The 47,792-nt window shown below is 59.4% G+C and carries 45 protein-coding genes and 1 riboswitch (1 of these 46 only partly in view); of the genes, 18 read left to right on the forward strand and 27 right to left on the reverse strand.

Annotation, left to right across the window (positions count from 1 at the left end):
• Both NW851_RS03075 and NW851_RS03080 read left to right on the forward strand, forming a co-directional pair.
• On the forward strand, positions 1-115 hold the 3' portion of the coding sequence (locus NW851_RS03075; RefSeq protein WP_414335398.1) for a hypothetical protein. It extends 140 nt beyond the left edge of the window; 115 of the gene's 255 nt are visible here — the last part of the coding sequence; its start codon lies off the left edge, out of view; it ends in the stop codon at positions 113-115.
• A 244-nt stretch (positions 116-359) separates the two neighbouring features.
• A complete protein-coding gene (locus NW851_RS03080) occupies positions 360-845 on the forward strand; it encodes a putative iron-sulfur cluster-binding metallochaperone (RefSeq protein ID WP_414336999.1) in 486 nt (161 codons plus the stop codon).
• A gap of 142 nt (positions 846-987) precedes the next feature.
• Here NW851_RS03080 and NW851_RS03085 read toward each other — a convergent pair whose 3' ends face one another.
• Complete coding sequence (locus tag NW851_RS03085) at positions 988-1,809, reverse strand: phosphatidate cytidylyltransferase (protein WP_414337001.1); 822 nt, start codon at positions 1,807-1,809, stop codon at positions 988-990.
• Positions 1,810-2,158: 349 nt separating this feature from the next.
• On the opposite strand from NW851_RS03085, the gene pdhA reads away from it, so the two are divergent.
• The gene (pdhA, locus tag NW851_RS03090) at positions 2,159-3,160 is read left to right on the forward strand and encodes a pyruvate dehydrogenase (acetyl-transferring) E1 component subunit alpha (RefSeq protein ID WP_414337003.1); all 1,002 of its coding nucleotides are present in this window, start codon (positions 2,159-2,161) and stop codon (positions 3,158-3,160) included.
• Positions 3,161-3,455: 295 nt separating this feature from the next.
• Positions 3,456-5,036 carry an NAD(P)H-quinone oxidoreductase subunit 4 gene (locus NW851_RS03095; protein ID WP_414335093.1) on the forward strand — a complete coding sequence of 527 codons (1,581 nt, stop codon included), beginning with the start codon at positions 3,456-3,458 and terminating at the stop codon, positions 5,034-5,036.
• 196 nt (positions 5,037-5,232) lie between these two features.
• On the opposite strand, the gene NW851_RS03100 is transcribed toward NW851_RS03095, so the two are convergent.
• Positions 5,233-5,412, reverse strand: a complete 180-nt coding sequence (locus tag NW851_RS03100) for a hypothetical protein (protein WP_414335092.1) — start codon at positions 5,410-5,412, stop codon at positions 5,233-5,235.
• A gap of 342 nt (positions 5,413-5,754) precedes the next feature.
• Here NW851_RS03100 and NW851_RS03105 point away from each other — a divergent pair, with 342 nt between their 5' ends.
• On the forward strand, positions 5,755-6,378 hold the full coding sequence (locus tag NW851_RS03105; protein ID WP_414335091.1) for a hypothetical protein: 624 nt from the start codon (positions 5,755-5,757) through the stop codon (positions 6,376-6,378).
• Between the two features lie 69 nt (positions 6,379-6,447).
• Positions 6,448-6,687: a hypothetical protein gene (locus tag NW851_RS03110; protein WP_414335090.1), complete on the forward strand. Its 240-nt coding sequence runs from the start codon at positions 6,448-6,450 to the stop codon at positions 6,685-6,687.
• A gap of 128 nt (positions 6,688-6,815) precedes the next feature.
• Here the strand turns inward: NW851_RS03110 and NW851_RS03115 are convergent, their stop codons facing one another.
• Positions 6,816-7,940: an FtsW/RodA/SpoVE family cell cycle protein gene (locus tag NW851_RS03115; RefSeq protein WP_414335089.1), complete on the reverse strand. Its 1,125-nt coding sequence runs from the start codon at positions 7,938-7,940 to the stop codon at positions 6,816-6,818.
• Entirely contained in the window at positions 7,885-9,309 is a 1,425-nt protein-coding gene (gene murD / locus NW851_RS03120) for a UDP-N-acetylmuramoyl-L-alanine--D-glutamate ligase (RefSeq protein ID WP_414335088.1), read from the reverse strand. The genes NW851_RS03115 and murD overlap by 56 nt, the downstream gene beginning before the upstream one ends.
• A gap of 98 nt (positions 9,310-9,407) precedes the next feature.
• Between murD and purQ the strand changes: the two genes are divergently transcribed.
• Positions 9,408-10,085: a phosphoribosylformylglycinamidine synthase subunit PurQ gene (gene purQ, locus NW851_RS03125; RefSeq protein ID WP_414335087.1), complete on the forward strand. Its 678-nt coding sequence runs from the start codon at positions 9,408-9,410 to the stop codon at positions 10,083-10,085.
• Here the strand turns inward: purQ and NW851_RS03130 are convergent, their stop codons facing one another.
• The 3 genes from NW851_RS03130 to psbB form a co-directional block, all read right to left on the reverse strand.
• Complete coding sequence (locus tag NW851_RS03130) at positions 10,086-10,493, reverse strand: response regulator (protein ID WP_414335086.1); 408 nt, start codon at positions 10,491-10,493, stop codon at positions 10,086-10,088.
• Positions 10,494-10,873: 380 nt separating this feature from the next.
• Positions 10,874-10,972 (reverse strand): photosystem II reaction center protein T, encoded by a 99-nt coding sequence (locus NW851_RS03135; RefSeq protein ID WP_011429542.1) that lies wholly within the window; start codon positions 10,970-10,972, stop codon positions 10,874-10,876.
• A gap of 113 nt (positions 10,973-11,085) precedes the next feature.
• A complete protein-coding gene (psbB, locus tag NW851_RS03140) occupies positions 11,086-12,618 on the reverse strand; it encodes a photosystem II chlorophyll-binding protein CP47 (RefSeq protein WP_414335085.1) in 1,533 nt (510 codons plus the stop codon).
• Positions 12,619-12,979: 361 nt separating this feature from the next.
• Here psbB and NW851_RS03145 point away from each other — a divergent pair, with 361 nt between their 5' ends.
• Together NW851_RS03145 and psbM are read left to right on the forward strand one after the other, a co-directional pair.
• On the forward strand, positions 12,980-13,276 hold the full coding sequence (locus NW851_RS03145; RefSeq protein WP_414335084.1) for a 2Fe-2S iron-sulfur cluster-binding protein: 297 nt from the start codon (positions 12,980-12,982) through the stop codon (positions 13,274-13,276).
• Between the two features lie 78 nt (positions 13,277-13,354).
• Positions 13,355-13,462, forward strand: a complete 108-nt coding sequence (psbM, locus tag NW851_RS03150) for a photosystem II reaction center protein PsbM (protein WP_414335083.1) — start codon at positions 13,355-13,357, stop codon at positions 13,460-13,462.
• Between the two features lie 136 nt (positions 13,463-13,598).
• Here psbM and NW851_RS03155 read toward each other — a convergent pair whose 3' ends face one another.
• From NW851_RS03155 to NW851_RS03190, 8 genes are all read right to left on the reverse strand, one after another.
• Entirely contained in the window at positions 13,599-13,985 is a 387-nt protein-coding gene (locus NW851_RS03155) for a VOC family protein (RefSeq protein WP_414335082.1), read from the reverse strand.
• A gap of 148 nt (positions 13,986-14,133) precedes the next feature.
• Positions 14,134-15,501 (reverse strand): phosphomethylpyrimidine synthase ThiC, encoded by a 1,368-nt coding sequence (thiC, locus tag NW851_RS03160; RefSeq protein WP_414337009.1) that lies wholly within the window; start codon positions 15,499-15,501, stop codon positions 14,134-14,136.
• A gap of 5 nt (positions 15,502-15,506) precedes the next feature.
• Positions 15,507-15,608: riboswitch (TPP riboswitch) on the reverse strand.
• A gap of 21 nt (positions 15,609-15,629) precedes the next feature.
• Positions 15,630-16,835 carry an RNA-guided endonuclease InsQ/TnpB family protein gene (locus tag NW851_RS03165; RefSeq protein WP_414337039.1) on the reverse strand — a complete coding sequence of 402 codons (1,206 nt, stop codon included), beginning with the start codon at positions 16,833-16,835 and terminating at the stop codon, positions 15,630-15,632.
• A 651-nt stretch (positions 16,836-17,486) separates the two neighbouring features.
• Positions 17,487-18,227 carry a DUF1995 family protein gene (locus NW851_RS03170; protein ID WP_414335814.1) on the reverse strand — a complete coding sequence of 247 codons (741 nt, stop codon included), beginning with the start codon at positions 18,225-18,227 and terminating at the stop codon, positions 17,487-17,489.
• Positions 18,228-18,274: 47 nt separating this feature from the next.
• Entirely contained in the window at positions 18,275-18,739 is a 465-nt protein-coding gene (locus tag NW851_RS03175; protein WP_414335816.1) for a GUN4 domain-containing protein, read from the reverse strand.
• Positions 18,740-18,789: 50 nt separating this feature from the next.
• A complete protein-coding gene (locus NW851_RS03180) occupies positions 18,790-19,347 on the reverse strand; it encodes a hypothetical protein (protein ID WP_414335817.1) in 558 nt (185 codons plus the stop codon).
• 232 nt (positions 19,348-19,579) lie between these two features.
• On the reverse strand, positions 19,580-21,634 hold the full coding sequence (locus NW851_RS03185) for a bifunctional metallophosphatase/5'-nucleotidase (RefSeq protein ID WP_414337012.1): 2,055 nt from the start codon (positions 21,632-21,634) through the stop codon (positions 19,580-19,582).
• Between the two features lie 107 nt (positions 21,635-21,741).
• Positions 21,742-22,095 carry an MGMT family protein gene (locus NW851_RS03190; protein WP_414335821.1) on the reverse strand — a complete coding sequence of 118 codons (354 nt, stop codon included), beginning with the start codon at positions 22,093-22,095 and terminating at the stop codon, positions 21,742-21,744.
• A 62-nt stretch (positions 22,096-22,157) separates the two neighbouring features.
• Between NW851_RS03190 and NW851_RS03195 the strand changes: the two genes are divergently transcribed.
• From NW851_RS03195 to ndk, 3 genes are all read left to right on the forward strand, one after another.
• On the forward strand, positions 22,158-22,670 hold the full coding sequence (locus NW851_RS03195) for a hypothetical protein (RefSeq protein ID WP_414335822.1): 513 nt from the start codon (positions 22,158-22,160) through the stop codon (positions 22,668-22,670).
• A gap of 72 nt (positions 22,671-22,742) precedes the next feature.
• Entirely contained in the window at positions 22,743-23,402 is a 660-nt protein-coding gene (locus NW851_RS03200) for a HupE/UreJ family protein (protein ID WP_414335824.1), read from the forward strand.
• A gap of 74 nt (positions 23,403-23,476) precedes the next feature.
• The gene (ndk, locus tag NW851_RS03205; protein WP_414335826.1) at positions 23,477-23,926 is read left to right on the forward strand and encodes a nucleoside-diphosphate kinase; all 450 of its coding nucleotides are present in this window, start codon (positions 23,477-23,479) and stop codon (positions 23,924-23,926) included.
• A gap of 249 nt (positions 23,927-24,175) precedes the next feature.
• On the opposite strand, the gene NW851_RS03210 is transcribed toward ndk, so the two are convergent.
• The 5 genes from NW851_RS03210 to NW851_RS03230 form a co-directional block, all read right to left on the reverse strand.
• Positions 24,176-25,246, reverse strand: a complete 1,071-nt coding sequence (locus NW851_RS03210) for a macro domain-containing protein (protein ID WP_414337015.1) — start codon at positions 25,244-25,246, stop codon at positions 24,176-24,178.
• Positions 25,247-25,258: 12 nt separating this feature from the next.
• Positions 25,259-25,906: a DUF4433 domain-containing protein gene (locus NW851_RS03215; RefSeq protein WP_414337017.1), complete on the reverse strand. Its 648-nt coding sequence runs from the start codon at positions 25,904-25,906 to the stop codon at positions 25,259-25,261.
• Between the two features lie 51 nt (positions 25,907-25,957).
• Positions 25,958-27,331 carry a nitrate/sulfonate/bicarbonate ABC transporter ATP-binding protein gene (locus NW851_RS03220; protein WP_414336097.1) on the reverse strand — a complete coding sequence of 458 codons (1,374 nt, stop codon included), beginning with the start codon at positions 27,329-27,331 and terminating at the stop codon, positions 25,958-25,960.
• An 18-nt stretch (positions 27,332-27,349) separates the two neighbouring features.
• Positions 27,350-29,077: an ABC transporter permease gene (locus tag NW851_RS03225; RefSeq protein ID WP_414337019.1), complete on the reverse strand. Its 1,728-nt coding sequence runs from the start codon at positions 29,075-29,077 to the stop codon at positions 27,350-27,352.
• A 241-nt stretch (positions 29,078-29,318) separates the two neighbouring features.
• The gene (locus NW851_RS03230) at positions 29,319-30,596 is read right to left on the reverse strand and encodes an RNA-guided endonuclease InsQ/TnpB family protein (protein ID WP_414337021.1); all 1,278 of its coding nucleotides are present in this window, start codon (positions 30,594-30,596) and stop codon (positions 29,319-29,321) included.
• A 251-nt stretch (positions 30,597-30,847) separates the two neighbouring features.
• On the opposite strand from NW851_RS03230, the gene gndA reads away from it, so the two are divergent.
• Positions 30,848-32,257: an NADP-dependent phosphogluconate dehydrogenase gene (gene gndA, locus NW851_RS03235; protein WP_414337023.1), complete on the forward strand. Its 1,410-nt coding sequence runs from the start codon at positions 30,848-30,850 to the stop codon at positions 32,255-32,257.
• Positions 32,258-32,483: 226 nt separating this feature from the next.
• Here gndA and NW851_RS03240 read toward each other — a convergent pair whose 3' ends face one another.
• From NW851_RS03240 to pcrA, 3 genes are all read right to left on the reverse strand, one after another.
• On the reverse strand, positions 32,484-35,681 hold the full coding sequence (locus tag NW851_RS03240; protein ID WP_414334912.1) for an efflux RND transporter permease subunit: 3,198 nt from the start codon (positions 35,679-35,681) through the stop codon (positions 32,484-32,486).
• Between the two features lie 24 nt (positions 35,682-35,705).
• On the reverse strand, positions 35,706-36,890 hold the full coding sequence (locus tag NW851_RS03245) for an efflux RND transporter periplasmic adaptor subunit (RefSeq protein ID WP_414337025.1): 1,185 nt from the start codon (positions 36,888-36,890) through the stop codon (positions 35,706-35,708).
• A gap of 451 nt (positions 36,891-37,341) precedes the next feature.
• Positions 37,342-39,687 (reverse strand): DNA helicase PcrA, encoded by a 2,346-nt coding sequence (gene pcrA, locus NW851_RS03250; RefSeq protein WP_414337027.1) that lies wholly within the window; start codon positions 39,685-39,687, stop codon positions 37,342-37,344.
• 265 nt (positions 39,688-39,952) lie between these two features.
• Between pcrA and NW851_RS03255 the strand changes: the two genes are divergently transcribed.
• Complete coding sequence (locus tag NW851_RS03255) at positions 39,953-40,468, forward strand: hypothetical protein (RefSeq protein WP_414334915.1); 516 nt, start codon at positions 39,953-39,955, stop codon at positions 40,466-40,468.
• A gap of 113 nt (positions 40,469-40,581) precedes the next feature.
• Positions 40,582-41,226, forward strand: coding sequence for a hypothetical protein (locus NW851_RS03260; protein ID WP_414337030.1), 645 nt, complete (start codon positions 40,582-40,584; stop codon positions 41,224-41,226).
• 6 nt (positions 41,227-41,232) lie between these two features.
• Here NW851_RS03260 and dapF read toward each other — a convergent pair whose 3' ends face one another.
• Together dapF and psbN are read right to left on the reverse strand one after the other, a co-directional pair.
• A complete protein-coding gene (gene dapF, locus NW851_RS03265) occupies positions 41,233-42,102 on the reverse strand; it encodes a diaminopimelate epimerase (protein WP_414334917.1) in 870 nt (289 codons plus the stop codon).
• Between the two features lie 26 nt (positions 42,103-42,128).
• Positions 42,129-42,260, reverse strand: a complete 132-nt coding sequence (gene psbN, locus NW851_RS03270; protein WP_011432995.1) for a photosystem II reaction center protein PsbN — start codon at positions 42,258-42,260, stop codon at positions 42,129-42,131.
• A gap of 204 nt (positions 42,261-42,464) precedes the next feature.
• Between psbN and psbH the strand changes: the two genes are divergently transcribed.
• The gene (gene psbH, locus NW851_RS03275; RefSeq protein WP_414331336.1) at positions 42,465-42,668 is read left to right on the forward strand and encodes a photosystem II reaction center phosphoprotein PsbH; all 204 of its coding nucleotides are present in this window, start codon (positions 42,465-42,467) and stop codon (positions 42,666-42,668) included.
• Positions 42,669-42,952: 284 nt separating this feature from the next.
• The gene (locus NW851_RS03280; RefSeq protein ID WP_414334918.1) at positions 42,953-43,402 is read left to right on the forward strand and encodes a hypothetical protein; all 450 of its coding nucleotides are present in this window, start codon (positions 42,953-42,955) and stop codon (positions 43,400-43,402) included.
• A gap of 73 nt (positions 43,403-43,475) precedes the next feature.
• Here NW851_RS03280 and NW851_RS03285 read toward each other — a convergent pair whose 3' ends face one another.
• The gene (locus tag NW851_RS03285; RefSeq protein WP_414337032.1) at positions 43,476-44,666 is read right to left on the reverse strand and encodes a PQQ-dependent sugar dehydrogenase; all 1,191 of its coding nucleotides are present in this window, start codon (positions 44,664-44,666) and stop codon (positions 43,476-43,478) included.
• Between the two features lie 172 nt (positions 44,667-44,838).
• On the opposite strand from NW851_RS03285, the gene NW851_RS03290 reads away from it, so the two are divergent.
• Positions 44,839-47,193: a glycoside hydrolase family 31 protein gene (locus NW851_RS03290; protein WP_414337034.1), complete on the forward strand. Its 2,355-nt coding sequence runs from the start codon at positions 44,839-44,841 to the stop codon at positions 47,191-47,193.
• Here NW851_RS03290 and NW851_RS03295 read toward each other — a convergent pair.
• On the reverse strand, positions 47,190-47,657 hold the full coding sequence (locus tag NW851_RS03295) for a peroxiredoxin family protein (RefSeq protein WP_414337036.1): 468 nt from the start codon (positions 47,655-47,657) through the stop codon (positions 47,190-47,192). The genes NW851_RS03290 and NW851_RS03295 overlap by 4 nt on opposite strands.
• Positions 47,658-47,792: the final 135 nt, after the last annotated feature.

Below are 47,792 nucleotides of genomic sequence, written 5' to 3' on the forward strand. Positions count from 1 at the left end.
CGAGTTGAATCTGAAGGGGTTTGCCATAGTGATTGCGCCGCCAGGGTACTTTGGGGATTCCATTTTGCCAGAAGTGTTTTTGGAGCGGCCCGAATGCCAGGCAATTTTAAATTGAGGGCCTTACACATACCGGGCGAGTTCAAAGAATCGCTACTGCTTCAGGACAGTGGGCAGGTCCTTCCCTGTTGGCAGATGCCCATAGAGCCAAGCGAAAAGCAAAGACAAACTGATGAATCGCTTGCCCATCTGCAGGAACTCAAAGGGGAGTTGTCGACACTCATTGAAAAGTGTCAACAAAAGTTTTCTGAGCAAGAGAAAAGTTCTTCTTGCACTATCTTTCAACAACAGCTCGATAACTCATGACAAGAGAACCCCTTGCACCATTTTTTGCTAATGCTTGGCAGCCCTTATGCCCAAAAAGTGGGGAGCAAGGGATCCCGATTCAACTGATTACTCTGAAGAGCCTGCTGTCCCCTCCAGCTTTGGCACGACTGGATGCGGACAGCAGCTATGCGTTTTGTCGGGATCCCGTTTGTCCTGTTGTTTATTTTTCCGAGCAAGGTCAAAGCTTTGGGGTTGACGACCTCAAGGTTCCAGTCTTTCAAAAAGAAAGTGGCGAGGACGTGCCCGTCTGCTACTGTTTTGGATGGACGCGCCGGCGCATCCGGCAAGAGCTGAAGGGATCCAAAACGCCCCAGGCCATTCTTGCCGAGATTGCCGCCCACATCAAAGCCAGGCGCTGTGGCTGCCAGGTCAACAACCCCCAGGGGTTTTGCTGTCTGGAAAATGTCAGGCAGGTCATCTTAGAAGTGCAGCAAGAGAAAGTTGGGGAACGAGATAGCTGAAGAGCCAAAAGACCAGAGATTTCTCCGTTCCAAGGGTAGCTTTGGTCGTACCATTCCTACGAGGATTGCGCACAGATTGTCCAACCTTCTAAAGGCAAACTTGTGTCTAGAACCTTCTTGGCTGGGGTGGGAATTATCGCAATTATCGGCTGAAATAGGCGTTGAGCCATTCCAGGCATTCCATAAAGTAAAACACTAGAGGTCCGGTAAAGACGTAGCTATCGCCCCGATCCAAAATGCCGCCGTGGCCGGGGATGAGATCCCCGGAGTCTTTGACACCGGCATCCCGCTTCATCAGCGATTCCGTTAGGTCGCCCAACAGGCTCGTTAGCCCAATCAAAAACCCCAGCACGCTGCCGCTCCACCAGCGCCAGGGCCAGTTCAGATAGTAGGCTCCGGCCATGGCCAGGGCCACGCTGGCTGCGACCCCGGCCACGGCCCCTTCCACCGTTTTTTTTGGGCTGAGGAGGGAGAGCTTGGTGCGCCCAAAGGCCCGCCCACAGAGGTAGGCCGCTACATCGGCAGCAATGACACAGCCAATAGCCAACAGCGTAATCCACAGCCCTTCCCCCAGTCCTTGGGAAAAAGACAAAGCCCTGACCCGAATCCAGAAGCTGGGCAACAGCGCGCAGTAAAACAATCCCAAAATCGAGGTGGCAATGTCGGCGATGGTGGCCAGCTTGGGCTTAAAAAGCAGATAAAAGCAGATCACAGAACCGGCCACGATAAAAGCAGGGCTGGTCCACTCCGGCTTAACCTGCTGCAAAATCACCAGCACTTGGCTGGAAAACATGGTGGTGCGCATGGCCGGTGCATTGCCCTTGGCCTGCACCAAGCGAAAGAACTCCAGTTGGGCCAGAAAGACGATTAGCCCCATGGCCGCCGTGAAGTACCAGCCCCCTAGCAGGGTGACCGTCAGGGCAAACAGCACCGCCGCAAAACCGCTAACCCAACGGGCTCCCATAGGCGCACCCCGTCACGTTGGTTGGCCAAATATCTCTTGCCCGCGGCTCCAGGTCGAAGTCCGATCCGAAGGCAGAAGAAGCCCTCATCCTTGCGCTCTTGGTGTTCGGGATTCGCGTCTGCGCGACGAAGTCTTGATGCGGCTGCTGCAAAATGGAAACGCCTCTTGCCCTAGCCCTTCAGTTTAACTCTCCTGGATCTCAAACAACTGCCCTTGGCCCTACAGGGTGGAACTTACGGGCAAGGTGGCAGGCAAATCCCAACAAGCGATCCTTGAGCATGAGATAATAGGCAAACTGCAAAGCTCACTGCTGACCGCCTAGGACATTCCTGACTCGTTGCACTGCAGCATGGTTCAAGAACTTACTTCTCGCTCTACGACTGCTCGCATTTCTGCCCAAGAGGCTCGCCTTCTCTATGAAGACATGGTGCTGGGCCGCCTGTTTGAGGACAAGTGCGCCGAGATGTACTACAAGGGCAAGATGTTCGGCTTTGTGCACCTGTACAACGGCCAAGAGGCTGTTTCCACGGGGGTGATCAAGGCGCTCAAGCCCACCGACTACGTGTGCAGCACCTACCGGGATCACGTGCATGCCCTCAGCGCCGGGATCCCCCCGCGGGCGGTGATGGCGGAGCTGTTCGGAAAGGCCACCGGCTGCAGCAAGGGCCGCGGCGGCTCGATGCACCTGTTCTCGGCGGAGCACAACTTTTTGGGCGGCTATGCCTTTGTGGCCGAGGGGATCCCGGTGGCCACAGGGGCGGCCTTTTCGGCCAAGTACCGCGGCACCGACCAGGTGACAGCCTGCTTCTTTGGGGATGGAGCCTGCAACAACGGCCAGTTCTACGAGTGTCTCAACATGGCCGCCCTCTGGAAGTTGCCCATCCTCTATGTGGTGGAAAACAACTTCTGGGCTATCGGCATGGCCCACAAACGGGCCACTTCAGTAACCAACATCTACCTCAAGGGCCCTGCTTTTGGCATGCCCGGCTACCAAGTGGACGGCATGGACGTGCTGGCGGTGCGAGAGGCTGCCCAACAAGCTATTGCCCGGGCCCGCGCCGGCGAAGGCCCCACCCTGCTGGAGTGCATCACCTATCGTTTCCGGGGCCATTCCCTCGCCGATCCTGACGAGCTGCGCAGCCCGGAAGAAAAAGAGTTCTGGCGGCAGCGGGATCCCATCCAACGACTGGAACGCTACGCATTGGAACACAACTTGATGACCGAGGCAGACTTTCAGGCCATCCACGCCGAGGTTGGCGCTGCGATTGAAGATGCGGTAACCTTTGCCCTCGAAAGCCCAGAGCCCACCCTGGACGAGCTACATCGCTTTGTGTTTGCCGAAGACGAATAGATCCAGGGCAAACCCCAGCCACAAAAGGCCGCCGATCTGTTTCCAGCCTGTTCCGACGGATTACAGGCAGGGCTGGCTCTTTTGAGCTGAGGGATCCTGCCGACCCCGAAAAGGGTGTGAAGGCATCAGCGACCCACCTGAGCCCAGCAACCCTCGAGGATCCTCAATGCTTAACATCGGGAAACCCTTCCAGAGATCTGCGCAATAGAGCAGCCTTTTTTGTAAATATCACTTCCCATTTGTTTACATAGCTTCATATCATTGAGGTATTGAGCATGAGTATTTATTCCTGGTCATGAGCAATCCTCTTGAGTTTCCTTGGCTGTCGGCCCTGGTGCTCTTGCCGCTGCTGGCAGCCTTTGGGATCCCTTTGATCCCTCAGAGCCGTTGGGCGCGTTGGTATGCCCTCGCTGTGGGGGCTTTTGATTTGGGTCTGATGGTCTATGTCTTTGCGCGGCACTACGACCTGCAGGATTTTTCGCTGCAACTGGCGGAGCGCTACGCCTGGGTGCCCCAGATCGGGTTTCACTGGTCGCTGGCGGTGGATGGCCTGTCCTTTCCGCTGGTGTTGCTCTCGGGCTTGATTACGACCCTGTCGATCGGGGCGGCTTGGAATCTCACCCACAAGCCGCGTTTGTTTTTCTTCCTGCTGCTGCTGATGTACGGCGCCCAGGTGGGCGTGTTCCTGGCGCAGGATCTGCTCCTGTTCTTCTTGATGTGGGAGATCGAGCTGGTGCCGGTCTATCTGCTGATTGCCATTTGGGGTGGGCCGCAGCGCCAGTACGCCGCCACCAAGTTCATCCTCTACACCGCTGCCGCCTCTATTTTTATTCTGGTGGGATCCCTGGCGATGGCCTTCTACGGCGAGGGCTTTAGCTTGGAGATGGCAGAGCTGAGCGCAAAATCCTACCCGCTGGCACTGCAGATCTTGGTGTATGCGGCTTTCCTGATTGCCTTTGGGGTGAAGCTGCCGATTTTTCCAGTTCACACCTGGCTGCCGGATGCTCATAGCGAAGCCTCGGCGCCCATTTCCATGATCCTGGCCGGGGTGCTGCTCAAGATGGGGGGCTACGGCCTCATCCGCCTGAACGTGGGCATCTTGTCGGAGGCCCATGTGTACTTTGCCCCGGTGCTGGCGGTGTTGGGCACGGTGAACATCATCTACGGGGCGCTGGCCGCCTTTGGGCAAAACCACCTCAAGCGGCGCTTGGCCTATTCGTCCATTGCCCATATGGGCTTTGTGTTGATCGGGATCTCTGCCTTCACGGAGTTGGGCATCAACGGCGCCCTCTTGCAAATGATCTCCCACGGTCTGATCGCTGCAGTTTTGTTCTTCCTGACAGGGATCACCTACGAGCGCACCCATACCCTTGCCCTCGACAAGTTGGGCGGGTTGGCCAAGCAAATGCCAAAGGCTTTTGCCCTGTTTACAGCAGGATCCCTGGCCTCGTTGGCGCTACCCGGGATGAGCGGATTTGTGGGTGAGCTGACGGTGTTCTTGGGCTTGATCACCAGCGATGCCTATGCGCCGACCTTCAAGGCAGGAATTGCTCTGCTGGCGGCAGTGGGCATTATTCTGACGCCCATTTACTTGCTCTCTATGCTGCGGCAGGTGTTCTACGGGGCTCAGGATCCCGGCTTGGTGTTGGAAGACTACCTGGGGGATCTGCGCCCGCGAGAAATGGCGGTGGCTCTCTGTCTGCTGTTGCCGATTCTCGGCATTGGCCTCTACCCGCGGCTGGCTACCCAAACCTACGATGTTACGACGGTGGCGGTAGCTGCTCAGTTGCGCAGTGTGTTGGCAACTGAAATTGTGCAGCGGCCTTTCTTGCCGGTGCAACCGGCCCAGGTGGCGGCTCTGACCCTGGAAGATTGAAACGGGGTCAAGACCTCGGTTGTTCTCTATCCCTCAATTAGCCCAGAAGAGCTGGTGTTCGAGGAGCAACTCGACTCAACCTTCAGCTCTTCTTTTTGTTTTTTAAGCTTCTTTTAAGTTTTAAGGTTGGATTTGGGATTGGGGATGCTCCTGGGCTGGGATTTTCCGATGGTTGATTGTTCTTGGGCTGCCAATCCTAGCGGTGATCGGTACGAATGGAGTTCTGTTCCATCAGGTTTAGCTGCACCACCAACCACCAGAGGGTTACATCCGAATAGGTCGCCCGACGCTTGAGCCGAGAAATGGAGTGTACCGGGTTTTGGCTGTCGATCATCCACTCCGAAGCGATGATTTGGCCACGTTGCTGAGCATTCATGGTTTCTCCCTCCGCTCGCCAACTGCTCAATACTTAGGATGGCTAATACCCAGAATGGCCAATTTGCACGGGAGTGTGTGAAAAAATATATTACACAGGCATCTCCAAAGTCGGCTAACTTTCTTAGCAATAGGGATCTCATCAGCTGCTGGGTTGCCGATTCGCCGTCCGGGAACGAGAAAAACCTTGTAAAAAGGGCAAAATATTGGCTGAGTGGATCCCCTCTATCTTCACAAGTCTTAAAACCGGAAAGATCCCATCTCTCTACTGGCCTGAAGGTCTGGGTTCTACCTCTGTTTGCCAACCTTTATAGCAGCAACCCTTGAGAAGTCCAAAACAACGATGAGAGCCAAGGCCACCTCCCCCCAGCCCGCCGCTGCTTTTGCAGAAGTGGTGGAGGCCAACACCACAACCTTTGTGGCCCAGTGCTTCGAGCCGGAACGCTTGACCTTCCCGCCCATGCCTGCTCTCGGCAGTTGGACGCGCTCCCAAGACGAGGAGACCGGCAACCCGATCTATGGAGTGGTTTGCTATGCCGCCATTGCGCCCATCGACACGATTCACCGCACCCGAGCTTTGGGTCTCTCCCCTGAGGAGTTGCGGGAGCAGCAGCCTCAAATTTTCGCCATGTTGCGCACCGATTTCCGCGCGGCCATTGTCGGCTTTGTCAGTGGGGGGCGGGTCTACCAGTACCTGCCGCCACGCCCTCCCCAGATTCACCAGCCAGTTTATCTCTGCTCCGATACAGAGGTCAGGGAGTTTTGCCGCTCTTTCGAGTTTTTGCGTACTCTGCTACGGGTCAACGGGATCCCGACCGATGAGCTGGTGGCTGCCGTGATTCGCCAGACTTACCGAATCCTGAACTGGGATCGCAACTGGCTTTTACAGGCAGGTCGGCAGTTAAGCTCGCTGTTGCGGGACGATTACGAGCATCTCAGCGCGATTTTACGAAAGATTGAAGTATAGGCGAAGAAATGTTGAGAATGGCCTTGGATCCTTCTTGAGTCGAGCTAGAGGGTGATAATCTGAGGCAGTTTGCTGTGGGATGTGTTCCTTTTGTATCCTCTTTCCGCTGTAAAAATGTTTAACAAATTCAATTCTTCTGATAAGCCCTCTAAAGGCAATTGGGCAGGCCGCACCTTTTCTGCTGCTGCGGGCGCTGTAGTGGCAGCCGGTGTTTGCATTGCCCACGGTCAGCCGGCTCATGTGTCGCTGTGGGTGGCCTGTTGCGCGACCGTATTTACCCTTGTTTTGGATGAGATGGGCTGGATTTAGGCTCAGTATCAATCGGCTTTGGGTTGTGCTGCATTGAGAAACCGGACTAAAGCAGAGATCAACCACTAGGAAATCTCAAATAGAGCTCCCTGCCCATCTGGGCTTGCGGCTTAGGTGAAGGGATCCCTTCATCCTGCTTCGCGGGCTGCCCGCACCAACAATCCTGCTGTGATCAGCCCTGCCAAAATAGAGCTGCCGCCATGGCTGAACAAAGGCAGGGGCACACCTGTGGTGGGCAGGATCCCGGTGACCACGCCGATATTCATTAGCGACTGCCCCACCAAAAACATCAGGCAGCCGCAGGCTACCAGGCGAATGGGCAACTCTCGGCAGCGACCCATCACCCGCCAGCCCAGCAGGGTATAGAAGGTCAGTAGCCCCAGAAAGAACAGGGATCCGGCCAAGCCGAACTCCTCTGCGTACACCGAGAAGATGAAGTCGGTGTATTGGATGGGCAGATAAAACAGCTTTTGCTGGGAAAGGCCATACCCCTTGCCCCACAGGCCGCCAGAGCCAATGGCCAACAGGCTTTGCACCAACTGGTAGCCATCCCCTTGGGCATTGCCCCAGGGATCCAAAAAAGCCAGGATGCGCCGCCGTTGGTAGTCTTTGCTGAGAATGCTGGCCACGGTTGCCAGAATCCCCAGCCCCGCTGTGGCCAGAAGGGAGAAAGCTGGGATCCCGGCAGCCCAAGCCATGACCCAGAGGGTAAGGCCACAAATGGCCGTGGTGCCCAGGTTGGGCTGGGCGAGGATCCCCAAGAGGGCAAAGGCGAAGATGCCCACCCACAAGACGCGGAACCAGAGCGGGTGGTGAAACCAGCGGCCAAAGACCCAGGCTCCCTGCAACACCAACAGGGGCTTGAGCAATTCGGAAGGCTGGATAATCGGGATCACCTTTAAGTCCAGCCAGCGGCTGGCCTCCAGGCGGGAAACCCCCAGCCCCGGCACTTGGGTGGCCCACACCAAGCCAACTCCCACCAAGCAGAGGATCCCGGCCCAGGGGAACCAGCGCCGCAAGGGGATCCGCACCAGAGCCGAAAAGCAACTCAGCCCCAGCCCGGCCCAGACCAATTGACGCCTGAAAAAGTAGAGGCCATCGCCACTGATCCGCTGAGCCACGGGGTAGGAAGCAGAAAACAGCATCATCAGCCCCAGAGCCAGCCAGACCAGGGTGAGCCAGCGCAGCCAGCGAGCTTCAGCATTCCAGGGATCCCTGGAGGGCTTGGCAGCAGGCTCGGAAATGGTTGCCACGGTGTTCAAAGCTGGAGTACTGGTCGAAACTGGCGCAGGCGGGAGACAGCAAAACGGTGATGGGTTGAGCAGGGGCTCCGTCCCGCTGACGCGAGAGGGAACAGGCCGCTGCCAAGGCCCTTTCCACAGCTAGATCTAGGGTTGGCACGAGCTCAACGTCAGTATAGTGGATCCCCTTGAGGGCCGCGGCCAGAGTGGGGCCAGCCTCTCCAATCAGCAGCACCCGCGCCACCTTGGCCCGAATCAACTGCAGCCAGGCGGCGGGATCCCCCTGCTTGGCCCTTCCCCCGGCAATCAAAACAATGGGTGGGGGGAGGGCGTTGAGCGCCACCCAGCCGGCCTCGTAGTTGGTGGCCTTGCTGTCGTTGACGAAGCGGATGAGGGTGGATCCCATCTGGATTTGCGCCACCCGCTCCAGCCGATGGGGCATGCCGGCAAAGGATCGGATGGCTTTTTGAATGGCGGCGTTGGGGATCCCGGCCAGACGCGCTGCTGCTGCCGCCAAGAGCAGGTTTTGCAGATTGTGTTGGCCGGGGCAGCGTTCTGCAAAGTCTCCCAACTCCGCCACCGCTTCCCCCTGGATATAGAGGCAGCTTTCCCGCAGGTCAACGAATGCAGTGGGATCCCGTTGTCCAGCAACAAGGGAAATCCAATAGGTGTTTTCCCAGTCCTGTCGGCGGCGGCACAGGTAGGGATCCTCGCCATTCACGACCCGCCACTGGGCCCGATCCAAGAGGCGAGCCTTGAAGCCGGCATAGCGCTCCAGCGTCCCGTGCCGTTCCAAGTGATCGGGAGTGAAGGTGGTCCACACCCCAATGCGCGGCGGCCCCCCAGGCGTACTGCTCATGAGGCGGCTGCTGGCTTCCAACTGATAGCTGCTCAGCTCCGCCACGATCCAATCCGGCTCTAGCTTTCCCTGGAGCGTTTCCAAAGCCACCTGAGAGAGGGGAAGGCCGATATTGCCGCAGGGGATCCCTTCTAGCCCCGCGGCTTTGAACATCTCCGCCACCAGCGCCGTGGTGGTGCTTTTGCCGTTGGTGCCGGTGATCCCCACCCAAGGCAGGTGCTCAAGGTAGCGCCAGGCCAGCTCCGCTTCCCCCACCACCTCGATCCCCTGTTGACGCGCCGCCTGCAGCAGCGGGTGATCCCAGGCAATGCCCGGACTGACCACCACCTGCTCCACTCCTGTTGCCAGTTGAAAAGGCTCCCCCAGCCGAACGGGGATCCCTTCCTGGCTCAACTCGGCCTGCCGCTGCCGCAGGAGAGGGGACTCTTGCTCATCCCAAACCAGCACTTCATACCCTTGGGCCCGCAACAGTCGCGCTGCCGCCAGCCCCGCAATACCCAGCCCCAAAACCTGATGGCCCACGTTGGTTTCCCCATCATCCCCCTAGGTCTGGATCTTACAATGGCTACATCCATCACCCTCTTCTTCTCTCTCACATAACGCTTTCTCAAGGGATCCCGATGGCCGGCGTGAGGTTTGGCATTGTTGTTTTTCCCGGGTCTAATTGCGACCGAGACGTAGCCTGGGTGGCCCGCAGCCTTTGCGGCTGCCCAACGCGGTTGATCTGGCACCGGGAGACGGATTTGTCAGGGCTGGATGTGGTGGTGCTGCCGGGGGGCTTCAGCTACGGGGATTATTTGCGTTGCGGGGCCATCGCCCGCTTTGCGCCGGTGATGGGATCCCTGGCCGAGCATGTGGCGCGGGGGGGCTATGTCTTGGGCATTTGCAACGGCTTCCAGATCTTGACAGAAGCCGGCCTGCTGCCGGGGGCGCTGGTGCGCAACGCCAACCTGCACTTTATCTGCGACCGGGTGGGGATCCGCGTGGAACGGCAGGATCTCCTGTGGACAAAGGCTTACCCCGGCGGAGCCACCCTGACCCTGCCCATTGCCCATGGAGAAGGCCGCTACACCTGCGATGCCGACACCCTCAAGCAGTTGCAAGACAGGGGGCAGATCGTCTTTCGCTATGCTCCGGTCGCGCCCAACGGCTCGGTGGATAACATTGCCGGCATTTGCGATCCCAGCGGTCGCATCCTCGGCCTGATGCCCCACCCGGAGCGGGCGGCAGATCCCGATTTGCCAGGGCAGGATGGGATCCCTTTTTGGCAGTCCATCGTAACCAGTCTTGCCAGTTGACTAAGACTGCTGGGCCTGAGCCAACACCTGGCGCACTTGGTTCACCATCTCCTCGTGATCCACTACTGGCTTAGCAATATAGCCATCGGCCCCACTCTGGGCCAAAAAGGCCTCGCGGTCGCCGCGCATGGCGTGGGCCGTCACCAAAATGATGGGAATGGAGCGGCTTTTGGGATCCCCCTTCAGCAGTTGGGCAATGCGGATCCCGTCCACTGCCTCGCCACGAAAGGTGCTTTGAGAAAGGGAGACATCCAGCAAAATCACGTCCACCTCGCGCGCCTGCGCCAGCCGTAGGATTTCCTCCACATCCTGGCTGTGAAAGACCTCAAACCCGCCTCGCCGCCGCAACACTTTGTCGAAAACGCGGGCGTTAATTGGATCGTCTTCCACCAGCAGCACTGTTGCCATCGCTAACCTAAAGTTGACTTAGTTGCGAACTCAAGCCCCGGCAATCCCCATAGTTCTGGAAACCATCCCGAAGCAATTCTAGCGATCCCATTCGAGCAGTGGGACAAGGGCTCCCCCTCTAAGATACTGATAACAAATCTCAATAAAGTAGAACCAGCAGCTACCCCCTCTACCAGCAGAAGAGGACAGCTACCGTTTTGAAAACAGCTTTGCTGGTTTGCCTGTGGGATACTCTACCAGCCTGGAACCGAGCGCCATCTGAAAACAAAACAAGGCCGGGGATTTTTCCGGCCTTGTACGGGGTACAACTGCCGTCTCTTTGGGCCGCCTCAATCCGCTAACGCTCTCGGCAAGCCGACAACAGCAGCCCCTAGCGCAGATTACTTCTTCTGAATCCTAGGAGTTTCGCGAAAGGCGACGGCAAAAAACAGAAGGCCCAAGGTCAAAAACAGAATAAAGGTGTAGGTGATGGCTTCCATACCGACCTCCAAATCAAAATTCTAAGGGGGCTTAATTCCAGATTAGCTTGGAGCCGCCAGCACCCCATCTCTCCAGAGAAACAGAGTGCCGACGGTCATCCCGCGAGAAAGCCTTACGCTTCTTGCACCTTGCGCGTGGTGGGATCCCCCACTTTTTGGAAGACACCGAATTCCACCATTTCCTCGCTCATGTTCGGGTCAATACCGGCAAACACATCCCGGAAGAGGGTGCGGGCGCCGTGCCAAATGTGGCCGAAGAAGAACAGCAGCGCAAAGACCGCATGGGCAAAGGTAAACCAACCGCGGGGACTGGTGTGGAAGGTGCCGTCGGCTTTGGGGGTTTCTCGGTCGAACTCGAAGAGCTGACCCAATTGGGCTTGGCGGGCATACTTCTTAACGGTTGCCGGGTCGGTAAACACCTGGCCGTCCAGTTTGCCGCCGTAGAACTCCACGGTCACGCCCACCTGCTCAAAGCTGTAGCGCGACTCGGCCCGGCGGAAGGGAATGTCCGCCCGCACCACGCCATCGGCATCGCGCAAGATGACCGGGAAGGTCTCGAAGAAGTTGGGCATGCGCTGCACCGTCAGCTCTCGCCCTTCGCGATCCCGGAACACCGGGTAGCCCAGCCACTCGATGGCAATGCCGTCTCCCTTGTTCATGGGACCGGCCCGGAACAGGCCCCCCTTGGCCGGGCTGTTACCCACGTAATCGTAGAAGAGCAGCGACTTGGGCAGAGAATCGTAGGCCTCACTGCGGGTCATCCCGGCTTCCATAGCCGCATTCACCCGCCGGTTAATCTCCTGGTTGAAATAGCCGGAGTCCCACTGGTAGCGGGTGGGGCCAAACAGCTCCACAGGAGTCGTGGCACTGCCATACCACATCGTCCCGGCCACCACAAAACCAGCAAAAAACACCGCGGCAATTGAGCTGGACAGCACCGTCTCGATGTTCCCCATCCGCAGAGCGCGATAGAGGCGCTGGGGTGGGCGTACCGTCAGGTGAAACAAGCCGGCAATAATGCCGACAATGCCAGCAGCAATGTGGTGGGCCACCACACCCCCAGCGTTGTAGGGGTTAAACCCGGCTGGCCCCCATTCGGGTGCTACTGGCTGGACGTGCCCTGTCGTCGCATAGGGATCGCTCACCCACATCCCTGGGCCAAACACCCCCGTCAGGTGAAACGCGCCAAACCCAAAGCAGAGGATCCCCGCCAAGAGCAGGTGGATCCCAAACATTTTCGGCAAGTCCAAGGCCGGCTCGCCGGTACGGGGATCCCGGAACAGCTCCAGATCCCAGTAAACCCAATGCCAGCAGGCAGCCAAGAAGAGCAATCCGGACAAAACAATATGGGCAGTGGCTACCCCTTCAAACGTCCAAAAGCCCGTATTGGCCACGCTCTCGCCGTAGATATTCCAGCCGCCCCAGGAGTTGACCACCCCCAGGCGAACCATGAATGGCATGACAAACATGCCCTGACGCCACATCGGATTCAGGACAGGATCCGATGGATCAAAAATGGCCGTCTCGTAAAGCGCCATCGATCCGGCCCAACCTGCTACCAGAGCGGTATGCATCAGATGCACCGCAATCAGGCGACCTGGGTCATTCAGTACAACCGTATGGACCCGATACCACGGTAGTCCCATAAAGCTCGGTCCTCCACGTTCTCCAACACTTACGCAATATCCAGTCAAACCATTAAGCCGACATCTTCACCTGGGATCCTGACCTGAGCAGTTTCTTCAGGGTCGAGGAGTGCCGCACCCGCTTGAGCCAACGAGCGCACCCAAGGGGGATATCGCTCTCAGAATTTTTATCACGGGCATCAAACAGTATAACGAAACGCTACCGACCTGAGCGGCTTCAGCCAGGATGCCGTCTTATTTGGCATCATCTTCCCAGATCTCTCGCCGGAGATTAAAAATATGACTTAAAATGTAACAATACTTAGCAAACGCCGGTACTTCCCTGGCTCAGTCTGAAAGTGTCGTGGTTTCTGGCAAGGATATGGCAACGATTCGCTTTGTCAACGAGAATCGAGAGGTCGTCGTCGCGGAAGGCGCTAACCTGCGCTTGAAGGCGCTGGAGAATCAGATCGACCTCTACAAGATGATGGCCAAGCTGCTCAACTGCGGCGGCAACGGTCAATGTGGCACCTGCGTGGTGGAGATCGTCGAGGGATCCGAGAACCTCTCCCCTCGCACCGAGGCAGAAAACCGCAAGCTCAAGCGCAAACCGGATAGCTACCGCCTCGCCTGCCAGACCAAAGTGCTGGGGGATATTGCCGTCAAAACGAAGCCCTAACGCCCATTTTCTCTTTGGGCAAGCCGTACCTAAAGAGTGGTATGCTGACTGCCAGTTAGGCTTGTGGCGGTTGGAGCTATGGAGACGAATTACCTGGGCATCTTGGCCACTCTCTTGGTCGTTTTGGTGCCTGCCATCTTCCTGGTGATTTTGTACGTGCAAACCTCTAGCAGATCTGGCGGTTGACCCTACTGGCTCAAATCGGGCAAATGGCGTGCCCAAGGCCAGACAAAAAGGGGATCCTCTCGACAGGGAGGATCCCTTTGCTCTTGCAAGCCGGACGAACCAAAGGTACGCAGGTTAACGGCCTCAACCGGCCCGGTCAACCTGTTGCCTGAGCCGCCCTAGCTTGGTCAAATGTTCCTGCAGGCTCATACAAAAATTCAAACAGGTTGCCGTAGGGATCCTTACCGTAGAAAGAGGCAGTGCCATCCCGATGGCTGTGGATTTCTCCTACCCGAATGCCTTGGGATTTCAGGCGCTGGTGCTCTTGCTGGAGCTCCTCCAGGTTATCGAAGACAAAGCCAAAGTGCGGCCCTGCTGCGCGGTAGCCCGGCCCCAATAGCGCCAGCCCATCGTCCCCTGCTTTCATGTAGGCCCAGTCGGGATCCTGCCAGACGTTGACCATGCCCAGCTTTTGGTAGAACTCCACTGCCTTGGGGATGTCTTCTACCCGGATGGCGACATGCCCGAGTTGCCTAAGTGCCATGGTTCTCTCTCTGCTCAATGGAGCCAACTGCAAGGGTTCTCCTGTAATCCAGCATAGCTTGGGGGAGGAGCCCCTCTTCACTCCCCAGCGAGCAGAGATGGGATCCAATCAATTTCAACCTCATGTCAAGCCAAGGCCAGGCCAACGCTTAGGCTGTTGGCTGGGTGGCCAGGAATCGTTCTAGCTCGCTCAAGGCTTCTGCATCCATTTTGGTTTGCATGGGGCAGAACTTCGGCCCGCACATCGAGCAAAACTCCGCCGTTTTGTAGATATCTGCCGGCAAGGTTTCGTCGTGATATTCGCGCGCCCGCTCTGGATCCAAAGACAACTCAAATTGTCGGTTCCAGTCGAAGTTGTAGCGGGCTCTGGACATTTCGTCATCGCGATCCCTGGCCCCAGGACGGTGGCGGGCAATATCGGCAGCGTGGGCGGCAATTTTGTAGGCAATGAGGCCGTTGCGCACATCCTCGGCATTGGGCAAGCCCAGGTGTTCTTTGGGGGTTACGTAGCAGAGCATCGCTGCCCCGTACCAGCCGGCCAAGGCCGCCCCAATGGCAGAGCTGATGTGGTCATAGCCGGCGGCAATATCGGTTACCAGCGGCCCCAAAACGTAGAAAGGAGCCTCGTCGCACTCCTCCATTTGCTTGCGCACGTTAAACTCAATTTGATCCATCGGCACGTGCCCAGGCCCTTCCACCATCACCTGCACATCGTGTTCCCAGGCCAGGCGGGTCAACTGTCCCAGGGTTTTCAACTCCGCCATCTGGGCCTCGTCAGAAGCATCGTGCAGACATCCGGGCCGCAAGGAATCTCCCAGACTAAAAGAGACATCGTATTTCTTGAAAATCTCGATGATGTCGCGGAAGTGGGTGTAGAGCGGATTTTGCTTGTGGTGGGCCAACATCCAACGGGCCAGGATCCCGCCTCCGCGAGAGACAATTCCGGTTAGACGGTTGCGCACCAACGGCAAGTGTTGGATCAGGATCCCGGCATGGATGGTCATGTAGTCCACCCCCTGCTGGGCCTGCTTTTCAATGATGTGCAAGATATCCTCTGCCGAGAGTTTTTCGACATGGCCATGCACACTTTCCAGGGCCTGGTAGATCGGCACCGTGCCAATGGGCACCGGAGAAGCTTGGATAATGGCCGTGCGAATTTCGTCCAAGTCACCGCCGCCGGTGGACAGATCCATAACGGTATCGGCGCCGTATTTGATGGCCAATTTCAGCTTTTCCAGCTCCTCGGCCAACCCAGAGGAAGTGGGGGAAGCGCCGATGTTGGCATTGACTTTGCAGCGGGAGGCGATCCCGATGCACATCGGCTCTAGGTTGGTGTGATGAATATTGGCAGGGATGATCATGCGGCCCCGCGCCACCTCTGAGCGGATCAGCTCCGGTGGCAGGTTTTCCCGCCGAGCCACGTAGTCCATCTCTTCTGTAATCACGCCCTGCCGGGCAAAGTGCATTTGCGTTACATTTGCTTGCCCACGCCGGCGGGCAACCCATTCGCTGCGCATGGTGTCAACTCCAGTGCTCGCTTTCCTACGCTGGTATGACCCAGATCAGGTTCTGAGGATGTAATCTCAGCCTGGGGCAAAACCCCCAGACACTCCTAGCGTGCTGTGATTCTATCACCGAAAGTAAACTACCTGACTCCGACCGCTAAGCGGTACGGAGCGGGCTTTCCGTAGCCCTGCAGTTGGCAAGCCAACCACGGGCCTCTGGGCCGGTTTACAGCGACCCCCAAAAGCGCAATGACGTTAGCACCGTTAAAATCCGCATCCCCTTCCCAACCACAGACCGGGTTCACACAGCGAAAACGCTTCCCTTCCCGTTGCCCAATCCACAAACACCGGTGGCAGGTCTGCGAGCTGTAGGCAGGCGGCACCACCACAACCTGGATCCCTGCTCTGGCAGCCTTGTACTGCACAAACTGCCGCAACTGGTAGAACGCCCAACTGTTTGACCGCCGCCGCTCCGTCTTGCTGCGCCGCTGTTGGTTGGTACGCTCTCTAATTCCAGTCAAGTCCTCCAAGGCAATAAAACTGTGGGTGGCCAGTGCCCTAGCAACAATGGACTTGGAGATGCGATGGTTCACCCAAGCTTGAAAGCGTCTCTCCCGACCAGACAGCCGTTGCAACAGCTCCCGGCATCGACGCCGAGTGCTGCGTGTGCCCTTACTGGCCTTGCGTTGCAGAGCCGCCCTCAACCGGGAGTAGTGATCCCTCACCTTATTCAGCTGCTGTCCATTCCAGTTGTCCCCCTCAGAAGTATGGGCAATATCTCTCCTACCCAAGTCCACACCAATCGCCTCGGTGGTGTCTTGTGGCTCCGGTGGGTCGTGCTCCACGCAAATCTGGATGTAGTAAGAACCGTCTTGGCGTTTGACCAACGTGGCCGCTTTGGGATGAGAACCCGCAAGCATGCCGCACTGGTAGTTACCTATATTCAGCTCAAAGCGTTCGCGTCCCTCAACGGTGGTCAGCGACACCGTCCAGTCTTTTTCCCGAAAAGAAAAGATGCGGGCATCGTAGGTAACAAAACCCCCCTTGAAGGCTTTGACCGGACGATTCTTTTGCCGGGCAACCTTGCGGGCAGCGGCCAGCCTTCTGCACACCTGTTGTGCCAAATTGCTGGAGAGCCCAAAGCGGGTACGAATTGCGCGGTAGCAGAGCGATTGAAGCTTGACTGGGTTGACCACCTTCTCTGGTGTGTTTTGGTTGACCCAGTAAGGCCTACGGCCCGCTGGCGCGAGGAGTGCTTGTGCAAAAGCCGACAAGGTTGCCTCTAGCTTCACGGCTTGCGAAGCAGACACCTTGAGCTTGCAGGAGATAGTCAGGACTTGGGCCATGTCACGATTATCCGTCGTCCGCATTGCTCCCGCCCCTGACCCTACGGGTACAGGGCGGGGCTCCTGCGGTTTCTAGCTGAAGCAAGGCAGGAGCTTTGGGGTCGTTTCAGAATAGTTTAAGGCGGTTTCCGGTCGCTTCTTGCCGCCACCCTTAGCCCCAACCCCTCTCCTAGAGAGAGAGGAACTCGTCAAGAAGTTGCTTGTCTCTCTCTCAAACGAGCTTCCCCCTCTTCAATAGCCACCGTGCCTTGACCCAAGACTTTCTGAAAAAAGGATCCGAAAAGATGCTTTGTTCGTCCAACTGTGGGATCCACACAACCGACAATCTTGCTTAGGAGATCGTCCTCTACGGATTTAATGTAGGAAAATCAGTTGTCGTGAACGTAGATTTGGTGGGCAACTCTATCTCTAAGTCTCTCTTGATTGACAACAAAAGAGTCTTCGCCTTCAAATTGGATTCCTAACTCATAGGCGATAGCATCGGTCAACGCCCACTCGATAAAAAGGCTAGACAAAGCATCTCCGCAGAGTTTCTGGATCGGAGATGGTTCTGTGTATTTCATCCGCTCCGATAGTAGTTCGGCAGCCGGGAAGGCGGCCAACAATAAAACGTTGTCTTGATACTCTCCCTTTCTTGAAGCTGCGGGTCGATCAGGGGATCCCGCCCAGCCAGCGCCGCCAGCTCCACCAGGGATCCCCTCTCCTGGTGGCCCTAAACAGCTCGGCCACTTCTTCGCCGCTGGGTCGAGCCCTAAAGGTCTGGAGGACGCTGTAGAGGCCGGGCTCTTCCTGCTGCCACAGGCTCCAGGGATCCGGGTAGGCGCGAAACAGGGCTCCTTCCAGCAGCGAGCGCAGGTAGTAACTGGTCTCAAAGGTGCTCAGGAAGCGTTGCCGCAGCCGGCGCCCAGCCAGCCCCACCCCCACTGCGGCGGCATCCTGAAGTTGTGGGTTGAGGAGAACGACGGGCTTGGGATCCCGGCCTTTGGCAGCCAGCCCAGAAGGATCGCCGCCGCTCACCACCTGGCAGACCCGCTCCACCTGATCCAGGCTGTAGACTGCTGGCATTACAAACAGGACGCTCTGGTCTGGTGTAGGCTGCGTGCGGGCAGTCAGGCTTTGCAGTTGCATCCCGTCGGGAAGGGATCCCCACTCCCGCTGGGCCAGGGCTGCTCCGCCGGCATCGCTGAACAACACCAAAGCCGGTGGCGGCAGCAGCTCCAAGAACGGACGGGCTAAGACTTCCGGCTTGATGTCGGGGGCGAGGATCTCGATGAGCAGGCGGCGATACCCCGCCTGGATAGCCAGGCGTGTGGCCTGGATGGCCTGCTCGCAGGCTTGGGCCAGATCGCCGGGCAGGTGGGGAAACTGAGTCAGTTGCAGTTGTTCAGCCACAGTCTCATCCCATCAGATCCATCAGATAACAAGATTGCAACAGACGCTCAGCCGGACAAGTCTTCCCAAGCCCTGTGGGTGAGCAGTTCTTCCAGAACCCGCACCCCCCGCAGTTGGTTGGAAAGGGGCAGGTGACCTTTGGGGGCAGACAGATCCCAGGTGAACTCGTCGGGGTAGCGGGTCCAGTGGTAGCCTTGTTTCCAGCCAATCAGCGGCCAGAGGCGCTCCCAGTTGCGATTCACCCCCAGCCAGAGCTGCCGCTGCACCGAGTAGCCGAAGCGATCCCCGGAGGCCACCCGCCACAGGCGATCGATGGTGCGCAGATCCTCTGCCGGGATCCGGCTCACTTCGGAAAAGTACAGCCAGCCCCGCCGCGCCGCTCCCTCTCCCGCTGCCCGGCACAGCAATTGCAGGCTCAGCCGATCCGCTTCCAGCCAGGCTCCCGCCGCCAGCAACTCCTGGAGAGGCCGATAGTCAATGTCCAGGGCTGAAATCAGAGGGACTGTCACCATTGCCGTTGCAAAAGGTTTCTTTCGAATTCTAGTCCCTGTTGGCGGCCCACTCAGGGTTCAGGAGGATACTTGGGCGGATCCCCAAAGACGATGCGATAGCCAAGATAGGCCACCCCTAGCAACCCCGCCAGGATCCACAAGAAGGCTGAGAAGGGCATGTAGGAAAAAAAGACAACATAGACCCGGCGGCTGAGCCAAGAAAAAATGAGATAGACTGCCGCTAAGAGGCCGATCCCTTGCAAGGTGCGGAAAGCCGGCACCCGTGAGAGCGGCATGCGCTGCCGTGCCACCCAGATGGAGCTAAGGAAATAGTAGGGAGGCACCAGCAACAAGAACATATCCGCCTGCTTCACCACCGCCTGCCAGCCAGCCGTGTTGGTGGCATAGGCCAAGTAACCGGCCCAGAGGACAAGGCTCACCGCTGCCAAGCCGATGTTCAAGCTGAGCAAAAAAGGCTCTTCCCACTGCCCCGGGATCCAGTGGCAGAGAACCCAAACCAGCCAAGGAGCCGCAAAGAGCAGGATGGCAATCGTCAAGCCGTTGGCGTTGAGCTGGGTGAAAAACGTTTCCAGGGTCATAATGGCGAAGGGAGGGAAAGTCGATTTCACTCGATAGTAGCGTAGTTCCAATCCTTGACCAAAATCCGTCAACACTGACCAAAAAACAACGGTCTCAGGGATCAAGTTTTCCGGACAACCCAAAAGGGATCCCTAAATTACCAGCGATCCTTTCTGATCCACTTGGCAACATCCCTTCCCAAAAGTCCAAGGTCTTGCTCCCGACAAACGCCAACCCCTCCCCCAGCAAGGAGAGGGGCGGCGGGCTCGGCAACAGCCCAGACTAGAGGCCTTGCAGCACCGTATCCTGGCGCACCGAGAGGTTCTGGATGCGGGTATCTTGCGCAGCCGGGGTATCCTCCTGGGTGAACACGCCGATCTGCCGCAAGTAGCGAGCCAGCGCATCCTGCTCGCTGCCGGGGGTGTCAAAAGTGATGCCGGAGCTGGGGGCCAAGTTCACCCGGTTGGGGTTAGACAGGCGCGGGAAGGGATAGTCATCCCCACCGTTGGCCAGGAAGTCCAGCGTCACCAGGCGGAAGGTACGGCGGGGATCCCCTTGCAACTGGCCGTTGCGCACCACCACATCCCGGCCCGTGGGTGTGTCCACCCGCAAAGAGATCACGCGGGATCCCGGTGGTCGCGACGGATCAAAGCTGAAGGCAAAGCCGCCAATCTGCGGGAAGCGGCCCGGCGTGGCCCCTGGCTGGCTTTGCGCCACCCCGTGTTCTATCAATTGTTTCAGCTCCTCGGCGGTGACGGTCACCAGCGACAGGCCGTTGTTAAAGGCCAAGGCAGTTTCGATATCCAGTTGCGAAACTTGGCCTGACTGCTTGCCGGCATCGGGGTTGGCCAGCGGAGGGATCCGCCGCACCGGCTCGCCGCCGCCGCCGCCGGTGGTAGCCCCAATGGGAGCGCGAATGCCACCCCCGTTTTTCAGGGAGATAACCGTGGTGGCATCGACAGTTTTGGCGTAGGCCAAGTTGGCATCAGCCGTGAGGTTGCCCAGGTTGGTTTCCTCGGTGCGCACCTCGGCCCGCAGGCCGTTGAGGAATTGCGTAGTAGAGCCAAAGGTGCGGCCATCCTTGGTGCGGATGATGTTGCCGATCTCGTTGGCCACCCGCACCACGTCGGGGTTGGGAGTGCCGCGCACGGCTGCCACCCCTTGGTCGTCGGTGGCATAGGCGCCGCTTACCGGATCGATGCGGGCAATCACCCCATTGGCGTCGAAGCCGGCCACCAAGCGGCCCACGTAGCGGTAGTTGGCGCCGGTGTTGACCACTGCCACCGGCTGGCCACTGGCTGAGGTGCGCAGGATGGGGTAATCGCCCGTGCGCACATCTTCAGGGCGGAGGCGGTCGGTGGGCTTGGCAATAACACGGTGGGAGCCGCCGGCGATGATGACATCGACATCCCGCAGTTGGCTGGCCAGGGTTACCTCGTTTTGGAGCTGCTGCAGGTGGGCCAGGAGGATGATCTTGTTAATGCCCTGGCCGGTGAGCTGGTTGACGAAATTCTGGATGAGGGCAGCGTTCACCTGGTCGGTGTCGTCCACCCTGCCTTCCACCCTCACCTCAGGGCCGGGACTGGAAATGGCGGCCAAGCGGGTGGTGGTGGCACCCACCAAGCCAATCCGCTGTCCTCCCACCGTGATCACCGCCGTCTTGACGATCTTGCCGCGGATGGAGCTGGCCTCTTGGCCATCGGCAGCAAAGTCAGAGCTGGCCAGTTCGCCGGTGCCGCTGAAGCTGAGGTTGGCGCTCAAGTAGGGAAAGCGGGCGCCCGCGTAGCCGCGGCTGCTGTCGGGTCGGATCAGGTCGCGAATTTGGCGCGTGCCTTGGTCAAATTCATGGTTGCCAAAGGCAGACGCCTCAAAACCGATGGCGTTGATGATTTCAATGTCGGCTTTGCCAGGCGTGCGGTCATACCGACCTCGCAGGGAAGGATCCGTGCTGGCGTTGTAGAAGGGGCTGGGAATGTAGTTGTCGCCACTGGAGAGGATCACGGTGTTGGGAAATTGGGGGCGCAGCGCGTTGATCACCGCCGAGAAGCGGGGGGCATCCTGAACGGCGGCAATGGAAGCTTCCAAGTCGCTGGCGTGCAAAATCTGCAGCGTAAAGGCGGGCGGTTGACTGGAGAGGGTGACATTGGGATCCGAGGCGATAAACCCCGCTCCTCCGCCGGCTGGAGGAACTGAGCTACTGCTGGTACCGCAGGCGCTTGCCAGGCCCAGCACCAAACAGCACAGCCCAACCCACAGGGACTTGGCCAGAGGGTTCAGCCAAGCCGGAAACCCTCCCTCGGCAGGGGCTAACCCTCGAGCGCGACAAGCTGATTTCATGACAGTTCCTTCACTCCATCCACGAGACAAGACGCATCCGCGTTCACGTTACCAGGGCTGGGCGGGAGGTTTCGCTATGGCTTGTTTAAGATTGGGTCAAGCTCAGGTTAAGCTTGCCGCGGATCCCAGCCAAACTGGTGCAAGTCCACCCGGCCCTCGGCGTCGAAGGGGATCCCTTCGGCTTGGAGTAAGACTTTTTGCAGGTCGTCGTAGCCGAGGCGAAAAGGGGAGTAGGAGATGCGCCCTTGGGCGTTGATCACCCGCTGCCAGGGGATGTCGGTTTTTTGGCCTTGCAGGCGAAACAGGGCATAGCCCACCTGGCGAGCATACCCCGGATAGCCGGCAAGCCGCGCCACCTGCCCATAGGTGGCCACTCGCCCCGGCGGGATCCGCCGCACAACTTCATAGAAGCGCTGGTAGAGGCTGATGGATTGGGCCTCGGTGGGGCAAGCCGGTGTCATAGGGATCCCTACCCAAACTCAGGAGACAATGGAGTTGGCTGATAACAAGCGCAGCTCTTCCTATGAGTTATCTCATTGCGGTACTGCCGGATCGCATGGCTGCCGAGGCGGCCTATAGCGCTCTGGAACAAGCCGGCTTCCCTCTGGAGCGATTGCACCTGCTGGGGCGAGGCTACAAAACGGCGGATGAATTTGGGCTCATCGATCCGGCCCAAGCAGCCCACCGCCAGATGCAGCGCCTGGCCATTTGGCTGGTGCCCTTTGGCTTTTTGGCGGGAGTGGGGTTCAGCGTCCTCAGCGGCCTGGATACCTTTGCCTGGGCGGGATCCCTGGGCAACCACCTAATCGGCGGCCTGTTGGGTGCCCTGGGTGGGGCCATGGGCAGCTTTTTTGTGGGGGGAGGAGTAGGCCTGACCAGCGGCTCCGGCGATGCTTTGGCCTACCGCAACCGTCTCAATGCGGGCAAGTACGTGCTCATTTTGGAAGAGGAGAACGAAACCCGCCTGCGCGAGGCAACGCGGATTTTGCGCCAATTTGAGCCGGAGAATCTACAAGGGTACAGCGAGCGCCTTTGAAGACTAGAAAAGAAATGGGTACAGCAAGCTTAGACCCCTTCGCATAGGTTCAATCGTGAGGGAGCAAAAAGCATGTCTTGGCAGTGGCAGCGACCTTTGGCCTTGCCTGCTCAAGTGGGCCGCGGCTGGGCCATCGGCCTGGGGGCAGGGATCGCCTGGCTGGCCTCTTGGCCGGCTCTTGCCCACCACGCTCTGGGCGGGAGATTGCCGGCCACAGGGTGGGAGGGGTTTTTGTCGGGCCTGGCCCATCCGGTGATCGGCCCGGATCACCTGGCCTTTGTGGTGGCCATTGGTCTCATTGCGGCGGGGCAGCCCTGGCGCTATGGGATCCCGCTGGGCTTTGTGCTGGCCGGTCTGGTGGGCACCGGGATCCACCTGGCCGGCTGGGATCCCCTGGGGCTAACCGAGTTGGCCATTGCCTGCTCCATAGTTCTCTTTGGCCTACTGCTGGTTCAATCGCGGCAGATCCCAAGTTGGCTTTTGCTGCTGTGGGGATCCCTGGCGGGGCTATTCCATGGCTATGCCTATGCCGAAGCGATCATCGGTGCCGAACCCATGCCCTGGCTGGGCTATCTGCTGGGGTTGAGCACCGTTCAATATGGGGTAGCGCTCCTTGCCCTCTGGGCGGCTGAAACCTGGGCAGAGAGGATCCCTGGCTTAATCCGCAGTGCCGGCTGGATGATTGCAATAGTGGGGGCTATATTCCTAACGTTGGCGGTGGTGAGCTCCTAGACACCCTTGCACTGGGGATCCCCAATCCGGTACAAGGATAACGGTGAAGATGAGTAACAACAAGGGGAGATCCCATGGAGCGCACCTTTATCGCCATTAAGCCAGACGGCGTGCAGCGGGGTCTGGTGGGCACCATCATCCAGCGCCTGGAAAGCCGGGGCTACCAATTGGTGGGCCTAAAGCTGGTGCAGGTAAGCCAAGAGCTGGCGGAAGCCCACTACGCTGAACACAAGGAGCGCCCCTTCTTCCCCGGTTTGGTGAAGTTCATCACCTCAGGGCCGGTGGTGGCCATGGTCTGGCAGGGCAAAGGGGTGATTGCTGCCGCTCGCAAGCTCATCGGCAAGACCAACCCTTTGGACGCCGAGCCGGGCACCATCCGCGGCGATTTTGGCATTGATATTGGCCGCAACCTCGTCCATGGCTCCGATGGCCCCGAGACCGCCCAACGGGAGATCGCCCTTTGGTTCCAGGAATCCGAGCTGGTAAGCTGGACGCCCGCCACCCAAAGCTGGATTTACGAGTAGGCATGGCCGGTGGCAGCAAAATGGCTCGTCGCGTCGATCCCTAGTTCTCTTCTCCCTTTGAACAGAGGCTAGAGAGGAAAACTGTACAGCGATCCGGGGCAGGAATCAAATTATCAAATAGCGATGAAACAGTTCTTCAAGTTCATCCACAACTCCCCTCTCTCTCTGGGAGAGGGGCTGGGGGTAGCGGCGCGGAGCGCTTGGGAGCTGTCTCGATCTAGCCTGGAATGACCATATCTCGAACCTGCTTTAGCTGGTTGCGAACTGCTGCGTCGGAAAGGCCCTGACCCATCCCTTCTCTACCAAAACTTGAGTGGCGAGCAGGATTTGTTTCTTGCTGAATCGTCGCTTTCTTTCCGCCCAGGCGTGGAAACCCTCCACCAGCTCCTCCGCCGTGCTGGGGTGGTCGCGAGTTATGATCCAATGGGCAGTGGCGAGCAGTTCTAAACCATATGGCGACTCAAAACCCTCCACGAGGTCGCTAACACGCTCGAAACGTTCTCTCGTCTCCGGCTGACTGGCGAGGTAGCTGTAGGCCTCCTCAACGGCGCCAGGCACAAGCTCTAGCTTCTTGTCCGGTTGGTCACCCCCCGATCCGTACCCGGAGATGTAGTGCCCTTCGATTTCCTTGAGAACATGCCGCAGGTTCTCAGCATAGGGGCCATAGACGCCCTTCGTGAACCGCAGGCGCAGCGGCTCCCCGGCCTCCTGCAGGAAGTACATCAGCTTGTGCAGCTCGAGCAGGGAAACGAAGGGAACCAGTAGACCGTTGATGTAACGCTCCATGAGGCCCACCAGCACCGCTCTTCCCGGGGTCAAGGTGGAAACCTGCCCACGGCGCATGCTCTTCGGCAAAAGCTGAACTTCAGTCGGCTCATAGACAAGAATGCGGACATCCGTGAGCGTTGCCAGTGCCCGCTCGATGCGGGAGCGAACATCTGGCCAACTGAGACCACCGAGGCCACAGCCTAGGGGTGGCAAAGCAACCGAATGTAGGTCAAGGCGCCTGATCTCTTGGACAAGGGACTGCAGCCCAGCCTCAATGTCCTCAATCCTCGACTTCCCTCGCCAGTGGCGCTTGGTGGGAAAATTGATAATGTAGCGCGGATTGGTCAGCTTTCCTGTCTCGAAAACCAATAGTTTGCCCGGCCGAACCTCCCCCCGTCGGCAAGCTGCTGCGTAGGCCTTGAAGTTCTCAGGCCAGGCTTTTTTGAACTGCAGCGCAATGCCACGGCCCATGGCGCCAACGCAGTTAACGGAATTGACCAGCGCTTCCGCATCCGCTTTCAGGATATCCCCGACACAGTACTCGAGGTTCATGGCCTCTCTCCGCTAAAAATACCAATCGGCACGGACTTCAACCGCAGGATTATACCTACTTCCTGCCAATGCTTGGTTGACCCTGTCTTTGACGCTAGCCTGGCACACTCCGATCCTTTCAACGAGATCAAAAGGGAAATAGCCATGGACGAGAAATTCTGCCTGCTTGCGCTCTTTAATATCTGAGTTGCGAAAATCCCTAGCACTAATGGCATCCCAGTCTAGCTCACCAAGACAGTCGAGTTGTGCGCGAAACTCAGTGTAGCGTGCCCCTGCATTGGAGAGGGAGAAAGCCCATCGAGTTCCACTGTGGTCAGCCCAATTGATGACCCGGTACAGATCGGCTTCGAGGTGTACGACTAGGGTCTGCCCGCCGCGATAGGCCAACTCGGGGTGGTTGGCGCAGTGGATAACATAAAGCATGATCGAGCGCGGGCAAAAATAAAAGGGAACATAGTCGCCGACTTTTGTGTCGGGGTGACAGGCAACTTCCAGCTCCTCGATTCGGCGCCGCTTGATTTTGGACATGCCAATTATTTGCGTCGGCCCGCCTTGCTGCAGGATTGCCGCGTCAGAAAGTAGGCCGCCGGCAGTTACGATACCTTGCAAGTTGTCCACATGAGTGATGTGGTAAATTTTCGGGCTTTCTGGGATAGGCATCGTACCTCTAACCTACGACCCAGCTTTGGAAAAGGCAAAGCCAAGCTGGCCCTAGCCAGAACGGGAATCAAGGCCGACAGGCTCAGAAGCGGCGGAGCTTTCGCTGGGATCCGGGAGATACAGCCGCTCTTCCGAGGCATCGTACTCAAAGAGCTCCGCATAGCGCCCCCAGTCAACGGCTGTAGCAAACTGCCGCTCAGCTTCCTCGTGGGGAAAATGTTCGTCCCAGAGATCCAAGAAGAAGTCCGCCCGCATGGAGCGGCTGTTTTTTTCTTCCAGCGTCTGCAGGATGCTCTTGAAGACCGGCACCCGTGCCAAAAGCTGCTGTCGGAAGAGATCCTTGCTGCGCAAGATGGTGGTGTTGGCAAAGTCTTGGCCGATCTCGGTCAGTTGTACCACCCTGCCGCTTACCTCGGCAAAGCCCAACAGCACCGCCGCATCCAAAATCGGCAGCAAGTCATCCACCGCCAGTTGCAGCCGCTCGGCCAGCTCGGCAATCTCTACCCGTGCCTGCGGCCATTCCACAATCAGCTCCAGCAAACCACTGATGCCGCCCACCCGCGCATGGGGCAGGGGCAGCGCGTAGGGAGAAGTTGCCCTACTGCTTACCGAAGTGGGGGCAGCCACCTCGCCGGTTACCGGGATCTCCGGATTGGTCATGATCTCGTAGATGTAGTCGACCAGGGACTTGAAGCGGGGATCCGTACGTTCGTGGGGCCGCGGCAGGTCGATTTTCACCTCTCCCCGGATCCGCCCCGGCTTGGATCCCAGGATCACCACCCGATCCGCCAAAAACACGGCCTCTTCGATGTTGTGGGTAACGATGAGAATGCTCTGGGAAGGGAAGGCCTGGGTGTTCCAGAGCTCGTCGATCTCCCCCCGCAGGTTCTCCGCCGTCAGCACGTCCAGAGCGCTGAAGGGCTCGTCCATAAACAGCACCTTGGGCTCTAGAACAAAGGCGCGGGCAAAGCCCACCCGCTGCTTCATGCCCCCCGAGAGTTCCTTGGGGTAGGCGTTCTCGAACCCATCCAGGCCCACCAGGTCGATGGCCTTGAGGGCCCTTTGCCGCCGGATCTCGCGCGGGATCCCTTGAGCCTGCAGCCCCAGCTCCACATTTTCCTGCACCGTCAGCCAGGGCAAGAGAGCAAAACTCTGAAACACCATGGCCACATCCGGGTTGGGGCCCCGCAGAGGACGTCCATTGCTCAACACTCGCCCTTCGCTAGGCGGGATCAGGCCCGCCATGATGCGCAGCAGGGTGCTTTTGCCGCTGCCGCTGCGGCCCAACAAAGCCAAAACTTCCCCTGCCCGCACTTGCAAATCTATCTGGCTTAAAACCGTAAACTCGCCCTTGCCCTCCGGCAAAGGAAAGCGCTTGTAGACCCTCTCAACTTCGATCAGAACCGGAGAAGCTGCAGAACTCATATCAGATAGCCTCAAAGATTAAAGGTGATATTTTTCTTCTGCCAATTGATACAACCGCCGCCAGAAAAGGCGATTGATGCCCACCACAAACAAGCTCATCATGCCAATGCCCAAAGTAATGCGGGGCCAATCTCCCACCGCCGTTGCCTCAGCGATATAGGTGCCCAATCCCGTAGCCTTGAGAGTGGTGGATCCCCAGGCCACGATCTCCGAGACAATGCTAGCGTTCCAAGCGCCGCCGCTGGCCGTGATCCCCCCGGTAACCCAGGCAGAAAAGATCCCCGGAATAATCAGCTTTTGCCAGCGCTGCCATCCCCGCAAGCCCACATCCACGGCCATCTCGCGCAAATCTGTGGGAATGCTCTGGGCGCCGGCAATGGAGTTAAAGAGAATGTACCACTGCGCTCCCAACGACATCAGCAAAATGCTGCCCCACTCAATGCTAATTTGGGTGCGGATGAAAAACAGCGTGGCAAATGGAAAGAGGAAATTGGCCGGAAAAGCTGCCAGAAATTGCACCACCGGCTGCAGCAACTTTGCCAGGCGTGGATTAAAGCCGATGGCCACTCCGATCGGCGTCCAGATCACGGTGGCGAAAACCAACAGCACGCTGACCCGCAGCAGGGTGAGGATCCCCAGCCCAAAGGTCAGCAGCACCTCCCCGAAACCCACGGTGGTGGACACAAAATGAACAATCCAAATCCCGATCCCGCCAATGGCCAGCCAAGAGAGCTGAGTCAACAGCCGCTCGCGGCGTCGCTCCGCCTCGGGATTGGGTGGATCCCCCCAGCGCGGGCGAGTTAAATAGGACAACAGCCGATCCGCCAATTCTCGGAAGGGAGCCAGCCAATTGCCCAGCAACCGCGGGATCCGCGCTGCGGTCAGCAGATCATACAGCCACGACTCCGGGGCAGCCGCACCGGCGCTCTGCTCCAGGCGAAACTTATCCGACCAGGCCACCAGAGGCCGCCAGAAGAGCTGATCCACCAGCAGGATCACCACCGCCATGGTCAAAAGCGCCCAGCCCAACTTGGGCAGATCTTCTGCTTGAACGGCGGCTTCCACATAGGATCCCAGGCCAGGCAGGGTGTACTCCTGGTTAAGCACGCTGATGGCCTCGCTGGCGGCCACAAAGAACCATCCCCCGCCAAAACTCATCATGGCGTTCCAGATGAGGCCCACCATCGCTGCCGGCACTTCCAACTGGACGAAGCGCTGCCAGCCCGACAAGCGGTAGAGGGTAGCCGCTTCCACCAGCTCCTGCGGCAGGGTGCGCAAGGATTGGTAAAAGGAAAAAGTCATGTTCCAAACCTGGCTGGTGAAGATGGCGAAGATAGAAGCCGCCTCCAGACCCAGCAGGCTGCCGGGAAAAAGCGCGATAAAGCCGGTAACGGTAATGGAGAGAAACCCCAACACCGGCACCGATTGCAAGATATCCAACAGGGGGATCAAAATTCGCTCCGCCCAGCGGCTTTTGGCGGCGATATACCCGTAGATCAGGGTAAAAAGGGTGGAAAAGAAGAGGGCGATGAACATGCGCAAGGTGGAGCGGGCGGCGTAGTAGGGCAGGTTGCGCGGATCCAGGTCGACTCGGGGCACCAGCGCCGGCGGCTGAAACTGCTCAAAAGCCCCCGTCCCCACCTGCGCCACCAAGGCCAGGAGAACCAACGTGCCCAGAATAATAGCCCCATCAGCAGCCCCAGCCGGCAGCCGACGGAGTACCTCTGGAGAAGGAAAAGTCCTCATGTCCGCTCCGAAAGGTTCACGAAACGGTAACAAAGCATCCCCACCCCACCCCGCAGAATAGAGTCCTCAGCCTCTGCAGCGTTGCCGCTTTACTTCCTGCTTCCGCGTTTCCTAACTGGCCGGCTCCCAACCCCGCAACAGGAAACTCCACGCCAGGCTTTGCACTGCGTTGAGGTCGCGGTCTATTTCTAAACTCAGAAAACCCACACCCAGCAATACTACCTGAAATAGGCACCGTAAACTACCCGACTCCGACCGCTAAGCGGTACGGAGCGGGCTTAAGCGCTCCGCGCCGCTGACGCGAATGGTAGCCCTGCAGTTGGCAAGCCAACCACGGACCTCTGGGCCGGTTTACAGCGACCCCCAAAAGGGCAATCACGTTGGCACCGTTCAAATCTGCATCCCCTTCCCAACCACAGGCCGGGTTGACACAACGAAAATGCTTCCCTTCCCGTTGCCCAAGCCACAAACACCGGTGACAAGTTTGCGAAGTGTAGCTAGGTGGTACTAACACCACCTTCACCCCCGCTCTTGCTGCCTTGTAGTGCACAAACTGCCGCAACGGGTAAAACGCCCCTCGCGCTAGCGGGCCGTAGGCCTCACTGTTTGACCGCCGCCGCTCTCTCTTGCTGCGCGGCTGTTGGTTGACACGCTCCCGGATCCCGGTCAAGTCTTCCAAGGCAATAAAACGGTGGGTGGCCAGTGCCCTAGCAACAATGGACTTGGAGATGCAGTGATTGACCCAAGTTTGAAAACGTCTCTCCCGACCAGACAGCCGTTGCAGCGGCTCCCGGCATCGACGCCGAGTGCTGCGTGTGCCCTTACCGGCCTTGCGTTGGAGAACCGCTCTCAACCGGGAGTAGTGGTCTCTGACCTGGTTCAACTGCTGTCTATTCCAGTGGTCTCCCTCAGAAGTATGGGCAATATCTCTCCTACCCAAATCCACGCCAATTGCCTTGGTGGTGTCTTGTGGCTCCGGCACCTCAGACTCCACGCAAATTTGAATGGAGTAGGAACCGTCTTTGCGCTTGATGAGCGTGGCCGATTTGGGATGAGAACCCGCCAGCATCCCGCGCTGGTAGTTACCTATATCCAGCTCAAAACGTTCGCGTCCCTCAACGGTGGTCAGCGACACCGTCCAGTCCTTCTCCCGGAAAGAGAAGATGCTGGCATCGTAGGTAACAAAGCCAGACTTGAACGCTTTGACCGGACGGTTCTTTTGCTGGGCAACCTTGCGGGCAGCGGCCAACTTTCTGCACACCTGTTGTGCCACTCGCGCTAGCGGGACGGAGTCCTTATTGCTGGAGAGCCCAAAGCGGGTATGAATTGCGCGGTGGCAGAGCGATTGAAGCTTGACTGGGTTGACCACCTTCTCTGGTGTGTTTTGGTTGACCCAGTAAGGCCTACGGCCCGCTGGCGCGAGGAGTGCTTGTGCAAAAGCAGACAAGGTTGCCTCTAGCTTCACGGCTTGCGAAGCAGACACATTGAGCTTGCAGGAGATAGTCAGGACTTGGGTCATGTTACAACTATACGTCGTCCGCATTTCTCCCGACCCTGACCCTACGGGTACAGGGCGGGGCTCCTGTGGTTTCTAGCTGATCCAGTTGCCACAGAGGCAGCAGCTATCTCGAACGTGCTTCCTCTGCAAGGATGGGAAATCCGGAGAGTCCTTGAGCCTACACTCCGGCAAAAGTGAAGAAAACAGGATCCCTGAGCCCGGTTGGTCGGATCGACCTCTAGATTGGGTGAGGTGTCGATAGTGCCCCAACCATGAGCAAGCCTAGCTTTGCGGTGATCGGCCTGGCGGTGATGGGGGAAAACCTGGCCCTCAACGTCGAGCGCAACGGCTTTCCGGTTGCCGTCTACAACCGCACCGGCTCCAAAACCGACCAGTTCATGCGGGAGCGAGCCCGAGGCAAACAGGTCACCCCTGCCTACAGCCTGCCGGAATTGGTGCAGATGATGGAGCGGCCCCGCAAAATCCTGATCATGGTCAAGGCGGGCCCGCCGGTAGACGCGGTGATCGACGAGCTGAAGCCGCTGCTGGAGCCGGGAGACATCCTCATCGATGGCGGCAACTCCCTCTACACCGATACGGATCGCCGCGCCGAGGCTCTGGAGTCCACCGGGATCCACTTTGTCGGCATGGGGGTGAGCGGCGGCGAAGAGGGCGCCCTCAACGGCCCCAGCCTCATGCCCGGCTGCAGCCCGGAAGCCTATCGCCAACTGGAGCCCATCCTGAGCAAAATTGCCGCTCAAGTGGCGGATGGCCCCTGCGTTACCTACCTGGGGCCCAAAGGGGGTGGGCACTACGTGAAGATGGTGCACAACGGCATCGAATATGGCGATATGCAACTGATCGCCGAGGTCTATGACTTGATGCGCCGGGGCTTGAAGCTGACGGCCTCGCAGATGCAGGAGATTTTTCAGGCCTGGAACGAGACGGAGCTGGAGTCGTTTTTGATTGAGATTACCGCCAAGATTTTGGGAACGCTGGATCCGGAGACGGGCAAGCCGCTGGTGGATCTGATTTTGGACAAGGCGGGGCAGAAGGGTACGGGCTTGTGGACGGTCAAGGATGCCCTGGATTTGGGGGTGCCGGTGCCCACCATCGAAGCGGCGGTGCAAGCTCGCATCCTCTCGTCGCTGAAAGAGGAGCGGGTGGCTGCCTCTGCTCAGTTGAAAGGGCCCGATGCAACTTTTGAAGGGGATCCCGACTGCTTCCTTGAAGATCTGCGTGCCGCCCTCTATTGTTCCAAGATCTGTTCCTATGCCCAGGGGATGGCGCTGCTCAGGCAAGCCACCGTTGCCCACGGCTATGTCTATACCTTCAGCGAGATCCCGCGGATTTGGAAAGGGGGCTGTATCATCCGCGCCCGCTTTCTGGGCGAGATCCAATCAGCCTACAAACGGGATCCAGAGCTGGTGAACCTACTTTTGGATGAGGAGTTCAAGCAGGCGATCCAGGAGCGACAGGGCTCCTGGCGGCGGGTGGTGGCCACGGCGGCAGCCCTGGGGATCCCGATCCCAGCCATCAGCGCCTCCTTGGCCTACTACGACAGCTACCGCACCGCCGACCTGCCCCAGAACCTCACCCAGGCCCAGCGGGACTTCTTCGGGGCCCACACCTTTGAGCGCATCGACAGGCCGGGGGTTTTCCACCACGCCTGGAATCCCTAGAAGTCTTGGGATCTCCCTCTGGCCTGGGATCTGTCAGCGTTGGTCCATGAGTTTGTGCAGGTGTTCTCCGATGACCTGGATGCTGCTGAGGATGCGCTCTTCCGGTTGGTAGCTGAAGGCGAGGCGCAGGGCGTAATCCCCTTGGCCACCGGCAAAGCAGTGGGTGCCCCCAGGGATCCCTCGCTGCGAAACATCTCCAAGCGGCGATTAACAGTGCCAATCCCAGCTACTGACCAGCAGTCTCGGACAAAGCCGCGGGTGGGACAACCGCCAGCTTGGGAAAAGGGGGAGTTGAGGTTTTGCTTCCCCCTCTATGCAGCAGCACGTAGAAGCAAGGGATCACCACCAAGGTCAGCAGCGTCGCCAAAGAAAGGCCGGAAAAAACCACAACCCCCAGCGGTTGCAGCAGCTCGGATCCCTCTCCCCAGCCCAACGCCAGGGGGAACAGGCCCAGCACCGTCGTCACTGTGGTCATCAGGATCGGGCGCAGCCGCTGCGGGGCAGCCTCTAGCATGGCGCTGCGATAATCCAAGCCCTGTTCCTCTCGAATTTGGTTGGCCAGCTCCACCATCAAGATGGCGTTGTTGACCACAATGCCCACCAGCAGCACCGCCCCCACCAGCACCGTAGCCCCCACTGCCGTGCGGGTGAGGAACAGGCCCAGGATGCCGCCGGAGAGGGCCAAAGGCACCGTCAGCATGATCACCAGCGGGTCGAGGAGGGAGTTATACTGCACCGCCATCACCACAAACACCAAAAAAGCTGCCAGGGATCCCAGCAGCAGCAGGTTGTTGCGCAGCTCCCGGTTGTTTTCCAAGGCCACGCTGGGCAGGCGGGTCACGCCGGCAGGCAGTTCCAGGCCCGACAGGATCTCATCCACCTCGGCGACAGCAGCGCTCTGGTTGGCTCCGGCCCTGAGGCTGCCGTTCAAAATGACCACCTGCCGTTGGTTGAGGCGGCGAATTTCCCCGGGGGCCTCCCCCATCTGCAACCTGGCCACATCCCCCAAGCGCAGCGGCTGGCCATTCTGCACAGCCAAGGGCAGGCGCTCCAGTTGCGAAGGCTGGGTGATGGGCGTGGCCAGGCGAACCCGCACATCCAGAAGGCGGCTGCCCTGCTGCAATTGGATGGGCACGGATCCCTGCACCGCCGTCTGCACCACCCGGCCTATGTCCTGAAGGCTGAGGCGCAGGGGAGCGGCCCGCTCCCAATCCGGCCAAATCTGGAGCTCCGGCTGGCTATCGTCGGCATCAGGGCGGAAGGTGGAGAGGGTAGCCTGCTCGTCCAAGGCCCGCAACACCCTGCGGCTAGCCTCTTGAAGCGCCTGAGTGGCCTCCCCTTGGAGCACCACGTCCACTTCGGCATTGACGGCAGAATTGCGGGCGGAAAGGCCGCGGACGCTGCCCGGAAACACGCGGATGCGGGATCCCACCAAGTTCAGTTGGCCTATCAACCCGTTCACCCGATCCACGAAACGTCCCACGTCGGTGCCGGGCTTGAGGGTGATGGTGCTGGTGCCCCGCAGGGGGTTCTCAACAGTGCTGCCCCCAAAGGCGGATCCACCTGCCGTGGTGAACGCATACTCCACCTCAGGTTGCTCTAGCAAAAGGCGATCCACCGCCTGCATGATGCGGTGGTTGGTCTCCAGAGTGGTGCCGGGGGCAAAGTTGGCAGACAGGTTCACCTGCCCGGTGGCGATGCGGGGCAGAAGCTCTTGGTTCAGTTGCCCGGCCATCCAATAGCTGCCCCCGCCCAGGAGGAGAAAAGCCAGCAGGATAGGCAGCGCCGGTCGCCGCAACAAGCGGCTCAGCAGCCGTCGATAGGCATAGGTGCCACCCAGGATCCCCCGCCCAAAGCTGCGGATCGGGCCCCAGTGGCGCAGCCCACTGCTGCGGCGGATCGTCAACAGGCGAGAGGTGAGCATCGGCACCACCGTCAGGCCCACCACCAGGGATCCGGCCACGGCAAAGCTGATGGTCAAAATCAGCTCGTTGAAAATCAGCGAAACAAAACCTCCCACCAGCAAGAAGGGCAACACCGACACCAGGTTGGTGGCCGTGGAGGCCACCAGGGCCGATTCCAACTGGCGGCTGCTGCGCTCCGCTTGCTCCAGCACCCGCTGCCCAAACCAACGGGCGTCCTGCCGTGGGATCCCTTCTGTTCCTTTGGCGATGTTTTCCAACATCACGATGGCGTTGTCCACCACGATCCCCACCCCCAGGGCCAGCCCTCCCAGGCTGATGATATTGATGGAAAGGCCGAACAGGCCCATCAGCAGCACTGCCGCCAGGGTGGCCAGGGGAATGGCGGTCACCACGATCAGGGTTTGGCGCAGGGATCCCAAAAACAGCAACACCGCCAGCCCGGCCAGCACCGCCCCGCTCAAGCCGGCAAGAGCCACACTTTGAATCGAGCTGCGGATGAAGCGGGACTCGTCGCTGGTGGGGATCAGGGTTACTTGCGGCGGAATGAGGCCGGCGGCCCGCAGTTGTTCCAGGCGGCGACGGATCCCGTCCACCACGCGGATGGTGTTGGCATCCGGCTGCTTTTGAATGCTCAGGCGCACAGCTGGCTCTCCATTCAAGGTCACCCGCACCCCCTCGGCAGCAGGGCGCACGGCCACCGTGGCAAAGTCTGTTAGGCGCACCGTCCCTCCACTGGGGGTGTTGAAGCGCAGCGCTTGAATATCTTCCGGGCTGCGGAACCGGCCTATCGTGCGCGTCAAAGGCTCCACTAGCTCGCCGCGGATCCGTCCCCCGGCAAGATCCTGGTTGCGGGCCTGCAGTTGGCCGAGCACATCCGTCAGGCCCAGCCCCAATGCCTGCAGCCGCTCCACATCCAGATCCACCTGCACCTCTTCGAGAGTGCCCCCGGCCACATCCACCGTGGCCACCCCCGGCACCACGCCCAACTCGCGGGCCAACTCTTCCTCAGCAAAGCGGCGCAGCTCCACATCCGTCAGCCCGGGCGCGTTCAGGGCAAACTCATAAACGGGCAACTGGGAAGGGTCAAACTTAAACACCGTGGGAGCCGAAACCCCATCCGGCAGCCGTCCTCTGGCTCGGTTCACCGCCGCCGTGGTGTCGTTGAGGGCTTGATCGATGTTGCCCCCCGGCGCAAAGAAGAGATCCACCCGGACTTGCCCTTCGCGGGTGGTGGAATAGATCTGTTCCACCCCTTCCACAGTGGAAAGCGAGTCTTCCAGAGGGCGGGTAATCTCCTCGACGGCCACCTCTGGGGTTACTCCCGCCAGCTCCACCCGCACGCCAATGCGGGGATAGACAATCGAGGGCAACAGATCCACCGGCAGGCGGGTGAGGAAATAGAAGCCCATGACGATCGCCGCCAAAGCCAGCATCAGGGTGCCAATGTGGCGGCGGATGGCCAGGCCGCTGAGGCTGAGTCCGCTCGGGGCTGGGGTCATGGGCGTAGCTCCTTTGATAAACGTTTAGAATCGTTCCGAGAGGACACTTAGCTGCACTTCCTGCCCATCTTGCAAAGGGGCAGCGCTGCGCACCACAAACGGCTCGCCAGCTTCCAATCCCGACACGATCTCCACCTGGCCATCCCGCTGTGCTCCCAGTTGCACCGGGCGGGCCAACACCCGCGCCGTTTCCCCCTGCCGCTCCACCACAAAGACCAGGGCTGCACCCGGCTCGTTCTGTTGAATTGCTGTGGCCGGCACGATCACCCGCTGCGCCTGCGGCCTGGTCAGCTCCACTCGGGCCAACAAGCCACTGCCGATGCGGCCGCCGGGGTTGGGGATCACCACTTCAACCGGGATCAGGCGGGCCTGGGGATCGGCAGCCGGGGAGATGCGGGCAATTTGTCCAGCGAAGCGTTGGCCAGGAAAGGCGTCCAATTCCACCTGAACGGCTTGGCCCACCTGCACCCGCGCCAGCTCCAATTCAGAAAGGGGAAACTCCACCCTCACCTGGCTGAAATCGGCCACCGTCAGCACGTCTGCCCCCGCGTTCAAAAAAGCGCCCGGATCCGCCTGCCGGGAGAGCACCACCCCCGTCAGGGGCGAGCGCAGTTGGGTGTAGGAAAGGCGCTCCTGGGCCTGGGCCACCAGGGATCCCTGGGCGTCCACCTGGCGCTGGGCAGCGATCACCGCTTGCTCTTGGACACGTACCTGTTCCTCTGCCGAGCGCAAGGCCTGAGCAGCCGTGCGGGCGGCGGTGCGGGCTTGTTCCGCCTGTTGGGCGGAAACAGCTCCCTTTTGCGCCAGTTGTCCTAGGCGTTCGGCATCGGCCTCCAGTTGCAAAAGGTTCAGGCGGGCCTGCTCCACTTGGGTGCGGGCATTGCTCAGTTGCGCCTGCGCCTGGGCCACCTGAGATTCCTGCGCCGCCAGTTGCGATTGGGCCTGCAGCAGAGCCGCCTGCAGCAGGGTGGGATCCAACTGACCCAGCAGTTGCCCCGCTTGCACCGGATCCCCGACATCCACCGCTAGCTGTAGCAACAGCCCCTCGATCCGGGTGCGCAGCGTCGCCTGCCGCAGGGGCTGGGTGGTGCCGGTGTAGCGCAAGTCGGCCCCCAGGGATCCCACCTGGGCTGTGGCCACATCCACCGAGACAGGGCGCGGCGCCCTACCTTGGCCGCCGCCTTCCACCGGACGCTGGGCCCAAACCATCTGGGTATAGGCGACAGAGCCGGGAACGCCCACAAGCAACGCCAGAGCGAAGGCAAAAGCTAGAGGGAGTTGCCTTGCCGAGCCGGAGCTCTGTCCTGCCGGCAGGATGAGTAGCCCAGCTCCCCTTTTGCTGCAGCGCATCAGCCACCTACCACTCGCTTGCCCGCTGTAACTGCCCTCGAAGAGAACAAGCCCGCCTCACAACCCAAAAACGACGGCCCATCCGGCTAGACTGCCCACCTGGGGAAAGGGTTCAAACCCGGATGGTCGGCCTTGTGATCTTTTCAGGGGCCTTGCCCTAGCAAGCCTTCACATTTCTACACGACAAAAGGGATCCCTGCCAACCCGCCCTATTCCAAGCAAGTTCTGGGCGAGATGAAGGCACCTACAAAAAGGATGAGACCCATACCGCTACGCCATCCATCTCCAAAGCGGTTTCGGGCCCAGCTAGCTAGCTGAGCTTTTGAATGGGCGCGATGCGGGGATCCAAGATTTTCTGCTGGCCGATGGCGGGAAACCTCACCGCCAGGGTGATCCGTTCGCCGCTGCCGAACACGTGGGTAATTTGCCCCTGTCCGAATTGGGGATGTTGCAGGCGATCCCCAACTGCCCACTGGGAGGAACGGCTTTGGCGGCGAGCAGCCTTTGCTTTGGGCGTGGCCGCAGCCGCGTTGTCGGCGGAGAACGAAAGCCCCCTGCCTCTCTCCCATTGGATTAGCTCTTGGGGCAGCTCGCTTAAAAATAGAGAGGGAATAGCTGGTTCCCGGTTGCCGTAGAGCCGCCGCTCGCTGGCGTGGCAGAGAAACAATTGCTCGCGGGCGCGGGTGATGCCCACGTAGCAGAGGCGCCGTTCCTCTTCCAAAGCAGCGGGATCCTCCAGGGCGCGAAAATTGGGAAATAGGCCCTGTTCCAACCCCACCAAAAACACCACCGGGAACTCCAGCCCTTTGGAAGCGTGCAACGTCATTAACGAAACTTTCTCAGCTCCCTCCTGAAGATTGTCCAAATCGGAAGCCAAAGACACATTGCTCAAGAAAGCCTCAAGGCTGGGATCCTCCTGTTCTTCTTCAAATTGGCGGGCCGCGTTGTAGAGTTCCATCACGTTGGCGATCCTTTCCTCGGCCTCTTCTGTGCCCTGGGCCTTGAGATCTTCCAGATAGCCGCAATCCCGCAGCAGCCCCTCTAGGAGGGCGGCAGCCGAAACCTGGGCCATCTGTCTGTGCCAATGCTGGATAAGCTCGGCAAACTGAAGAACCGGCTTGGCCGAACGCCCCACCAGGTTGGTGACAGAAGCCTCGTCGCTGAGGATAGTCCACAGGGGTACATTTAAGGCAGCCGCCGCTTCGGTTAGCTTGTCCAGAGTCGATTTGCCGATACCCCGCCGCGGCACATTGATAATGCGCAACAGGCTAAAAGAATCGGCAGGGTTGAGCACAACCCGCAAATAGGCCAGCACATCCTTAATCTCTTTGCGATCGTAAAATCGCAGCCCGCCCACCACCGTGTAAGGGATCCCCCAGCGCAGCAAAACCTCTTCAAAGGGGCGAGATTGGGCGTTGGTGCGGTAGAGGATGGCAAAATCTCCCCAGGAAGAGTTGGGATTTTGGCCGTGTAATCGTCGGATGGTGTTGACCACAAACTCAGCCTCGGCCATCTCATCTTCGGCCTGATGGCAGATGATAAAACTGCCCTGGTGGCGCGTTGGCCGGAGAACCTTGTCGATGCGCTCGGTGTTTTTCTCGATGAGGGCATTGGCCGCCTGCAAAATAGTAGCTGTAGAGCGATAGTTTTCTTCCAATTTGATCAGGGTGCGGGTATCGTCGTCCGGCAGGCCATCGCCAAAGGTCTCTTGAAACTCCAGCAAAATGGTGAAATCAGCCCCCCGAAAGCGATAGATGCTTTGATCCGCATCGCCCACCACAAAGAGGGAGCGATTGGTCCAGTCCCACTCGGAGCGGCGGGTCTCGCCGTTGGTTGCCAGCAGCCGGATCAGCTCGTACTGGGTGCGGTTGGTATCTTGGTATTCGTCCACCAAGATGTGCCGAAAGTGCTGGTGCCAGTAGGCCAAGACCTGCTCATTTTGACGAAAAAGCTGCACCGGGATCCAAATTAAGTTGTCGAAATCGAGGGCATTGTTGGCCGCCAGTTGATCTTCGTAGAGCTCGTAAACCTGAGCGAGGATGCGGCCTCGGAAGTTGGGCTGGTGGCGCTCTAAATCGCGAGGAGTCCAACCCTGGTTTTTGGCATTGCTAATGGCGTAGCGCACCGATCTTGGATCGAACTTGCGCTCATCTAAGTTGAGTTGCTTAGTTACAATCTCTTTAACCAGGGATTGGGCGTCCGATTCATCGAAAATCGAGAAGTTACGAGTCCACTTGCGTCCCTTGGGATCCTGGTATTTTTCAATCTCCAGGCGCAGGATCTGGGCAAATAGGCTGTGGAACGTACCAATCCAAAGGGGTTTAATCCAGCGGCGGTAAACCGCCGATTTCAGCCGCGTCGCCTGGGCCGGCTCCAGTTGCTCCAAGGGGATCCCAAACTGCTCCTGGGCCTCCTGCTGGGCAAAGAGCTGCTCGATGCGCTCTTTCATTTCGCGGGCGGCCTTGTTGGTGAAGGTCACGGCCAAAATCTCCCCCGGATCCACCCGATGGTGGCGGATGAGGTGGGCGATGCGATAGGCGAGGGTGCGCGTCTTGCCGGAACCTGCCCCCGCCACCACCAGCAAAGGGCCGCAAAAGTGTTGCACCGCTTGGCGTTGAGAAGGATTGAGGCCATCCAACAAGGAGCCAGAAGTCATATCTGCCGCCAACGAGAAACTGCTTTCCATTATGGGCGCAGGCTGGCTGGCAACCCAACAGGCTTGGGAAGCCCAAAAGGTACTCTAGAGCGCCAAAGCTAAAGATGAAGATTGGTTAAGATTTGGCCAGCTCACCCCAGAACTTGCTGCTATGAAACGAGTTTTGCTTAGTTGCGGGGCCCCACCTAATTGCTGCCCGCTTGGCTTTCCAAAAAGACTGGTCGCTTTGGGGGTTGCTACCTTTGCTCTCCTCTCCGCGGGCCCGTTGGCTCCAGCTCAAGCCGGCAACTGCCCCAGCAGCGGCAACCCCCAAGCCTCTCTTGACCTCAAGCTGGAAAGCGTTTCCGGGGATCGGCTCGACTTAAGTCAGTACGACGGCATTCAGGCCGTGATCTTGACCAACAGCCAAACCCGCTCCCAAGCGGAAGCTCTTTCCAAAAGCTTGGCCCTGGAGTTTGGGCAAAACCCTCGGCTGCGCCAGATCGTGTTGGTCGATGGCAGAGGGCTGTTGCTGGTGCGAAACCTGGTTTTACAGGCCATCCGCGAGAGCGCGCCCACGGATCCGCGCTTGGTTTCTCCGTTTGTCTATGTCTCCGTCGATTTCGAGGGAGCAACCATCCAGAGGCTGCAGGAGGTGGCTGCCGAGGTGCTGCCGGGGATCGATTTTCGCCGCCAGGCCGCCTTGCTGCTTTTGGACAACCAAGGCACCCTCCTGGGCGGGTTCGCCAACCTGGACCAGTCCAACCTCAGCATTCGTCAGTGCATTCGCACGCGCACTTGATTGCCCTGGATCCCGCTTTTCCGTTGCTTCCTCCCCAACCGCTAAACTGGTTCTAGCGAAGTCATGTGCAAACTTGAGAGCAAACCTGTCAGACGGCTTGGTGCCGGGATCCCATGCGTCGCCAGCTCAAGACCTTAAACCAAATCCTCGACTACAAGCTGGCCGATTTGCGGCTGTTTGGCCGCGCGGAGCTGAAGGGTCAGGTGCTGAATGTGTTGCTGGAACGGCTGCCCGGCGATGTGGTGGATACCCTGCAGGTGATGGAGGTGGTGCGCAACGCCGTGGAAGCCTCGCTGCTGCAGGGGTTGCGAAAAGTCAACGTTTACCTCTGGTGCCGCGGGCAAATGGATGAGGCGCCGGAGTGGAGCGAAAGCTTTGCCGTAGAGCCATTGGTCTTGGCCCACCCCAAGGAGCCCCGCAGTCTTGCTTCCAGCTACCGACAAGACTATCCCGGCAGGCGCGTGCTGTTTTTCTGCCTAGGCCTTTGCCTGGCCGGCTTCTACCTGGTGGGGGGCTGGGAGCAGACGGGTTGGATCGACTGGATCCCGGTGGGGCTGGCCTTCGCCTTGGGGGTGTTCTTCCCCTGGCTCAAACGCTCCCTCAACCAATGGGTGCACCCCCTGTTTCTCCGCTTTGGTCTGGGGCTGGGGTTGGTCTTGCTGGGCCTGGCGGTGGCGCTGATCTGGCGGCAGGGCTGGAGCCTTGCCCGCGGGATCCTCGCCCTGCTGGCCTTTCTCTTGCTGGGCTTGGGAGCCTGAGATCTCTCACTCAGCCGTGGTGCCGCTGAAAACAGGCAGGGCCGGCCCGGTCATCCATACGTGTTGGGTATCGGGATCCCAGCGAATCTCCAGATTGCCTCCCGGCAGCTCTACCGTGGCTTGGGGCTCGGCCCGCTCTTCCAAAACGGCGGCCACCAGGGCGGCACAGGCGCCTGTCCCACAGGCCAGCGTCGCCCCTGCCCCCCGCTCCCAAACCCGCAGCCGCAGGCGGTTGGGGCCGAGCACCTGCACAAATTCGGTGTTGGTGCGCTCGGGAAAGGCTGGGTGATGCTCAAACAGGGGGCCTACCCTTTCCAAGTCCAGCTCCTCCAGGGATCCCTCTTCTTCCAAGAAGACCACACAATGGGGGTTGCCCATGCTCACCGCCGTCACCGGCCACTCCCGCCCGGCCACCGGGAGCGGTTGCCGAATCACCTTGGCATCCGGTTTGGCCAAAGTGGTGGGGACTTGCCCGGCCAAGAGGCGAGGGATCCCCATGTCCACCGTCACCAGGCCATTTGGCTGCACCCGCGGCACGATCCGCCCCGCCAAGGTGTGGATCGGGTAGGCACCGTCTCGGCCAGGGATCCCCAGATCCTGCAAAAAGCGGGCCAAGCAGCGGATCCCGTTGCCGCACATCTCCGGCTCCGAGCCGTCGCTGTTGAACAGGCGCATGCTGAAGTCGGCCCCCTCCTGCCCCGGCAGCAGAAAGATAACCCCATCTGCCCCCACGCCAAAGCGGCGGTTGCAGAGGGCAACGGCTTCCTCAGGCGTCAGGCAGGGCTGCGGCTGGTGGCGGTTGTCCACCAAGATAAAGTCGTTCCCCAGCCCCTGGTATTTGTGGAAAGAGAGACGGGAGGGCAAACGAACAGGCATGCAGCGGAACCGCAAAACAACCGGCTTCAATCCTCGTGCATCTCGTAGGGATCCTGCAAGTCCTTAGAAGGGGGGCCAAAGGCCGTGTAGATGGCAAACGCGGTGATGCAGATGGTAACTGCCGCGATCGCCACAATCAGGGAAAAGGTGGGCTCCATATCTTCGATCCTGAGGGTATTCGACTATAGTATTACACAAGTTTACAATTCATTGCCTGAGACAAAAGGGTTCGGCCAGATTCTGATAGCCTGATTTTAGGGGGCGGCTGTCTTGACGGTGCTGAGCAGCAGCGCTCCGCCGCCCTGATCACTCCCAACTTGATAAATCCATCCTGTCCTGTCTTTGACCTATCGCGAGAACCTATGGCCATTCGTACCAAACTGGGCGATCTGCTGCGTCCCCTCAACTCGGAATACGGCAAAGTGGCCCCTGGCTGGGGCACCACGCCCCTGATGGCGGTCTTCATGGCTCTGTTCGCCGTCTTTTTGTTGATCATTCTGCAGATCTACAACAAGTCGCTGCTCTTGGAAGACATCAACGTCTCTTGGGAGAGCCTCAGCTTCTGAGCACCTTTGGCTACCGTTGGCGCTGTTTCTGAAAAAATGCCGGTATCGAGAGGTTTTTGTGTCCCAGCCGGCACCAGTTTTCAGCAGACGGATCCCCAGCTTCTCCTCCTGAGTGCTGCTTCTATCTACAGGCTCCCCTGCCTTTGATGGGGAGCCCCTGGCTATCGACAACGAGGACGGACAGCTTCTAACAGACTCCTGGCCGCTGGGCAGGGGTTTCGATTTGGGTAGACTGGGAAGACCCAGGTATCCCCTGCCTGTAACCAAAAGCCAGGAGATGCTTCATGAGTCCCTTTGTCAATCCTCCTCAAGCATTGACTGCCGGCGAGTTTTTATCTCACTTGGAGGAGATAACAGGAGCCTACAAAGTCAGGACATCGATTATCACTTTTTACAGCAGAATTTGGAGTCAAGCATTCGATCTCAAGTTTTCTAAGGGTCAGTGGATTTTCGGATACAGCCCTTACTGGAGAGCGCTTTTGGAAGCTAAGCTCCAAAACGGCGACTACTATCCCATATCTTGCGTTGTCAGAACCTTCGCCGACGAAAAACACAAGCGCAAGGCCCCAAATGGCAAAACTGTCCTGATCCCAACCAAAGAGCTAAGGATGTTCCTTCTGCCGGCTCCAGGGCAGGTTATTAGGCTAACTCCAGAGGAGTGCTTTGCCTGCCAAAATACAGATGCCCAAACAGGAGAGCCACTCCCCATTGAGCAAGATGTCAAGTTCTTGTAGTAGCGGCAGTGGGAGTTAGGAAACTCTGCTGGGGCTAATCCCACAGGACTAGGGCCATGTAGCTTAACCCCAATCAAGAGCTTGGCTCCAAGCGCAACAGGGATCCGTTGGGGGCATCGGTCAACAAGTAGAGCAAGCCATCCGGCCCCTGGCGCACATCCCGGATGCGACCCACCGCCCCTTGCAGCAGGCGCTCTTCTGCCACAACGCGATCCCCATCTAGTACCAAACGCGCCAAATGCTGTCCCGCCAAAGCCCCCACGAATAAGTTGCCCCGCCATTCAGGGAAGGCATCTCCTGTATAAAAGGCCATGCCGGAAGGGGCAATGGAGGGCGTCCAGTGCAGCAGCGGCGAAGCCAATCCAGGAGCTGCCGCCAGTCCTTGGCCAACCGGTTCGCCGCTGTACTCCCGACCATGGGTAATCAGGGGCCAGCCGTAGTTCACGCCGGGGGCCAAGATGTTGATCTCGTCCCCCCCTTGCGCCCCATGTTCGTGCATCCAAATGGCTCCTGTCTCGGGGTGGCGGGCCATTCCCTGAATGTTGCGGTGGCCATAGGTAAAAATTTCCGGCAAAGCCCCCGCTTGATTCACAAAAGGATTGTCCGCCGGGATCCCGCCTGTATCCGTAACGCGCAACACCTTGCCGGCGGCATCCCCCGGATCCTGGGCCCGATCCCGCTCGCCGCGGTCGCCGGTGCTGATGTAGAGAAACCCTTCTTCGTCAAAGGCCAGGCGGGAGCCGAAGTGCTGTTGGGCAGGCGTCTTGCGCTCCATGTCAAAAATCACTTCCAGATCCTGGAGTCCTCTTTCTCCCAGGCGGGCCCGCGCCACTCGCGTCCCCCCGCCGCCTGGCCCAGGAGCTGCATGGGACAAGTAGATCCAGCCGTTCTCTGCGTAGTTGGGGTGCAAGGCAATATCCAGCAGCCCTCCCTGGCCGCGGGCAAACACCTCCGGTACTCCAGCGATGGGCTGGGGATCCAACCCCTGCTCGGTAACTCGGCGCAGCCGGCCCGGACGTTCGGTCACCAGGATGGTTCCGTCTGGCAGAAAGGCCATCCCCCAAGGATGCTCCAACCCGCTTGCCAACGTCACGACCTGGAAGCGCTGCTCTGTCCTGGCTCTGGGCAGAGCTTGGGCGTGATCCCCCTGTTGCAGAGACATGACCGTTTCCGGTCTGACCGGGTAGGCCCCAACAGGGGCGGACAACCCCCCCAAAAGCAACAGCGAGGAGAGAAGTTTTATCGCCGGAATCCTCAGAGCCATTGCCACCTCCTTTTCGCGATGGATTTTGAGGTTTGAGCTAGCCAATTATTGCTGCTGCTCTTCTAAAAAGATGTACCGATGGGAGCAGAGTTGGCTGCGCACAAGAGTGGGGAGCTGCCTGCTCCCTTGCGGCCTTGGGTTAGCCTTGAGGGCAGCGATCTGCCCCCAAACCATGCTGGAAGCTAGCGAGATCTTCGGCCAGCCCCAGAGGCAAACCTGTGGATCCCTGCAGGAACTTCAGGCCCATCCCAGGGGGATCCGTCTCCTCTGTACTCAGGGCTGCTGGTCTGTGCAGGTGCTCACCCCTCGTCTGCTGCGGCTGCGCTTTAGCCCCAGCGGCGAGTTTTTGCCCCGTCGTTCTTGGGATGTGGCTCTGGCGGATGCAGAGTGGCCGCCGGCTCCTTTTGAGCTGCAGGAAAGCCCCACCCAAGTTCACCTCAGCACTTCTCTGGTGCAACTGCAGATCGACCGGGATCCCCTCTGCTTCAGCTTTCGGGATCCCCAGGGCCAGGTCTTTTGTGCCGATATCTCTGGGGGCCTCAGTTGGGGATCCGAGAGCATCCGCCTGGTTAAATCCCTCCACCCCGCCGAGCACATCTACGGCCTGGGAGAACGGGCTGGGCTGCTCAACAAGCGGGGCTGGCGCTACAGCCACTGGACCCGCGACTGCTGGGGCTACGACGCCCACAGTGACAACCTCTATCTGGCCATTCCCTTTGCCTTGCTCCTCCGCCCTGGCCTCTGCTACGGCCTCTTCCTGCACTGCACCCACTGGAGCCAGTTTGACCTAGGCCAGGCGGATCCTGAACAGTGGGCCATCGAAGTGTGCGCCCCCGAGCTGGACTACTACCTCATCTACGGCCCTACCCCCGCCTTGGTGCTCCAGACCTACACCCAACTCACCGGGCGAACCCCCCTGCCTCCGCTCTGGGCCCTCGGCTACCAGCAGTGCCGCTGGAGCTACGCCAGCGCTGCTCAAGTACAGAACATTGCCGAGCAATTTCGCCAGCGCCAGATCCCCTGCGACGTCATCTACCTGGATATCGACTACATGCGCGGCTACCGCGTTTTCACCTGGGATCCCCGCCGCTTCCCCGATCCCGCCCGCCTCACGGCGCAGCTGCATGAAGCTGGCTTTCGAGTGGTGGCCATTGGGGATCCCGGCGTCAAGTTCGATCCCGAAGCCGACTACGCCGTTTTTGACGAGGGCCTGGCCCAAGACTTCTTCATTCGCCGCGCCGACGGCCACCTCTTCCACGGCTATGTTTGGCCGGGCAAAGTTCTCTTCCCCGATTTCTCGCGCCCCGCAGTGCGGCAGTGGTGGGGATCCTGGCAGCGGGTTCTCACTCAAGCCGGTGTAGATGGCATCTGGAACGACATGAATGAGCCGGCCCTCAACGACCGCCCCTTTGGAGATGGGGGCCAAATTGTGGACATCCCCCCCGACGCCCCCCAAGGATCCCCCGAAGAGCGCACCACCCACGCCGAGGTGCACAACCTCTATGGCCTCCTGATGGCCCGCGCCTCCCGCGAGGGTCTAGAACAGCTCTGCCCCAACCAGCGCCCCTTTGTCCTCACCCGCTCCGGCTTTGCCGGGATCCAGCGCTGGGCTGCCGTCTGGACAGGAGACAACCAATCCTCCTGGGAACATCTGGAGATGTCCCTACCCATGCTCCTCAACCTGGGCCTGTCGGGAGTTAGCTTTGTCGGCGCCGACATCGGCGGCTTCGGGGGCAACGCCACTCCCGAGCTGTTTGCCCGCTGGATGCAAATGGGGCTCCTCTATCCCCTCATGCGCGGCCACAGTGCTCAGGGAACTCGCCCCCACGAACCCTGGAGCTTTGGCCCTGAGGTGGAAGCCATTGCTCGACAGGCCATCCAGCTGCGTTATCAACTGTTGCCCTACCTCTACAGCCTCTTCTGGGAGTCCAGCCAAACCGGCTCCCCCATCCTGCGCCCCCTGTTCTACGAATTCCCCGACGATCCCCAGACCTACGAGATCTCAGACCAAGCCATGCTGGGATCCGCCCTCCTAGCTGCCCCCGTCGTCCGTCCGGGGATCCGCTGCCGCGCTGTCTATCTCCCGGCGGGCACCTGGTTTGACTGGTGGACAGGCCAGGCCCACCGCGGCCCTGGCTATGTGCTGGCCCCCGCCCCCCTTGACCAACTGCCTCTCCTTGTGCGCAGCGGCTCTATCCTGCCCTTAGCTCCTCCCTGCCAGTCCACCACCGACCTGCGCCGTGACCAACTGCGCCTTAAACTCTACCCCGGTGACGGCAGCTTCACCCTCTACGAAGACGACGGCCAAACCCTCGCCTACTCAAGCGGCCAGTGGGCCACCACCACCTTCCGCCTGCACCAGCAGGCCAACCAGCTCCTCCTAGAGATCGAGCCCCGCTACGGTGGCTGGATCCCACCCAAACGCACCTGGATCCTTGAGCCCCTTGGCCAGGCCCCCCTCCTCTTGCCCGACAGCGGCCAGGCCCAGCAGATCTGTCTGTCCAGCCCAGAAAGAGCCCGCCCCTAGTCAACTGCCCTCACCGCCTCCAGCAGCTCGCGGTTGTCCCGCTTGAAGATGGGCAGCCACTCCACATGCTGGTAGCGCAGGATCCCCTGGCTATCCACCACAAAATAGGCCCGCCGTATCCCCAGCAGACTATCCACCCCGTATTGCTGGCTCACCCTCCTGTCCACATCGCTCAGCAAAGGAAACTCCAGCTTGAGCTGCTCGGCAAAGGCTTCGTGCTTGGAGACAGGATCACTGCTAATCCCCAAGATCTCGCACCCTGCTGCCCGAAAAGCTCCCCAATCCTCCCGAAAACAGCGCATCTCGCTCGTACACACCGGCGAGAAGTCCGCCGGGTAAAAAGCCAGCAACACCTTGCTCTTGCCCCGATAGGCCCCCAGCGAAATCGTCGCCCCCTTCGGGATCCCTTTCCCCACTGCAGGCAGGCTGAAGTCAGGAGCTGCAGTCCCAATCACAATCCCCATAAAGCCGTCCGAAACCTTAAAGATCCCCTCACCAGTCTAACGGCGAATCCGGATCCCTTCTCCGCCGAAAAAACTTTGAGTTATCTCTTGACGGGATGAGTTTATGGGGGTTAGGGTAGTAAAGCGCTGATGAGG

It is taken from the genome of Synechococcus sp. H55.7, from assembly GCF_047462395.1.
GTDB lineage: Bacteria > Cyanobacteriota > Cyanobacteriia > Thermostichales > Thermostichaceae > Thermostichus.

Excerpts from the sequence above, each read along its gene's own strand:
- NW851_RS03225 (WP_414337019.1), bottom strand. The coding sequence starts at position 29,077 with ATGAGGACTTTTCCTTCTCCAGAGGTACTCCGTCGGCTGCCGGCTGGG.
- NW851_RS03240 (WP_414334912.1), bottom strand. The coding sequence starts at position 35,681 with ATGACCCCAGCCCCGAGCGGACTCAGCCTCAGCGGCCTGGCCATCCGC.
- NW851_RS03220 (WP_414336097.1), bottom strand. The coding sequence starts at position 27,331 with ATGAGTTCTGCAGCTTCTCCGGTTCTGATCGAAGTTGAGAGGGTCTAC.
- NW851_RS03260 (WP_414337030.1), top strand. The coding sequence starts at position 40,582 with ATGCGTCGCCAGCTCAAGACCTTAAACCAAATCCTCGACTACAAGCTG.
- NW851_RS03215 (WP_414337017.1), bottom strand. The coding sequence starts at position 25,906 with ATGCCTATCCCAGAAAGCCCGAAAATTTACCACATCACTCATGTGGAC.
- NW851_RS03175 (WP_414335816.1), bottom strand. The coding sequence starts at position 18,739 with ATGGTGACAGTCCCTCTGATTTCAGCCCTGGACATTGACTATCGGCCT.
- NW851_RS03100 (WP_414335092.1), bottom strand. The coding sequence starts at position 5,412 with ATGAATGCTCAGCAACGTGGCCAAATCATCGCTTCGGAGTGGATGATC.
- NW851_RS03130 (WP_414335086.1), bottom strand. The coding sequence starts at position 10,493 with ATGGCAACAGTGCTGCTGGTGGAAGACGATCCAATTAACGCCCGCGTT.
- NW851_RS03210 (WP_414337015.1), bottom strand. The coding sequence starts at position 25,246 with ATGAACCTCGAGTACTGTGTCGGGGATATCCTGAAAGCGGATGCGGAA.
- psbH (WP_414331336.1), top strand. The coding sequence starts at position 42,465 with ATGGCCATTCGTACCAAACTGGGCGATCTGCTGCGTCCCCTCAACTCG.
- NW851_RS03135 (WP_011429542.1), bottom strand. The coding sequence starts at position 10,972 with ATGGAAGCCATCACCTACACCTTTATTCTGTTTTTGACCTTGGGCCTT.
- dapF (WP_414334917.1), bottom strand. The coding sequence starts at position 42,102 with ATGCCTGTTCGTTTGCCCTCCCGTCTCTCTTTCCACAAATACCAGGGG.
- NW851_RS03105 (WP_414335091.1), top strand. The coding sequence starts at position 5,755 with ATGAGAGCCAAGGCCACCTCCCCCCAGCCCGCCGCTGCTTTTGCAGAA.
- NW851_RS03280 (WP_414334918.1), top strand. The coding sequence starts at position 42,953 with ATGAGTCCCTTTGTCAATCCTCCTCAAGCATTGACTGCCGGCGAGTTT.
- ndk (WP_414335826.1), top strand. The coding sequence starts at position 23,477 with ATGGAGCGCACCTTTATCGCCATTAAGCCAGACGGCGTGCAGCGGGGT.
- NW851_RS03185 (WP_414337012.1), bottom strand. The coding sequence starts at position 21,634 with ATGAAATCAGCTTGTCGCGCTCGAGGGTTAGCCCCTGCCGAGGGAGGG.
- NW851_RS03080 (WP_414336999.1), top strand. The coding sequence starts at position 360 with ATGACAAGAGAACCCCTTGCACCATTTTTTGCTAATGCTTGGCAGCCC.
- NW851_RS03195 (WP_414335822.1), top strand. The coding sequence starts at position 22,158 with ATGAGTTATCTCATTGCGGTACTGCCGGATCGCATGGCTGCCGAGGCG.
- pdhA (WP_414337003.1), top strand. The coding sequence starts at position 2,159 with ATGGTTCAAGAACTTACTTCTCGCTCTACGACTGCTCGCATTTCTGCC.
- NW851_RS03165 (WP_414337039.1), bottom strand. The coding sequence starts at position 16,835 with ATGGCCCAAGTCCTGACTATCTCCTGCAAGCTCAAGGTGTCTGCTTCG.
- NW851_RS03200 (WP_414335824.1), top strand. The coding sequence starts at position 22,743 with ATGTCTTGGCAGTGGCAGCGACCTTTGGCCTTGCCTGCTCAAGTGGGC.
- NW851_RS03085 (WP_414337001.1), bottom strand. The coding sequence starts at position 1,809 with ATGGGAGCCCGTTGGGTTAGCGGTTTTGCGGCGGTGCTGTTTGCCCTG.
- thiC (WP_414337009.1), bottom strand. The coding sequence starts at position 15,501 with ATGCGCAGCGAATGGGTTGCCCGCCGGCGTGGGCAAGCAAATGTAACG.
- NW851_RS03285 (WP_414337032.1), bottom strand. The coding sequence starts at position 44,666 with ATGGCTCTGAGGATTCCGGCGATAAAACTTCTCTCCTCGCTGTTGCTT.
- gndA (WP_414337023.1), top strand. The coding sequence starts at position 30,848 with ATGAGCAAGCCTAGCTTTGCGGTGATCGGCCTGGCGGTGATGGGGGAA.
- NW851_RS03155 (WP_414335082.1), bottom strand. The coding sequence starts at position 13,985 with ATGGCACTTAGGCAACTCGGGCATGTCGCCATCCGGGTAGAAGACATC.
- NW851_RS03145 (WP_414335084.1), top strand. The coding sequence starts at position 12,980 with ATGGCAACGATTCGCTTTGTCAACGAGAATCGAGAGGTCGTCGTCGCG.
- NW851_RS03295 (WP_414337036.1), bottom strand. The coding sequence starts at position 47,657 with ATGGGGATTGTGATTGGGACTGCAGCTCCTGACTTCAGCCTGCCTGCA.
- NW851_RS03290 (WP_414337034.1), top strand. The coding sequence starts at position 44,839 with ATGCTGGAAGCTAGCGAGATCTTCGGCCAGCCCCAGAGGCAAACCTGT.
- pcrA (WP_414337027.1), bottom strand. The coding sequence starts at position 39,687 with ATGACTTCTGGCTCCTTGTTGGATGGCCTCAATCCTTCTCAACGCCAA.
- NW851_RS03190 (WP_414335821.1), bottom strand. The coding sequence starts at position 22,095 with ATGACACCGGCTTGCCCCACCGAGGCCCAATCCATCAGCCTCTACCAG.
- NW851_RS03230 (WP_414337021.1), bottom strand. The coding sequence starts at position 30,596 with ATGACCCAAGTCCTGACTATCTCCTGCAAGCTCAATGTGTCTGCTTCG.
- psbB (WP_414335085.1), bottom strand. The coding sequence starts at position 12,618 with ATGGGACTACCGTGGTATCGGGTCCATACGGTTGTACTGAATGACCCA.
- NW851_RS03245 (WP_414337025.1), bottom strand. The coding sequence starts at position 36,890 with ATGGTTTGGGCCCAGCGTCCGGTGGAAGGCGGCGGCCAAGGTAGGGCG.
- psbM (WP_414335083.1), top strand. The coding sequence starts at position 13,355 with ATGGAGACGAATTACCTGGGCATCTTGGCCACTCTCTTGGTCGTTTTG.
- psbN (WP_011432995.1), bottom strand. The coding sequence starts at position 42,260 with ATGGAGCCCACCTTTTCCCTGATTGTGGCGATCGCGGCAGTTACCATC.
- purQ (WP_414335087.1), top strand. The coding sequence starts at position 9,408 with ATGGCCGGCGTGAGGTTTGGCATTGTTGTTTTTCCCGGGTCTAATTGC.
- NW851_RS03095 (WP_414335093.1), top strand. The coding sequence starts at position 3,456 with ATGAGCAATCCTCTTGAGTTTCCTTGGCTGTCGGCCCTGGTGCTCTTG.